The 56846-nt window shown below is 67.1% G+C and carries 49 protein-coding genes and 1 pseudogene (2 of these 50 only partly in view); 27 read left to right on the top strand and 23 right to left on the bottom strand.

From position 1 onward, the window contains the following. Together F2Q65_RS00520 and F2Q65_RS00515 are read left to right on the top strand one after the other, a co-directional pair. Window positions 1–130 carry the 3' portion of a hypothetical protein gene (locus F2Q65_RS00520; RefSeq protein WP_150089328.1) on the top strand. Its footprint begins 65 nt before the window's first position, so only the last 130 of its 195 coding nucleotides appear in the window; its start codon lies off the left edge, out of view; its stop codon occupies window positions 128–130. A gap of 63 nt (window positions 131–193) precedes the next feature. Beyond that, a complete protein-coding gene (locus F2Q65_RS00515) occupies window positions 194–1690 on the top strand; it encodes an ATP-binding response regulator (protein ID WP_150089326.1) in 1497 nt (498 codons plus the stop codon). A gap of 118 nt (window positions 1691–1808) precedes the next feature. On the opposite strand, the gene F2Q65_RS00510 is transcribed toward F2Q65_RS00515, so the two are convergent. Then, a complete protein-coding gene (locus tag F2Q65_RS00510) occupies window positions 1809–6230 on the bottom strand; it encodes a response regulator (RefSeq protein ID WP_150089324.1) in 4422 nt (1473 codons plus the stop codon). Between the two features lie 268 nt (window positions 6231–6498). Between F2Q65_RS00510 and F2Q65_RS00505 the strand changes: the two genes are divergently transcribed. The 9 genes from F2Q65_RS00505 (at window position 6499) to F2Q65_RS00465 (ending at window position 18836) form a co-directional block, all read left to right on the top strand. Next, window positions 6499–7365 carry a phosphate/phosphite/phosphonate ABC transporter substrate-binding protein gene (locus F2Q65_RS00505; RefSeq protein ID WP_150089322.1) on the top strand — a complete coding sequence of 289 codons (867 nt, stop codon included), beginning with the start codon at window positions 6499–6501 and terminating at the stop codon, window positions 7363–7365. A gap of 76 nt (window positions 7366–7441) precedes the next feature. Beyond that, a complete protein-coding gene (locus tag F2Q65_RS00500; RefSeq protein ID WP_170265424.1) occupies window positions 7442–9922 on the top strand; it encodes an EAL domain-containing protein in 2481 nt (826 codons plus the stop codon). Window positions 9923–9944: 22 nt separating this feature from the next. After that, entirely contained in the window at window positions 9945–10766 is an 822-nt protein-coding gene (locus tag F2Q65_RS00495) for an outer membrane protein (protein ID WP_150089318.1), read from the top strand. Between the two features lie 174 nt (window positions 10767–10940). Then, window positions 10941–12869 carry a SpoIIE family protein phosphatase gene (locus F2Q65_RS00490; protein WP_246155802.1) on the top strand — a complete coding sequence of 643 codons (1929 nt, stop codon included), beginning with the start codon at window positions 10941–10943 and terminating at the stop codon, window positions 12867–12869. Next, window positions 12862–13281 carry an ATP-binding protein gene (locus F2Q65_RS00485; RefSeq protein WP_150089313.1) on the top strand — a complete coding sequence of 140 codons (420 nt, stop codon included), beginning with the start codon at window positions 12862–12864 and terminating at the stop codon, window positions 13279–13281. The genes F2Q65_RS00490 and F2Q65_RS00485 overlap by 8 nt, the downstream gene beginning before the upstream one ends. 14 nt (window positions 13282–13295) lie before the next feature. Further along, the gene (locus F2Q65_RS00480) at window positions 13296–13631 is read left to right on the top strand and encodes an STAS domain-containing protein (RefSeq protein WP_150089311.1); all 336 of its coding nucleotides are present in this window, start codon (window positions 13296–13298) and stop codon (window positions 13629–13631) included. An 81-nt stretch (window positions 13632–13712) separates the two neighbouring features. Beyond that, on the top strand, window positions 13713–16109 hold the full coding sequence (locus F2Q65_RS00475) for an ABC transporter substrate-binding protein/permease (protein ID WP_170265423.1): 2397 nt from the start codon (window positions 13713–13715) through the stop codon (window positions 16107–16109). Then, window positions 16106–17266 carry an amino acid ABC transporter ATP-binding protein gene (locus F2Q65_RS20350; protein ID WP_150089307.1) on the top strand — a complete coding sequence of 387 codons (1161 nt, stop codon included), beginning with the start codon at window positions 16106–16108 and terminating at the stop codon, window positions 17264–17266. Before F2Q65_RS00475 ends, F2Q65_RS20350 begins: the two co-directional genes overlap by 4 nt. Window positions 17267–17354: 88 nt before the next feature. Further along, on the top strand, window positions 17355–18836 hold the full coding sequence (locus tag F2Q65_RS00465; protein WP_170265422.1) for a TRIC cation channel family protein: 1482 nt from the start codon (window positions 17355–17357) through the stop codon (window positions 18834–18836). Window positions 18837–18991: 155 nt separating this feature from the next. Here the strand turns inward: F2Q65_RS00465 and metK are convergent, their stop codons facing one another. From metK to F2Q65_RS00440, 5 genes are all read right to left on the bottom strand, one after another. Then, window positions 18992–20158: a methionine adenosyltransferase gene (metK, locus tag F2Q65_RS00460; protein ID WP_150089303.1), complete on the bottom strand. Its 1167-nt coding sequence runs from the start codon at window positions 20156–20158 to the stop codon at window positions 18992–18994. Window positions 20159–20234: 76 nt separating this feature from the next. Beyond that, complete coding sequence (locus F2Q65_RS00455; protein WP_150089301.1) at window positions 20235–21077, bottom strand: SAM-dependent methyltransferase; 843 nt, start codon at window positions 21075–21077, stop codon at window positions 20235–20237. Next, on the bottom strand, window positions 21074–21886 hold the full coding sequence (locus F2Q65_RS00450) for a glycine/sarcosine N-methyltransferase (RefSeq protein ID WP_386114094.1): 813 nt from the start codon (window positions 21884–21886) through the stop codon (window positions 21074–21076). The genes F2Q65_RS00455 and F2Q65_RS00450 overlap by 4 nt, the downstream gene beginning before the upstream one ends. 367 nt (window positions 21887–22253) lie before the next feature. Further along, on the bottom strand, window positions 22254–22832 hold the full coding sequence (locus F2Q65_RS00445; RefSeq protein ID WP_150089298.1) for a DNA-deoxyinosine glycosylase: 579 nt from the start codon (window positions 22830–22832) through the stop codon (window positions 22254–22256). After that, entirely contained in the window at window positions 22829–23500 is a 672-nt protein-coding gene (locus tag F2Q65_RS00440; protein ID WP_150089296.1) for a sulfotransferase family 2 domain-containing protein, read from the bottom strand. The genes F2Q65_RS00445 and F2Q65_RS00440 overlap by 4 nt, the downstream gene beginning before the upstream one ends. 129 nt (window positions 23501–23629) lie before the next feature. Here F2Q65_RS00440 and icd point away from each other — a divergent pair. After that, a pseudogene (gene icd, locus F2Q65_RS00435) lies at window positions 23630–24886 on the top strand (NADP-dependent isocitrate dehydrogenase). A gap of 233 nt (window positions 24887–25119) precedes the next feature. Here the strand turns inward: icd and cspD are convergent. Next, window positions 25120–25326, bottom strand: a complete 207-nt coding sequence (gene cspD / locus F2Q65_RS00430) for a cold shock domain-containing protein CspD (RefSeq protein WP_150089294.1) — start codon at window positions 25324–25326, stop codon at window positions 25120–25122. A gap of 447 nt (window positions 25327–25773) precedes the next feature. Between cspD and clpS the strand changes: the two genes are divergently transcribed. Both clpS and clpA read left to right on the top strand, forming a co-directional pair. Then, window positions 25774–26097, top strand: coding sequence for an ATP-dependent Clp protease adapter ClpS (clpS, locus tag F2Q65_RS00425; protein ID WP_150089292.1), 324 nt, complete (start codon window positions 25774–25776; stop codon window positions 26095–26097). A 76-nt stretch (window positions 26098–26173) separates the two neighbouring features. Then, on the top strand, window positions 26174–28438 hold the full coding sequence (gene clpA, locus F2Q65_RS00420) for an ATP-dependent Clp protease ATP-binding subunit ClpA (RefSeq protein ID WP_150089290.1): 2265 nt from the start codon (window positions 26174–26176) through the stop codon (window positions 28436–28438). A gap of 61 nt (window positions 28439–28499) precedes the next feature. Here the strand turns inward: clpA and infA are convergent, their stop codons facing one another. The 11 genes from infA to F2Q65_RS00365 form a co-directional block, all read right to left on the bottom strand. Then, window positions 28500–28718: a translation initiation factor IF-1 gene (gene infA / locus F2Q65_RS00415; protein WP_150089288.1), complete on the bottom strand. Its 219-nt coding sequence runs from the start codon at window positions 28716–28718 to the stop codon at window positions 28500–28502. Window positions 28719–28827: 109 nt separating this feature from the next. Then, window positions 28828–29577 (bottom strand): arginyltransferase, encoded by a 750-nt coding sequence (locus F2Q65_RS00410; RefSeq protein ID WP_150089286.1) that lies wholly within the window; start codon window positions 29575–29577, stop codon window positions 28828–28830. After that, the gene (gene aat / locus F2Q65_RS00405; protein ID WP_150089284.1) at window positions 29567–30274 is read right to left on the bottom strand and encodes a leucyl/phenylalanyl-tRNA--protein transferase; all 708 of its coding nucleotides are present in this window, start codon (window positions 30272–30274) and stop codon (window positions 29567–29569) included. The genes F2Q65_RS00410 and aat overlap by 11 nt, the downstream gene beginning before the upstream one ends. Window positions 30275–30321: 47 nt before the next feature. Beyond that, window positions 30322–31542, bottom strand: a complete 1221-nt coding sequence (locus tag F2Q65_RS00400; RefSeq protein ID WP_150089282.1) for a GNAT family N-acetyltransferase — start codon at window positions 31540–31542, stop codon at window positions 30322–30324. A gap of 84 nt (window positions 31543–31626) precedes the next feature. Beyond that, the gene (locus tag F2Q65_RS00395) at window positions 31627–31941 is read right to left on the bottom strand and encodes a hypothetical protein (protein ID WP_150089280.1); all 315 of its coding nucleotides are present in this window, start codon (window positions 31939–31941) and stop codon (window positions 31627–31629) included. A 71-nt stretch (window positions 31942–32012) separates the two neighbouring features. Further along, window positions 32013–32978, bottom strand: a complete 966-nt coding sequence (trxB, locus tag F2Q65_RS00390) for a thioredoxin-disulfide reductase (protein ID WP_150089278.1) — start codon at window positions 32976–32978, stop codon at window positions 32013–32015. Window positions 32979–33141: 163 nt separating this feature from the next. After that, the gene (locus tag F2Q65_RS00385; RefSeq protein ID WP_150089276.1) at window positions 33142–34272 is read right to left on the bottom strand and encodes a phosphotransferase enzyme family protein; all 1131 of its coding nucleotides are present in this window, start codon (window positions 34270–34272) and stop codon (window positions 33142–33144) included. Then, complete coding sequence (locus F2Q65_RS00380) at window positions 34269–34811, bottom strand: HD domain-containing protein (protein ID WP_150089274.1); 543 nt, start codon at window positions 34809–34811, stop codon at window positions 34269–34271. Before F2Q65_RS00380 ends, F2Q65_RS00385 begins: the two co-directional genes overlap by 4 nt. Window positions 34812–34897: 86 nt before the next feature. Beyond that, on the bottom strand, window positions 34898–36226 hold the full coding sequence (argA, locus tag F2Q65_RS00375; RefSeq protein ID WP_150089272.1) for an amino-acid N-acetyltransferase: 1329 nt from the start codon (window positions 36224–36226) through the stop codon (window positions 34898–34900). Window positions 36227–36307: 81 nt separating this feature from the next. Beyond that, window positions 36308–37729 carry a sigma-54-dependent transcriptional regulator gene (locus F2Q65_RS00370; RefSeq protein WP_150089270.1) on the bottom strand — a complete coding sequence of 474 codons (1422 nt, stop codon included), beginning with the start codon at window positions 37727–37729 and terminating at the stop codon, window positions 36308–36310. Then, the gene (locus tag F2Q65_RS00365) at window positions 37726–39438 is read right to left on the bottom strand and encodes a sensor histidine kinase (RefSeq protein WP_150089268.1); all 1713 of its coding nucleotides are present in this window, start codon (window positions 39436–39438) and stop codon (window positions 37726–37728) included. The genes F2Q65_RS00370 and F2Q65_RS00365 overlap by 4 nt, the downstream gene beginning before the upstream one ends. A 128-nt stretch (window positions 39439–39566) precedes the next feature. Here F2Q65_RS00365 and sucC point away from each other — a divergent pair, with 128 nt between their 5' ends. The 3 genes from sucC to F2Q65_RS00350 all read left to right on the top strand — a co-directional run bounded on the left by sucC (window position 39567) and on the right by F2Q65_RS00350 (window position 42135). Continuing rightward, on the top strand, window positions 39567–40754 hold the full coding sequence (gene sucC / locus F2Q65_RS00360) for an ADP-forming succinate--CoA ligase subunit beta (RefSeq protein ID WP_150089266.1): 1188 nt from the start codon (window positions 39567–39569) through the stop codon (window positions 40752–40754). Between the two features lie 46 nt (window positions 40755–40800). Beyond that, the gene (sucD, locus tag F2Q65_RS00355) at window positions 40801–41673 is read left to right on the top strand and encodes a succinate--CoA ligase subunit alpha (protein ID WP_150089264.1); all 873 of its coding nucleotides are present in this window, start codon (window positions 40801–40803) and stop codon (window positions 41671–41673) included. 123 nt (window positions 41674–41796) lie between these two features. Then, on the top strand, window positions 41797–42135 hold the full coding sequence (locus F2Q65_RS00350) for a P-II family nitrogen regulator (RefSeq protein WP_150089262.1): 339 nt from the start codon (window positions 41797–41799) through the stop codon (window positions 42133–42135). A 155-nt stretch (window positions 42136–42290) separates the two neighbouring features. Here F2Q65_RS00350 and F2Q65_RS00345 read toward each other — a convergent pair whose 3' ends face one another. Next, window positions 42291–43109 carry an outer membrane protein assembly factor BamD gene (locus F2Q65_RS00345; RefSeq protein ID WP_281290968.1) on the bottom strand — a complete coding sequence of 273 codons (819 nt, stop codon included), beginning with the start codon at window positions 43107–43109 and terminating at the stop codon, window positions 42291–42293. A 73-nt stretch (window positions 43110–43182) separates the two neighbouring features. Between F2Q65_RS00345 and rluD the strand changes: the two genes are divergently transcribed. The 4 genes from rluD to gshA all read left to right on the top strand — a co-directional run bounded on the left by rluD (window position 43183) and on the right by gshA (window position 48933). Then, complete coding sequence (gene rluD / locus F2Q65_RS00340) at window positions 43183–44163, top strand: 23S rRNA pseudouridine(1911/1915/1917) synthase RluD (protein ID WP_150089258.1); 981 nt, start codon at window positions 43183–43185, stop codon at window positions 44161–44163. Between the two features lie 55 nt (window positions 44164–44218). Next, window positions 44219–45058, top strand: coding sequence for a peptidoglycan editing factor PgeF (gene pgeF / locus F2Q65_RS00335; protein ID WP_150089693.1), 840 nt, complete (start codon window positions 44219–44221; stop codon window positions 45056–45058). A gap of 74 nt (window positions 45059–45132) precedes the next feature. Continuing rightward, entirely contained in the window at window positions 45133–47253 is a 2121-nt protein-coding gene (locus F2Q65_RS00330) for a carboxy terminal-processing peptidase (protein ID WP_150089256.1), read from the top strand. A gap of 27 nt (window positions 47254–47280) precedes the next feature. Further along, a complete protein-coding gene (gene gshA / locus F2Q65_RS00325) occupies window positions 47281–48933 on the top strand; it encodes a glutamate--cysteine ligase (RefSeq protein ID WP_150089254.1) in 1653 nt (550 codons plus the stop codon). A 6-nt stretch (window positions 48934–48939) separates the two neighbouring features. Here the strand turns inward: gshA and F2Q65_RS00320 are convergent, their stop codons facing one another. Further along, the gene (locus F2Q65_RS00320; protein ID WP_150089252.1) at window positions 48940–49791 is read right to left on the bottom strand and encodes an SDR family oxidoreductase; all 852 of its coding nucleotides are present in this window, start codon (window positions 49789–49791) and stop codon (window positions 48940–48942) included. A 153-nt stretch (window positions 49792–49944) separates the two neighbouring features. On the opposite strand from F2Q65_RS00320, the gene F2Q65_RS00315 reads away from it, so the two are divergent. The 4 genes from F2Q65_RS00315 to F2Q65_RS00300 all read left to right on the top strand — a co-directional run bounded on the left by F2Q65_RS00315 (window position 49945) and on the right by F2Q65_RS00300 (window position 53176). Beyond that, window positions 49945–50313 (top strand): FmdB family zinc ribbon protein, encoded by a 369-nt coding sequence (locus F2Q65_RS00315; RefSeq protein WP_150089250.1) that lies wholly within the window; start codon window positions 49945–49947, stop codon window positions 50311–50313. Window positions 50314–50415: 102 nt separating this feature from the next. After that, window positions 50416–52194: an aspartate--tRNA ligase gene (gene aspS, locus F2Q65_RS00310; RefSeq protein WP_150089248.1), complete on the top strand. Its 1779-nt coding sequence runs from the start codon at window positions 50416–50418 to the stop codon at window positions 52192–52194. A 2-nt stretch (window positions 52195–52196) separates the two neighbouring features. Then, window positions 52197–52673: a dihydroneopterin triphosphate diphosphatase gene (nudB, locus tag F2Q65_RS00305; RefSeq protein WP_150089246.1), complete on the top strand. Its 477-nt coding sequence runs from the start codon at window positions 52197–52199 to the stop codon at window positions 52671–52673. Further along, window positions 52670–53176: an ATP-dependent zinc protease family protein gene (locus tag F2Q65_RS00300; RefSeq protein ID WP_150089244.1), complete on the top strand. Its 507-nt coding sequence runs from the start codon at window positions 52670–52672 to the stop codon at window positions 53174–53176. The genes nudB and F2Q65_RS00300 overlap by 4 nt, the downstream gene beginning before the upstream one ends. A gap of 25 nt (window positions 53177–53201) precedes the next feature. Here the strand turns inward: F2Q65_RS00300 and F2Q65_RS00295 are convergent, their stop codons facing one another. Together F2Q65_RS00295 and yrfG are read right to left on the bottom strand one after the other, a co-directional pair. Beyond that, window positions 53202–53549: a hypothetical protein gene (locus F2Q65_RS00295; protein WP_150089242.1), complete on the bottom strand. Its 348-nt coding sequence runs from the start codon at window positions 53547–53549 to the stop codon at window positions 53202–53204. A gap of 53 nt (window positions 53550–53602) precedes the next feature. Beyond that, complete coding sequence (gene yrfG, locus F2Q65_RS00290) at window positions 53603–54334, bottom strand: GMP/IMP nucleotidase (RefSeq protein WP_150089240.1); 732 nt, start codon at window positions 54332–54334, stop codon at window positions 53603–53605. Between the two features lie 122 nt (window positions 54335–54456). Between yrfG and F2Q65_RS00285 the strand changes: the two genes are divergently transcribed. Further along, window positions 54457–55554: a thioredoxin family protein gene (locus tag F2Q65_RS00285; protein ID WP_150089238.1), complete on the top strand. Its 1098-nt coding sequence runs from the start codon at window positions 54457–54459 to the stop codon at window positions 55552–55554. A gap of 265 nt (window positions 55555–55819) precedes the next feature. On the opposite strand, the gene F2Q65_RS00280 is transcribed toward F2Q65_RS00285, so the two are convergent. After that, on the bottom strand, window positions 55820–56209 hold the full coding sequence (locus F2Q65_RS00280; protein WP_150089236.1) for a DUF3775 domain-containing protein: 390 nt from the start codon (window positions 56207–56209) through the stop codon (window positions 55820–55822). A 266-nt stretch (window positions 56210–56475) separates the two neighbouring features. Between F2Q65_RS00280 and sdhC the strand changes: the two genes are divergently transcribed. Beyond that, a protein-coding gene (sdhC, locus tag F2Q65_RS00275; RefSeq protein WP_150089234.1) for a succinate dehydrogenase, cytochrome b556 subunit crosses the window boundary here: on the top strand, window positions 56476–56846 show its 5' portion. 7 nt of this gene lie beyond the right edge of the window; 371 of the gene's 378 nt are visible here — the first part of the coding sequence; its start codon is at window positions 56476–56478; the stop codon falls past the right edge of the window.

Raw genomic sequence — 56846 nt, 5'->3', positions numbered from 1 at the left:
CGCCGAGATCCTTGCCCAGCTCCAGGGCACGGCGCTGCAGCAAGACTACGCAAAGGTCAGTCGGGCCATTGCCCGTCTGCGTTACGCAGACGCGCGCTGCCGTTTGCAGGACTTTGTGCAACGCCTCTGATCCACTCAGGCATCAACCCGACAGAATCAACCCGACTGATCAACCCAGCGACCGGACGAATCCATGAACACCCAAGCCCGGGACGCACCCGGATCGGCACCTGCATCGGCAGCCTCGCCACAGGCCTCTGCCCAAGCCGCCGTGGACGTTGCACCCGCACGCATTCTCGTCATCGACGATGCGCCGACCAACATCGAGATCCTGCTCGGGATGCTGGAAGGCGACTACGAGATGAGCTTCGCTACCTCCGGTCCCGACGCCCTGGATCTGCTCGGACACATCGCGCCGCCGGACCTGATCCTGCTCGACATCATGATGCCGGAGATGGACGGCTACGCCGTCTGCAAGGCGCTGAAGCAGAACCCGGCAACCCGCGACATCCCGGTCATCTTCGTTACCGCCAAGACCGACGCCGAAAGCGAGATCCGCGCGCTGAACCTCGGCGGCGTCGACTTCATCCACAAGCCGATCAACCGGGGCATGGTGCGAGCGCGGATCGCGCTGCACCTGGAGCTGACCCGGCACCGCCGTCACCTGCAGGAACTGGTGATTGCCCGCACCCGCGAGCTGGCTCTGGCGCGCGACGCGGCAGAGAGCGCCAGCCGCGCCAAGACGGCGCTGCTGGCCAATGTGGGACATGAACTGCGCACGCCGCTGAATCACATCGTCGGCGAGACCTACCTGCTCAGGCGCGACCACGCAGACCCGCGGATAGGACGCTCGGTGGGGGTGATCGAACAATCCTCGCGGCAACTGCTCATGCTCATCGACAATATCCTGGAACTGGCCCGGGTGGAGAGCGGCGCGCTGCAGCTGAAGCCGGAGGCGTTCGATCTTGAAGGCCTGCTGGTACCGCTGGAGACCCGCTTTGCCGCCCTGGCGCAGCAAAAGGGCCTGGGCTTTGCCCGCGAACTCGATCCCCGGCTGCCGCCCCGACTGCGCGGCGACGCCGGCTGCCTGGGTCAGGTGCTGACGCAACTGCTGGAAAATGCTGTCAAGTTCTCGGAGCAGGGCACCATCCGCCTCAGCCTGCGGCGCGAAGCGATGCGCAGCGGCAGCATGATGGTCCGCTTCGCGGTCACGGACCAGGGCATCGGTCTGCTCCCAGAGCAGCAGGCCGCGGCCTTCGAGGATTTCCGTCAGGGCGACACCTCGCTCGCCCGCCAACAAGGCGGCACCGGCCTGGGGCTGGCGCTGTGCCGCCGGCTAACGGCGCTGATGGGCGGCGAGATCGGCGTCGACAGCATTCTGGGACAGGGCAGTTGCTTCTGGTTCTGCGTGCCGCTGGAACTGATCCCGGCCACCACCATGCCGCCATCGCCCGAGCCAGTGGACGCGCAGCGGCTGCAGCAGGTCATGGCGCCACTGGCGGTCCGCCTCGCCGTGGACGACATGGAAGCCCAGCAGCTGTACGCCGACGCCGCCGCCTTGCTTGACCCGGTGCTGGGGACACGGCGGCAGGACTTCGCGGCGTGTCTGGCCGCCTTCGACTTCGAGCGTGCGTTAGCGTTGCTGCGCGAGGCCGCCGCCGCGCACAGCCCGCCGGTACCGCTGGAGTGAATCAGCGTCCGGCCCAGTCGAACTCTTCCACCAGATGATGATGCACCACCGTGCTGGATTTACACCATTTGTCAGCATAGGTTCGGTTGCCGCGGCTTGCCCCGACTCGCCTGTGTCGTCATTGCTTGTCGCCGGATGACTGAGCTGTGCTCGATGCCCCAGGGCTCAGCTTCTGCAGCAGTTTCAACGCCAGGTCGAAGTCGAACTCGGCCACGGCGGCGGTCAGCTCGGCCACCGGGGCGGCCAGGGCGCTGCCCGCCACGGCCCGCGTCAGCGTCTCTGCCACCGCGGTGGCGCCGGGGTCGCTGTCGGTGAGCAGGTCATGCAGTTGGCGCAGCAATGGCGCCGCCTGCGCCGGCTCGGCGGTGGAGGCCTCTGACCCGGCAGCGGCCGCTTTGCTGGTTGCGGCGCCGGCGGCGAAGGGGGCCAGCGCGGCGATCACCGGCTCAAGTGCCGCCCGGGTACGGGCCAGCTGGGCGTCGATCTGGTCGTGGTCGCCTGCGCGGCAGGCCTGCTCCAGCGCCGCCGCGGCCCGTTGCACGCCCCGGGCGCCGATGTTGCCCGCGTTGCCTTTGAGGGTGTGCGCCAGCCGCGTTGCGGCATCGGCATCGGCCGTGCATCGCGCAGCGCCGAAGTCGTCGGCAAACGCCCGCTGTGTCTGGTAAAAACGGGCCAGCAGCCGGGTATACAGCGGCTCGCGTGCCGCCGCCGTGGCCAGCCCGGCGCGCACATCGATCCCCGGCAATGCATGGCCTTGGAAGGCCTGCGTGGCGGCACCGTCTGGGATCAGCCCGGCGGCCGGCTCGCCGGTGTCTGGCGCTGTCGGCGGATGATGGGGCGGATTTGGGGGCGGATTCCGGCGCTTGATCCAGTGGGCCAGGGTGGCATACATCTCGTCGATCTTGAGCGGCTTGGCAATGTGGTCGTTCATGCCGGCCGCCAGCGCCTTCTCCCGGTCGCCGGCCATGGCGTTGGCGGTGATGGCGATCACCGGCAGGGCCTGCCAGGCGGGGTTCCTGCGGATCTCGCGGGTGGCATCGTAGCCGTCCATCACCGGCATCTGGCAGTCCATCAGCACGCCGTCGAAGCCGTCGTCAGCGGCCAGGCGGTCCAGCGCCTCGCGGCCGTTGTTCGCGATCTCCACCTGAATGTCCGCCAGCTGCAGCAGCTCCAGCGCCAATTCCTGGTTCAGCGCGTTGTCCTCCACCAGCAACAGGCGCGCCCCCGCCAGCCGGGCCATGGCCTCGGCATTGTCGTCGGCCTTCTCGTGCGCCCGGGTCTCGATGATGCGGCCCTTGTGCAGCGCCTCGCCGATGGCCTCCAGCAGGGTGGACGGCGTCACCGGCTTGGTCAGCACCGAGCGCAGTTCCACCTCGCGGTTCTCGGCCGCCTCCAGCGCGTCGTCCCGGCCGAAGGCGGTGACCATGATCACCGCCGGGGTGCGGTTGAACTGCCCGTGCTGGATCTCGTGCACCAGTTCGATGCCGTTCATGCCCGGCATGCGCCAGTCGATCAGCGTCAGGTCGTAGGGGGTGCCGGCGCGCTCCGCCGCCTCCAGCCGCTGCAGTGCGCCGGCACCGTCGGCGACGACATCCACCGTCAGGCCGAAGGATTGGCCCAGGGCGGCCAGGATCTCCCGCGACGAGGCGTTGTCATCGGTGATCAGCATGCGCAGGCCCTCGAACTCGTCGGCGCGGAACATGCGCTTGGGCAGGGTCTTGGCCTGACGGCCGAAACGGGCATGGAAATGGAAGGTGGAGCCCTTGGCGGGCTCCGATTCCACCCAGATGCGCCCCTGCATCAGCGTCACCAACCGCTGGGAGATGGCCAGGCCAAGTCCGGTGCCGCCGAAGCGGCGGGTGGTGGAGGTGTCCGCCTGGGAGAATGACTGGAACAGCCTGGCGCATTGTTCCGGCGTCATGCCGATGCCGGTGTCCTGCACCCAGAAGTGAAGTTCCACCCCGTCGGCGTCCTCCGCCACCTGTTCCACGCCGATGACGATCTCGCCGCTGTCGGTGAACTTGACGGCATTGTTGCCCAGGTTGATCAGTACCTGGCCCAGCCGCAGCGGGTCGCCCACCAGCGCCGTGGGTAGGTCCGGCGCGGCGTCGAACAGCAGTTCCAGGCCCTTTTCCTCGGTCTTCATCACCACCAGGTTGGCGACGTTTTCCATCACGTCCTCGAGGCGGAAGTCGATCTGCTCCATGGTCAGCTTGCCGGCCTCGATCTTGGAGAAGTCGAGGATGTCGTTGATGATGCCGAGCAGGTTCTCGGCGGCGCGGGCGACCTTTTCGATGTAGTTGCGCTGCTTGTGGTCCAGGTCGGTGCGCAGGGCGAGCTGGGTCATGCCGATGATGGCGTTCATCGGCGTGCGGATCTCGTGGGACATGTTGGCCAGGAAGTCGCTCTTGGCCCGGGTGGCCTCTTCCGCCAGCTCGCGGGCCTTCTGCGTGGCAAGCTCCGCCTCCTTGCGCTCGGTGATGTCGGTGGAGATGCCGCAGACGCCCAGGATGCGACCGTCGTCGGCGATTAGCGGGAACTTGTTCGACAGGAACACCCGCTCGCCCTGGGTCACGGTGGGCACCAGTTCCTCGATCTCGATCATCTTGCCGCCGGCCACCACCGAACGGTCGTTCTTCTGCAGCAGCTCGGCGGTCTCCCTGGGAAAGGCGTCGAAGTCCGAATGGCCGATCACCGTGCCGCGGGTGACGCCGGTGACCTCTTCCCAGCGGCGGTTGACGATCTTGTAGTTGCCTTGCGTGTCCTTGAAGTAGATGGCGGCCGCGCTGTTGTCGATGATGCCCTCGATCAGGATCTTGCCCTCGCGCAGGGCCTGTTCCGCGCGCTTGAGTTCGGTGATGTCGTGGGCCACGCCCTCGATGCGCAGGGGCTCACCGTCGGGCGCAGTGACCACATGCTGGCTGACCAGCAGGCAGCGCTGTTCGCCGTCCGGACGGGTGAAGGCCAGGGCCAGCTGCTCCGCCCCCGCGCTGCCCTGCAGCAGGGCGGCGGCATGGGCGCGCACCCGCGCGCTGTCCTCCGCGTCCCAGTCGATCTGCCGCGTCCAGTCCTGCCCCAGCATGGTTTCCTTGGGCACGCCGAAGATGGCCTCGAAGCCCTGGCTGACATAGGTGACGGTGCCGTCCAGGGCCTGGCTGAAGACGACGAACTCGTCGCCGATCTCGTCCACCAGCCGCTGGAACTGCTCCTGGCTCTTGCGGATGGTCTCCAGCAGCTCCTGGGTGTGCAGGTTGCGCAGCAGCACCTGCAGGCGCGGGGCCACCACCGCCGGCAGTTCGCGGATCAGTTCCTGCCGGGGCTCGTCGAAGGGCATGAAGCTGGCCAGCTCGACGACGAAACCCTGCGCCTGGTCCTTGCCCGCCAGGCGAATGGGAATGGCCGTGACCTGGCGCGGCGGGGCGTCGCCGAGACCGGAGGCGATGTGCGGATAGTCCGGCGGGATGTCGTTCAGCACCAGCGGGCGCCCTTCTCGCAGGGCGGTAGCCACCAGATCTTGCACCGGCGCGCCTGGCCCGGCGGCATCGCGGCAGCCGTCGAAGGCGTAGCCCGCCAGGCAGCGATAGCCCGCGTCCGCCTCCGCCGCTTCGTCCGCCCCCTGGCGGCCGGCAAAGAAACCGCCCATGCCCGCCCCCAGCAGCGGCACCAGCCGGGACAGCAGGCGCTGGCCGAAGGCCTGGGTGGTCTCCGCACCCTGCAGCACGTCCGCAATCTCCGCCAGGCTCTGCCGGATCCAGCGCTGGTGCTCGATCTCTCGGTTTGCCTGGCGGTAGGCATCCAGGGTGCGCGCCAGCTCGCCGATTTCGCTGGACTCGTCCAGGTAGTCGAAGCGCTGGCTGCTGTCACCGCCCAGGGTCGTCTTGGCCTGCACCGTGAGCCGTGCCAGGGGCTGCACCAGGCGTCGGCGGAAGAACAGGATCAGCACCGCCAGCACCACCGCCAGATTCAGCAGCTCACTTGCGTGGCTGAAATGCAGCAGCACCGCGGCGCGTTGGCTAAGGTCTTGCTCCAGAGCCTGGGTGCGCAGGTCCACCAGGGCACGCATCTCGTCGATGGGATCCATGATGCTGGCCTTGGCCAGGCGGTACTCCAGACCATGCACAAAGCCGATGGCGCGCTGCAGGTCGCCCTCGGCGGCGGCCGCGAAGGCCTTGTTCTCCAGGCTCACCAGATTGTCGGAATTGCGCTTGGCCCGTTCGATCAGAGCCATCTCCCCCGGCGTGGCACCCAGTTTGCGCAGATCCTCGGTGACGCGGTCGCGTGACCGGGTGACCTCAAGCTCATTGAAGAAGGCCTTCCGGTAGCGTTCTTCGCCGGTAGCGGCATAGGCGCGCACCGCATTGGTCAGGATATCGCTGCCCCGGGCCAGCCGGTCCGCGGCCTGGATGATGGCCGTGCGGTTCTGCATCGCCTGCTTGCGCGCCTCAACCGCTTGGCCGAACAGAAACGAGGCGGCGATGTTGGTCACCGAGAACAGGATCACCAGTCCGGAGACCAGCACGTTGACGGTTTGGATGCGCATGCGCTGAGAGATCTGCGATTCAGAAGCCGGGGTAGGGAACGAAAAACAGTCTGCCGCTGCTGATTCAATGTAGCACGGCGGCCTGTCAGGGTGCTGTAGAATGCGACCCAGGCACTCACCAGCCACGGCCTGTCCGCCTTTACCATTGCGGGTTTGGGGCGTCTTTGTCCGGATTCCCCTCACTCAGCCGTTCTGCATGTGCAGCAGCGCGATCATGGAGGTCGTCATGTCCGGATTCCGCGTTCTTTCGTCTTATGCTCGTCTGCCAATGACCAGACAGGTGTCGACTCTGGTGCTGACCCTGGCGCTGGGTTGTTCGCTGACCCTGGCCCTGGTCGGTGTGGCTGCTGCTGAGGAGCCGCCTGCTGACGAGACCTACAGCTTTGGCATCGTGCCGCAGCAGTCGGCGAGCAAGCTGGCCCGTGACTGGGCGCCGCTGCTGACCCATCTGCAGCAGGCACTGGGGGTGGAACTGCGTTTCCGCACGGCGCCGGACATCCCGGAGTTCGAGCGACGCCTTGCCGCCGGCGAATACGATTTCGCCTACATGAATCCGTACCATTACACAGTCTTCAGTCGCGCGCCGGGTTATCGCGCCTTTGCCCGTGTCGCCGACACGCGCATCAGGGGCATCCTGGTGGTGCGCGCAGACAGCGCCATCGAGTCCCTGCACGATCTGGACGGCGCCAGCATCGCCTTTCCGGCGCCGGCGGCCTTCGCCGCCAGCGTGCTGATGCGCAGCGACCTGAAAGCGCAGGGGATCGGCTTCACGCCGAAGTATGTCTCCTCCCACGATTCGGTCTACCGCGCCGTTGCCAAGGGGTTGTATCCGGCCGGTGGCGGGGTGGTACGCACGCTGCAGGCGGTGGAGCCGGACATTCGCGAGCAATTGCGCATTCTCTGGACTACCGAGGGCTACACGCCCCATGCCTTCGCGGCGCATCCGCGGGTGCCGGAGGACCGGGTGGCGGCGCTGACCGCGGCGATGGTGGCCTTGGCGCAGAGCGAGACCGGCCGTGAGCGGCTCGCGCCGCTGCGCGTTGAGGGCTTCGAGCCCGCCGCCGATGCTGACTGGGATGATGTGCGTGCGTTGCGGATCGATCTGCTCGAGGATCTGCTCCCGCCCGCGCAATGAGCTATCGTCTCAAGAACTACAACCCGCGGGCGCTGGCGTTACTGCCGCAGCAGGCGCCGGGCATCGAGACACGGCGATGATTGAAAAGCTGACATTGGCGGACCTGTGCGCCACCCGTCCCCCGGTGTGCTGTCCGCCGGAACAGCTGTTGTCGGCGGCCCTGTCGGTCATGGCCGATGCACGGGTCAGTTCGATCGTGGTGGTGCAGGACGAGCGCCCGGTGGGCATCTTCACCGAACGTGATGCCCTGGCGCTGATCGTGCGCGATCGCTATGTGCCGGACACGCCACTGCGCGACCTGATGTCGCCGGATCCGCTCACGGCCACTGCGGAAACCAGTTTCGTCGACGGCTATGCCCGCATGGCGGGGCGCGGCTTCCGCCACCTGGTGGTGGTGGACGCCGACGGCCGTCTGCAGGGGCTGGTGTCGGAGACGGATTTCGCCCGGGCCCTGGGGGCCGAGGAATTGCTGACGCCCCGGCGCGTGGCGGACCTGATGACCCGCAACCCGGTCTCGCTGCCGCCCACCGCCACCGTGGCCGAGGCCATGGCGTGCATGGCAGAGGGGCACTTCAGTTCTGTGATCATCGTCGAAGACGCGCGCCCGGTGGGCATCCTCAGCGAGCGCGATGCCATCCGCCTGGTTGGCAATGCCCGGGATCTGCGGCAAGTGGCGGTGGCGACGGAGATGTCCTGTCCGGTGCACAGCATCGCCCCGGACGCGCCCGCCTACGACGCCGGACCGCGCATGCTTGAGCTCAACGTCCGGCACCTGGCCGTGGTGGCGGACGACGGACGGCTGGTCGGTATCCTGGGTCGGCACGAACTGCTCAAGGATGTGCAGGACGTGCACGTACGCCTGCTGCAACGGGTGGTGGAGCAACAGGGAAATGCGCTGCAGCAGCAACGTCTCGCCGGCATCGTGTTCGAAAACACCAGCGAAGGCATCATGGTCACCGATGCCGACAACCGCATCCTGACGGTGAATGCGGCCTTCACCACCATCACGGGCTACCAAGCCAACGAGGTCATCGGCCAGAATCCGCGCCTGCTGGCCTCCGGGCGCCAGGATGCCGGCTTCTACCACGCCCTGTGGGACCGACTGCAGCGCACCGACAACTGGAGCGGCGAGGTCTGGAACCGGCGCAAGGACGGGGCTGTGTATCCGCAGTGGCTGAACATCAACCTGGTGCGCGACTCCGCCAACCGGGTCGTGCAGCATGTGGCCATCTTCAACGACCGCAGCGCGGCCAGGCGCTCCAGCGAGGAGATCGCCTACCTGCGCTCCCACGATCCCCTGACCGGGCTGCTTAATCTGACACGGCTGCGCGAGCGCCTGGCGGAGGCCCTGGAGCAAGCCTCGGTGGAACAGCGGCGCCTGGCCATCCTGGTGGTGAATCTGGACCCTTTCCGCGACTTGGTGGCCAGCCATGGCCCGCTGGCGGCGGACGAGGCGCTGAAGGTCATCGCCACGCGCCTGGCCGGTCTCGCCGGCCCCGCGGACATCCTGGCGCGCATGACCGGCGACGGTTTCGTCATCGCGCGGCCGCTGGAGACCAAACGGGATCCGGCGGTACAGGCGGTGCAGGGGGCTCAGGGGCTGCAGGAACTGGTCAGCCAGCCGCTGGAAATCCCTGAACTCGACGGCCTGAGCCTCAGCGCCAGTCTCGGCATCGCGCTCTATCCCGAGGACGGCGCCACCGTCAACACCCTGCTGCGCAATGCGGAATCGGCGCTGAAGCAGGCCAAGCAGGCCGGCAGCAGTGTCATCGGCAGCTATCGCCCGGAACTGACTCAGGCCGCGCGCCGCCGGGTGCAACTGGAGACCGAACTGCGTCGCGCCCTGGCGGGCGGTGACCTGCGCCTGCTGTATCAGCCCATCGTCGCCGCCGACAGCGGCGCCCTGGTGGCAGCCGAGGCTCTGATCCGCTGGCAGCACCCGGTGGACGGCATGGTGTCGCCACGGGACTTCATCGAGGCCGTGGAGCGCAGTGATCTGGTGCACAGCGTCGGCCGCTGGGTGATCGAGCGCGCCGCCGAGCAGGCGCTGCGCTGGCAGCGCGTCGCACCGGTGCGTGTCAGCGTCAACGTGGCCGCGCAGCAAATCATCGCCGGCACCCTGGTGCGGGACCTCACCGAGGTGCTGCAGCGCACCGGCCTGGATCCGGCGCTGCTGGGCATCGAGGTACTGGAGCGCACGATGCTGCACGACCCGGCGCAGGCCCTGGCCGAACTGGAAAAGGTGCGGGCGCTGGGCGTCTACATCGCCCTGGACGACTTCGGCAGCGGCTATTCCAGCCTCAACCACCTGAAGCACCTGCGCGTGAACGCCCTGAAGATCGACCGCGCCTTCATCCGCTACCTGACCACCGATGCCACCGACGAGGCCATCGTCACCTCCACCATCGGCATGGCCCATCACCTGGGCCTGCAGGTGGTGGCCGAAGGCGTCGAAACCGAAGCCCAGCTAGCCTACCTGACCACCGCCGGCTGCGACCTGGTGCAAGGCTACCTGATCGGCCGCCCCGCCGAAGCCGACGCCCTGAAACTTCGCTAATGACGCCGGAGTCGTTATAGCCATGACGTCAATCTGCAAGCGGTTCTCCGCGACCACCGTCCGAGCCCTGTCGCCGTCGTCCCCGTTGTCCCTGTTGTTCGCGTTATCGGTGTCGCTGGTGGCCCCGGCGGAGGCGGCGGATTGGTATCTGCGCGGTGCCCTGGGCTACGAGCAGTCGCGGGACGCGAATTTCTCTGATCGCGACTGTGCCTCGCAGCAGCCGGCGGCGCTGTTCGGTTGCGTGCGGGGGGATGACGGCCGCCCCATCGGCGCCTATGGTGACTTCGGCGACTATCCGATGGCGGAGCTGGCCGTCGGTCGACGCCTGCTGCCCTGGCTGCGGGCGGATCTGTCGGTGGGCTATCGCTTCGCCAGCGAGTACGCGGGCAATGCCAATTTTCTCTCCGTCGGTACCCATGAACCGGTGTCGGCGGACTTCGAGTCCTGGCTGGGGCTGGCCAATGTGTTCGTCGACCTGGCGGCGCTCAACGGCGCCGATCTGGGGCGGTTCCAGCCCTATGTCGGGATCGGTGCCGGCGTCGCCCACAATCGGCTCGGCGAGATGACCTACCGCTTCCCGGAGAACCCGGGGCGGCACAAGATCAGCGTTACGCCGGATGGCGACCGGACCAACTTCGCCTATCAGGTGACCCTGGGCACGGGCATCGCCCTCAGTGACACCCTGACGCTGGATCTGTCCGGCTACTACGTGGACCTTGGCGAGGTCGGCACGGACTCTGGCATCATGTCCCTGAACACGCTGTCCGCGGGCATTCCCATCGACGAGACCAGCACAAACCTGCGGGCCTTCGGCGTTGCCGTTGGCCTGCGCCGTGCCTTCTGAAGCCGCGCGCAATCGGGCCCATGTCAGAACTCGTCAGGTCTGGCCCGGAAAAGAGGGCTAAACTGTGCGGACGTTTCGCTGCAGACCTGACCGGAAACCATGACGGCTGAGCAGAGCAGGAAAGACCCGGGAACCGGCACGGAGCCACGTCCGCACACACGGCTGCGCAACCGCATGTTGTTGTGGACGGTCGGCATCTCCGGGCTGATCCTGATCGGCCTGCTGCTGTGGAACTACGTGAGCTTTCGCGACCGGCTCACGCAGTCGGCGCAGGACCGGGCCAGCTTTCTGGCCGAAGGCTCGGCGGACAAGATCGACGCCAAGCTGGGGCCCCTGCAGGGTGCGGTCGATACCCTGGCGCTGACGCTGGAGGCCCAGTCGCTGGACCTGCCGCCGGAACGGGTCAGGCTGCTGCAGCGCCGTCTGCTGGAGACCTTTCCGGGCCTTTACGGCACCGCCCTGGGCATGCTGCCGCAATGGCGGCCGCCGGGCTGGGAGACGCCGGGCGCGGAAACCCTGGTGCCGTACAGCTACCGCGAAGGCGACCGCATCCTGTACGCCGATCTGGGCGCTGATGACCGGCGCTATCTGGGGCAGGACTGGATGAACCTGCCGCGGTATCTGGGGCGCGCGGTCTGGACCGAGCCCTACATCGAGAAGACCGGCGTGAAGATGGTCACCTACGCGGTGCCGTTGACCCTGTCGACGCCCGATGGGCCGGTCTTTGTCGGCGTGGTCACCGGCGATGTGGAACTGTCCTGGCTGGACCGGCAGATCGCCGAGCTGCCCCTGGGCGAGCGCGGCTACGGCCTGCTGATGAGCCGCAACGGCACCTACATCACCCACCCGAAGCCGGGCCTGGCCTTCAACGAGTCGGTGTTCAGCATCGCCGAGGCCCGCGGCGACGAGGGCCTGCGCAAGGTCGGCCAGGCCATGACCTCCGGCGAGCCGGGCCGGCTGCCCTGGGTGAGCTGGGCCACCGGCGACAAGAGCTGGCTGTCATGGGATGTACTGGGCACGACCGGCTGGACTGTCGGCACCCTGGTCTCCCAGAGCGCGTTGCATGAGCAGATCCTGCAGCTGACCCGTCTGGAGGCGGTGGTCGGCGGTGCCGGGCTGCTGTTGCTGGTGCTCGCCGTCGGCCTGGTGGCACGCTCCATCACCCGGCCCATCAGCGCCCTGAGCGAAGCGGCGCCGCAGCTCTCCGCGGGCAACCTCGACACGCCGCTGCCCACGCCGCGGGGCAACGACGAGGTGGCGCAGCTTACCCGTACCTTCCGGCGCATGCGCGACGACCTGAAGCGCTACATCGCAGACCTCGAGGAGACCACCGCCGAGCGCGAGCGGGTGAACGGTGAACTGCGTATCGCCCACGACATCCAGATGGACCTGGTGCCGAAGACATTCCCGGCCTTCCCGGATCGCGGCGACATGGATCTCCATGCGATCATGGTGCCCGCACGCGAGGTGGGCGGCGATTTCTACGACTTCATGCTGCTGGATGAACAGCACATGGTGCTGGCCATTGCGGATGTCTCGGGCAAGGGCGTGCCAGCGGCCATGTTCATGGCGGTGACGCGCAGTCTGCTGCGTTCCGAGTTCAAGGTGGACGCGGATCCGGGCCGGGTGCTCGAGCGCGTCAACGAGACGCTGGCAGAGAACAACGACTCCTGCATGTTCGTGACCCTGTTCTGCGCCGTGGTGAACCTGTCCACCGGCGACACCCGCTACGCCAACGCCGGGCACAACCCGCCGATCCTGCTGCGTGCCAATGGCGAGCCGGAGTGGATCAGCCGGCCCTATGGCACCGTGGCCGGGCCCATGCCGGACATGGTCTACGAGACCGGGCATCTGCGGCTGGAAAACGGCGATGCGCTGCTGCTCTACACCGACGGCGTCAACGAGGCCATGGACGGCGACAACCGCGAATACGGCAATGATCGCCTGATCGCGCGCCTGAGAGCCTGCGGGGCGCTGGGCTGCAAGGACTGCCTGCGGACACTGCTGGACGACCTGCGTCGGCACGCGGGCGAGGCGCCGCAGTCCGATGACATCACCCTGATGATGTTCCGGAAGAAAGCCCCGGGGGCACCGCATGACTGAACGCCACAAACTGGTTCTGAAGAATGACCTGTCCGAGCTGCAACGGCTGGCGCAATGGCTGGAGGCCTGCGGCGAGGCGGAGGCGGTCGACCCGAAGACCCTGTTCAATTTCAATCTTGCCCTGGATGAGCTAGTGACCAACGTGGTCAGCTATGCCTATCCGGAGGGCGGGGAGCACGCGTTCAGCGTCGAGTTGTGGCGCGAAGGGGGCCGGCTGATCGCCATGCTGGTGGACGACGGCGTTCCGTTCAATCCGCTGGAAATTGCGGAGCCGGAACTGGATACGACCCTGGACGAGCGCAAGATCGGCGGTCTTGGTGTCCATTTTGTGCGCAAACTGCTGGACGACGTGCGCTACAGCCATGAAGATGGCCGCAATCACGTCCGTCTGATGAAACACCTGTCTGTTTGAGGAAACCTGAAGTCATGAACGTCTCTGAAGAAAAGATCGACAACGCCCTGGTGCTCAAGGTGAGCGGCCGCATCGACAGCAGCACGGCGCCGGACCTGCAGACGCATCTTATGGACTGCATCGGCCGGGCGCCGACCATCCTGATCGACCTGGCGGAGACGGATTACATGTCCAGCGCCGGGCTGCGGGTGATCCTGATGGGGGCCAAGACCTGCAAGAAGGACGCACGGCAATTCGGCCTGTGCTGTCTGCAGGAATCCGTGCATGAGGTGTTCGAGATCAGCGGCTTCCTGTCCATCATTCAGGCCTTTGCCACCCGGGAAGAGGCGCTGCAGGCCCTGGCGGGCTGAGCGCGCTCGGCTGACGGCCCCCTGACGCCACCTGACGCCACCTGACGCTACCTGACCATGTCGGGCACCCATGCCGGGCCCATGCGTTCCGCGCTTGCGCGGCTGCTGTTCGGCGTTGTCTGCATCACCGCGCTGACGGTCGGGTGCGGAGACCGCGCGGCGGCCATGGCGGAAACCGGCGCCGCTGGACAGGCCTCGAGCGGGCCTGCGGAAGCGGGCTGGCGGGACATCCATGACCTGACCGAGGCCCGCTTCGGCATACTCACCGGCACGGTCTGGGACCGCTATGTGCTGGACCGTTTTCCGCAGGCGCAATTGCGGCTGTTCAACCGCCAGGCCGATTTGATCCTGGCGCTGCGGACCAGGAAGGTCGATGCGGTGCTGCTCGACCTGCACACGCTGCAAGTCGCCGCCGCGGCAGACCCGACCCTGGCGATCCTGGACGACGACTTCTACGACACCGATCTGGGCGTCGGCTTTCGCAAGGACGACGATGCGTTGCGCCGGGCGTTCAACGCCTTCCTGGTGGAGATCCGCGCCGATGGCACCTATGACGCCATGCGTCGGCGCTGGCATGGCGGGGCCTCGCCGCCGGTGGCCATGCCGGAGATCCCACTGCCGGAGCGCGGGCAAGCCGATGAGGACGAGGCGCTGCTGGTGGGCATGGCCCCGGTGCTGGGCTTTCCCATGGTCTATGTGGTGGACGGTGGCTACGCCGGTTTCGACATCGAACTGATCCGCCGCTTTGCCGCCCATCAGGGGCGGCCGCTGACCCTGGTGCCGCTGGAGTTCGACGGGCTGATCGCGGCGCTTCAGGCCGGCAAGGTGGACCTGATCATCTCCAACATCTCCATCACCGAGGAGCGTGCGCGGCTGATCGACTTCTCCGAGCCCTACCTGCAGGACCCATCCGGCGCCCTGGTGCGGGTGGAGGATCTGGCCGCGCCCGTGGCCGCCGGCAGCGGCGCTGCCGCATCCGGCCCGACCACTGCGGCGAATGCCGCCGACCTTCCGGGTTCGGCGGGGCCGGGCTGGTCGTCCATGGATGACCTGGCGGACAAGCGCATCGCCGTGCTGATGGGCACCATCTGGGACGACTTCATCGCCCGCACCTATCCTCGCGCGAACATCGTCCGGCTCAAGAGCACCGCTGACATCATCGCCGCGGTGGAGACGGGCAAGGCGGATGCGGCGCTGCTGGTGGACACCACGGCGCGACTGATCCTGAAACAGAACACCAATCTCGCGATCCTGGCGGACGACCTGCTGGACATGCCCCTGGGCATCGGCTTCAGCCGGTCGCGGCCGGACCTGCGCGAGCGCTTCAATCGGTTCCTGGCGGACATCCGCGCCGACGGCAGCTACGACGCCATTGCCGAGCGCTGGCTGCAGAACGATCCGGAGCAGGCCGAGATGCCGCAGATCCCGCGGCCGGCATCCGGCGAGCGCGTGCGGCTCGGCGTGGCGGTGGCGGATCTGCCCTATCTGGCAGTGGTCAATGGCGACTACGCCGGGTTCGACATGGAGATCCTGCGCCGCTTCGCCGCCCGCGAGGGGCTGCAGCTGGACATCACCACCTACGAGTTCGACGCCCTGGTGGCGGCGCTGGCGTCGGGCAAGGCGGACATCATCGCCGACGGCATCGCCATCAGCGAAGAGCGCGCGCGGATGGTCGACTTTTCCGATCCCTACACCGACATGCGCACCGTGGCCCTGGTGCGTGCACGGGACATGGCGGGGCACCAGCCGCCGCCGGCCGTATCCTCGGCCTCCGCCAGCTGGTCGCAACGCCTGTGGGGAAGCATCGAGCGGACCCTGATCACCGAGGGACGCTGGCGGCTGATCCTGGACGGCATCCTGATCACCGTGGTGATCTCGGTGCTGTCGACGCTGTTCGGCACCCTGCTGGGGGCCCTGGTCTGCGCCATGCGCCTATCCGCCAACGCCCTGCTGCAGCGCGTCGCCCGGGTCTACATCGAGCTGGTGCGCGGCATCCCGGTGCTGGTGCTGCTGATGCTGATCTTCTACGTGGCCTTTGCGTCGGTGAACATCGCGCCGCTGATCGTGGCCGTGATCGCCTTCGGGCTGAACTTCGCCGCCTATGTGTCGGAGATGTTCCGTACCGGCATCGAGAGCGTCGGCCGCGGTCAGCGCGAGGCGGGCATCGCGCTCGGCTTCACCCGCGTGCAGACCTTCCTGCACATCGTGCTGCCCCAGGCCACGCGCCAGGTGCTGCCGGTGTATCGCGGCGAATTCATGTCGCTGGTGAAGATGACCGCCATCGTCGGCTACATCGGCATCCAGGATCTGACCCGTGCCGGCGACATCATCCGCAGCCGCACCTTCGAGGCCTTCTTCCCCATGGTGCTGATCGCGGCGATCTATTTCGTTGTCATCTGGCTGCTGGGGCTGGCGCTGGATCATGTCGAGCGACGCACCGATCCCAGGGCGCGGCGGGCCGCGCGGAGCCGGGCATGATCCGGGTGGAGCATCTGAGCAAGCGCTTCGGCGACCTGGAGGTGCTGAAGGACGTCAGCGTCGAGATCCAGGCCGGCGAGGTCATCTCCATCATCGGCCCGTCCGGCACCGGCAAGAGCACCTTCCTGCGCTGCCTGAACCTGCTGGACCAGCCCTCCGGCGGGCACATCGTCGTCGACGGTCAGGACCTGATGGCCCCCGATGCGGATGTGCCGGCCCTGCGCCGGCGCATGGGCATGGTGTTTCAGGCGTTCAACCTGTTTGCCCATCTGACGGCGCTGGAGAATGTCACCATCGGCCCGATGCGGCTGCTGGGCCGCCCCGAGGCGGAGGCCCGGGCCCGCGGGCGGGAATTGCTCGGCATGGTCGGCCTGGCGGACAAGGCGGACGCCTTTCCCGACGAACTCTCCGGTGGTCAGCAGCAGCGGGTGGCCATCGCCCGCTGCCTGTCCATGGACCCGGAGATCATCCTGTTCGACGAGCCCACCTCGGCGCTGGACCCGACCATGGTCAGCGAGGTGCTGGCGGTGATCCGCCGACTGGCGCGGGAAGGCATGACCATGGCCATCGTCACCCATGAGATGGACTTCGCGCGAGACGTCTCCACCCGCGTGCTGTACATGGACCAGGGCGTGATCTACGAGCAGGGTCCGCCGTCGCAGCTGTTCGAGGCCCCGCAACGCGAGCGCACCCGGGACTTCATCCACAAGGTGCGCAGCCTGCGCTGGCACATCGCCGATGACCGCTTCGACCGCTATGCCATGGTGGGGCAGATCGAGCGCTTCTGCGAGAAGCATGTGCTGACGAAGAAGACCGCACGGAATACGGAACTGGTGATCGAGGAATTGCTGGCCCTGGCCCTGGGCCGCGCACAGCAGCCGCCCATCGCGCTGACGCTGGCGTACTCCGAGCGCAACAAGACCCTGGAACTGCGCTACGAGCGCGCCCCAGCTCCGCAGGATCTGTCTGCAGCCCCGCAGGGTCCGTCTGCGGCCCCGCAGGATCCGCTGGCCGCCGGAGAAGACGATGATGGCCTGGGTCGCAAGCTCATCGAACACTATGCGGATGTCATCGACAGCGAGGCCCGGGACGGGATCAGCCGCCTGACCTTGCGGATCCGGCACGCAGCGGAGGAGGGCAATGGCGCCGGGGCGTGACCACCGACCGCCGATCACCCGACCGGCACCCGCACCGCTGCTCCGATCGATTCCGGGGCTGGTCCGAAGGCGGTGCGGGGCGCTGCTGATGACGCTGCTGCTGCTGTTGGGGGCCGCCGTGCCGGCGGTGCTGGCCGAGGACCGCAACCTGCGGGTCGCCTGGTCCGATCAGGTGCCCTATCAGTACCTGGATCAGTCCGACAAGCGGGATGCGCCAACAGGGATCGATCTGGAGGTGATGCGCGAGGCCGCCCGGCGGGCCGGACTGACGATGACCTTTCGCTATCATCCGTTCGGGGAATCACTGGATCTGTTGGCCCGGGGTGACATCGACGCCGTGGTCGGCGCCTATGATTCGGCCGAGCGGCGCGCCTTCACGGAGGTGTCAGTGCCCTACCGGCTGGGGCTGGACCGGATCTTCGCGCCGCCGGACCTGCTGCTTGAACAGACGGGCTCACTGGCGGACGTTGTGGCGCAGTTTCGCCAACAGCGGCTGCGGCTGGCGGTGGTGGCGGATTTCGACTGGGGAGAAGCGGGCAGGGCGGCCATCGACGCACTGCGTGCGGACGGGCTGGTGGTGGACACCGACAGCCTGCCCCAGAGCATCTCCATGGTACTGGGCGGCCGCGCAGATGCGTTCGTCGGTGATCAACTGAGCGGCCTGGCGCTGTTGTCGATCTGGAATGCGCCGCAGATCGCCGCGTTGCCCGTGGTGGTGCAGGAGCGGGGCATCCATATCCTGTTCGCCCGCGACCGGTTGCCGGCCTGGAAGATCCAACGCTTCGACGCCGCGTTGCAGGATATGCTGGATGACGGCACCGTCGACAGGATCCTGCAGCGCTTCACCAACCCCCTGGCGATCGACGCGGTCTTTCATGGCCGGACGGTGGAGCTTTTGTTCATCATCGGCATCATCGCCTTCTCCATCTCCGGCATCGTCATCGCCCGGCAGGGCAACTATTCCATCTTCGGCGCCTTCGTGCTGGCGTCACTGCCGGCGCTGGGTGGCGGCGTGTTGCGGGATGTCCTGCTGCTGCGCAAGCTGTTCTTCTTCGAGTCGCCGGAGATGATCTACACCTGTCTGGTCACCATCCTGATGGGGTATCTGTTCAACCGCTTCCTGCGGGCGGTGCGCGGGCGTGCGCTGTGGTTCTTCGACCTGGTGAACTTCTTCGTCCGCCTGCGCCGACGCATGAACCCGAGGCTGGCGCTGGAGTTCTTCGATGCCATTGGCCTGGCGCTGTTCACCGTGGTGGCCATCTCCATCACAGCGGAGGAGGGCCTGGCGCCGCTGTGGTTCTGGGGCCCGCTAATCGGGGCGCTGACCGCCACCGGCGGCGCCATCATGCGCGACATGATCCGCAGCGAGGCGCACAATCCGATCCTGCATACCAGCTTCTACGGCGAGACCGCATTTCTCTGGGGGATGTTGCTCGCGGTGTTTCTGCAGTTCGCCGGCCCCTATGCCTCAACCGATCAGATCCTGGTGGCGGTGATCGTCTGTGTGCTGGGCATCGTGCTGACCCGGATGAGCTTCGTGCTGTTTCGCATTCCTACGCCAAGATACTAGGGTGGGGCGAATACTTAATGTGGATGGCTTCGGCATAGGTCTCGATGCACACACCCATCGACGGCGCCGACATGCGCCTGGGCGCCTATCTCTGCGAGACCATGTAGCGGGCGCGGCCTGCCCGGGGGGCGGGCAGACCGCGGGGTGAGGCGGGCTCAGAGGCCGGCGTCCTGGCGCAGGGCGTCGGCGCGGTCGGTCCGCTCCCAGGTGAACTCAGGCTCGTCGCGACCGAAATGGCCGTTCGCCGCGGTGGCGCGGTAGATCGGACGCAGCAGATCGAGCATCTGGATGATGCCCTTGGGCCGCAGATCGAAGTGTTCGCGGATCAGTGCCTCGATGCGCGTCTCGTCGATCTTGGCGGTGCCGAAAGTATCGACGTGGATGGACACCGGCTGGGCGATGCCGATGGCGTAGGCCACCTGCACCTCGCAGGTGTCCGCCAGCCCGGCGGCGACCACGTTCTTGGCCACGTAGCGCGCGGCATAGGCGGCGGAGCGGTCGACCTTGCTCGGGTCCTTGCCGGAGAAGGCGCCGCCGCCGTGACGGCCGACGCCGCCGTAGGTGTCGACGATGATCTTGCGCCCCGTCAGGCCGCAGTCGCCCACCGGCCCGCCGATGACGAAACGCCCGGTGGGGTTGATGAAGAAGCGGGCGTCCGGGGCCAGCATCGCCTGTGGGATCACCGGCTTGATGATGGTCTCCATCACCGCCTCCTGCAGGGCCGCGTAGCCGATCTCCTCGGCGTGCTGGGTGGACAGCACCACTGCCTCGATGGCCTTGGGCGCGCCGTCCTCGTAGCGCACCGACACCTGGGACTTCACGTCCGGGCGCAACCAGTCCAGTTCACCGGACTTGCGCACCGTGGCCTGCCGCTTGGTGAGCTGGTGGGCCAGCTGGATCGGCATCGGCATCAGCGCTTCGGTCTCGTTGGTGGCGTAGCCGTACATCAGGCCCTGGTCGCCGGCGCCCTGATCCAGGTCGATGCCACTGCCCTCGTCGACGCCCTGGGCGATGTCCGGCGACTGTTTGTCCAGCGCCAGCAGCACCGCGCAGGCGTTGCCGTCGAAGCCCATCTTGCCGTCGTTGTAGCCGATGTCGCAGATGGTGTCGCGCACGATCTGGGTGTAGTCGACATTGGCGCGGGTGGTGATCTCGCCGGACACCACCGCCAGGCCGGTATTCACCAGCGTCTCGCAGGCGACGCGGGAGTGGGGATCCTGGGTCAGCAGGGCGTCGAGGATGGCGTCGGAGACGTTGTCGGCCACCTTGTCCGGATGGCCTTCGCCGACGGATTCCGACGAGACCAGATAGCTTCTTGCCATGGGGCGATTCTCCTTGTGTTGGGGGTGAAAGCGGAGGGATGAACGGGGTAGATAGGCTCGGCCGGAACGACGCTGCTCAGTCGGCCGGCTTGCGGAAATGCAGGATGCCCCAGCACAGCCAGCCGTTGTTGCCGGCGCTGACCCAGTGCTGCAGGCCGGCTAGCATGCGCTCGATGTAGGTGTCCGAGACCAGCCCCCGAAGCCGCTCGCGGTTCTGCTGCAGCTCGTCGTGAACACGGCTGTAGTGGGTGATGAGCTGGTCGGTGTGCTCGATGAAGTCCAGCTCGCGCAGACCCTGTTTCGCCGCCTGCTGCCGATAGAAGGCCGGCGAGCCGAGGGTGCTGAGGTGGATGCGATCGAGCACCGGTTGCAGCACGTCCGCCGGGCAGTCGTCGGCCTGCATCGGGTCGGTGAAGACCAGCTCACCGCCGGGGCGCAACACCCGGGCGGCCTCGGCGATGACCCGGTCGCGATGACCGCTGTGCAGGATGGCGTCCTGGGACCAGACCAGATCGAAGCTGGCGTCGGCGGCGGGGACCGCCTCGAAGCTGCCTTCGACGACATCGATGCGCTCCGCCAGACCCTGCTCGCGGTTCATCTGCCGGTTGCGCGCGTTTTCCGCCTCGCTGAGGTTCAGCGCGGTGACCTGGCAGCCGAAGCGCCGGGCCAGATGGCGTGCTGCGCCGCCGTAGCCGGCGCCCATGTCCAGCACCCGGCTGTGCGGGCCCAGGCCGTTCGCCAGGGACGCCATGCGCTCGACGGTGCGGCGGCTGGCGTCGCGGATGGCCTCGTCCGGCGTCTGGTAGAGGCCGATGTGGATGTCCTCGCCGCCCCAGACACGGAAATAGAAATTGTCCGCATCTTGGCTGTTGTAATAGGCGCGCGCGGTCTCCACCGCGGGAGAGTAAGCCGTACTCATTCCTCCTCACCTCCGTCGACATAGCGCTTTTCCGCAACGTGGATGAAGAAGTCGGGTTCCTCGTCGCGATAGGTCTGCTGGAAGTCGCCGTAGGTGGTGACGCGCTGGAAGCCAACCTCGCGCAGCAGCCGCTGCACATAGCGCTTGCGCAACGGGAACATGTTCAGGTGGAACACCTGTTCGCCCGGGAACTCGTAGCGGAAGCGGGCCAGGCTGTCGTCGACGTGCTCCGGCGTCGCGCGCACGTTGTCGCCGCAGTAGTAGTAGTCGTGGCTGGGCTCCACCTTGTGATCGAGCAGGGCGTCGTAATTGCGCTGGTCCAGGATGAGGATGCCGTCGTGGCGCAGGGTGGCGTAGAACTCCGCCAGGGCCTTGCGGCGGTCGTTTTCATCGTGCAGATGGGTGAAGGAGTTGCCCAGACAGATCACCGCGTCGTAATAGTCGTGGATGTCGCGGTTGAGCCAGCGCCAGTCGGCCTGGGCGGTGCGCAACAGGTGATCGCGTTTGCGGGCGTTTTCGAACGCCTTGGCCAGCATGTTCGGGCTGCCGTCGGCACTGGTGACATCGAACCCAGCGCGCAGCAGGCGCACCGAATGGAAGCCGGTGCCGGTGGCGACATCCAGCACCTTTTTCGCGCCGTGCTCTTTCAGGGTGCGGATGAAGAAATCCCCTTCCGATTCTGCGCGTCCGTCCCAGTCGATGAGCTGGTCCCAGAGTTCGACGAAGGAGTGGACATACTCCGCTTTGTAGGCGTTGGTGTCGCGGACCGCCAGCGGATCCTGGCCGTAGTCCTGCTCGTTTGTGCTCATTTGCATGTGCTGCCTCCTGAAGTCGCTGGAAGCGCTGCCCGGAACCGGCTGTTCCGTCCGGGCGCGCAAAGACCCCTCGCGGCTCCGCGTCTGGCGGACGTGCCGACGCATGCGCGGCGATGTCCGTGCATCGTTTGTGACGTTCTGGCGACGCCTTGGTTGTCCGTCTCCGTTGGCTGCCTGATGCAGGCCATCCCGGCCGTTAACGGGGCGGGGAGGGCGGACGCGACTGCGCGGAGCGCATCGAGGTGGCGTCAGCGATGACGCCTGATTGACAGTTGATTCAACTGATGGGAAGGCCCGTCGGGCCAGTGATTGAGCGCGAACAGTATAACAAGATCCCGGGGGTCGATGACACCCGGCGGGTTCATTCGGCCCGGCGTGCTCCGCAATCCGGCCCCGGTTGGGGCCGCAGCCAGGGATCCAGCGCGCGCCAGGCGTCCAGCTTGGCAGCGAACGACAGGCCCGCATGGGCCGGGCTGGTGGAGGGCAGGCGCAGACGCTGCACAGCGTCCAGGCGCTCAGCCAGCCCCGGCAGCACGCGGCGGCGAAATTCGCGCTCGGCGGTGGCGCCGTTGAAGGCGATGCAGCCAATCCCGGGGCAGCGCTCGAACAGGGCCGCGAAGTCGTTGACCTGAACACTGTCGGCGCGGATGTCGCTGTCCAGACTGCCCGGGCGCACGCAGCTTGCGATGACATCCCACAGCGCGATGCCGTTGTCCGTCAGCCCACGCGCCCGCCGGGCGTAGTCGGCATCGGCGGGCAGCGCGAGCAGGGCGGTCATGATGGGCCAGAAGGCGTTGCGCGGGTGGCCGTAATACTGTGCCAGACGCAGCGACGCCTCGCCGGGCATGGAACCCAGGATCAGCAGTTGCGGCCGTGGGCCCAGGATGGGTGGAAAGGCCTTGCGGGCACTGGGCTGATGCGGTCGGGTGTCGCCGCTCAACGCGCCGGCTCGGGATCGAAGCTGTAGCCCAGCAGCTCGATGTCGCGGGCAAAGTGGTGGGCCACCAGGTCGTGGGTGGTTTCGTCGTAGTAGGCGCGGTAGTCCCGGGTGCGATCGGTGGCGCGGCGGCGATGGGGCAGGGCGATGCCGGACAGGCCGATGCGCGCGCAGGCGGCGGCGAAGTCCGTTTCCAGCTGCTCGTAGCGGCCGATGAAGTCAACCACGATGTTGCCGTGCAGATCCACCAGGTAGTCGGTCTGCAGTTCGATGGAGGTATCCAGGTGGTACTGGTACGGGCGCTGCGGATCCAGCTTCCAGCGCAGGAAATCGCCGAAGTTGTCGTGACCGCCCAGGTACTGAGGGCGCTCCCGGCGGATGTGGTGAAACGAGCTCACCTGCAGGTCCCAGGGGTTGCGCACGAAGGCAAATTTGAACAGCCCGTCGAAGACCTCCCGCGGCAGCAGTTCCTTGGCCGCCACCACCTTGGCATGGCGCGGCAGCTTGGTGGCCAGCCGATGGCCGCTGAGGTGGCTGAAGCGGCTGCACAGGAACATGGGCCAGTACCAGGGATCACGCCAGCGCAGCGGCGCCAGGGCGGCGCGCACGCTGGTGCCGCCGGTCTTGGCGATGTGCACGAACAGGAAGCGGTAGCGGGGCGACAGCAGCATGGCTGCGATATTGTATACCCATCGCGGCCGGGCGTTCGCGATTTGCCGGGATCAGCCGTCGATCAGGCCCCGCGGAGTGGTACCATGCGGTACTGCCTTTCCATCCCGCGAACTTCGAGGTGAACCGCCATGGGTTTCCAGCATATTCAGATTCCGAGCGACGGCGAGAAGATCAGCGTCAATCCGGATCACAGCCTGAACGTCCCCGACCGGCCGATCGTGCCCTACATCGAGGGGGACGGCATCGGGGTCGACATCACGCCGGTGCTGAAGGACGTGCTGGATGCCGCCGTGCAGAAGGCCTATGGCGGCAAGCGCGGCATCGCCTGGATGGAGATCTATGCCGGCGAGAAGTCCACCCGCGTCTACGGCGGCGACGTCTGGTTGCCGGACGAGACGTTGCAGGCGGTGAAGGACTTCGTGGTCTCCATCAAGGGGCCGCTGACGACGCCGGTGGGCGGCGGCATTCGCTCGCTCAATGTCACGCTGCGCCAGCAGCTCGACCTCTATGTCTGCCTGCGCCCGGTGCGCTATTTCGCCGGGACGCCGAGCCCGCTGCGCGAGCCCGAGCACACCGACATGGTGATCTTCCGGGAGAATTCCGAAGACATCTACGCCGGCATCGAATGGCAGAGCGGCAGCGCGGAGGCGAAGAGGGTCATCGATTTCCTGCAGCAGGAGATGGGCGTGACCAAGATCCGCTTCCCGGAGACCTCCGGCATCGGCGTCAAGCCGGTCTCCAGCGATGGCACCAAGCGCCTGGTGCGCAAGGCCATCCAGTACGCCATCGACAACGATCGCCCGTCCGTGACCCTGGTGCACAAGGGCAACATCATGAAGTTCACCGAGGGGGCCTTCAAGGAGTGGGGCTATGAGCTCGCCCGCGAGGAGTTCGGCGCCGTGGAGATCGGCGGTGGCCCCTGGTGAAGTTTCAAGAACCCGAAGACCGGCACCGAGATCACCGTGAAGGACGTCATTGCCGACGCCTTCCTGCAGCAGATCCTGCTGCGGCCGAAGGAGTACGACGTCATCGCTACGCTCAATCTCAACGGCGATTACATCTCCGACGCCCTGGCGGCCCAGGTGGGCGGCATCGGCATGGCCCCCGGCGCCAACCTGTCGGACACCGTGGCCATGTTCGAGGCCACCCACGGCACCGCGCCCAAGTATGCCGGCAAGGACATGGTGAACCCCAGCTCGCTGTTGCTGTCAGGCGAGATGATGCTGCGCCACATGGGCTGGACCGAGGCCGCCGACCTGATCATCAAGGGCATCGAGGGCGCCATTTCCGCCAAGACGGTCACCTACGACCTGGAGCGCCTGATGGACGGCGCCACCAAGTTGAGCTGTTCGGAATTCGGGCAGGCCGTCATCCAGCGGATGTAGTCGGGCGCACGGGGCTGGCGGTTCGACTGCGCATGTTTCTCCGAGCAGGGCGGCTCTTTGCAGGTATTCGGGTTGCACGACCCGCGGATATCCTGAAGTCGAGAAGACACTGATGCACAAGCACAGGTCTCATCGTCTGAGCCGCAAAGCGCGCAGAGCAGGCTGCGATACCGCCGGTCTGTCTCTGCGTGCTCCGTATCTGCGGTTAATCGAGTCCCGGTCGCCGACCGGGGTCAGAGCGCTCGCTGCACCCGCGCCGCGTGCAGCCCCTTGGGCCCCTGGGTGACCTCGAACGCCACCTTCTGCCCCTCTTTCAGCGTCTTGTAGCCGTCCATCTCGATCGATGAGAAGTGGACGAAGACGTCTTCCTCGCGATCATCGGGCTTGACGAAGCCATATCCCTTGGCGTTGTTGAACCATTTCACGGTACCGGTTGTCATTGCATACTCCTCCTGGACAACGGCATTGGCGCGCCCATGGCCGCCCAGCGGTTGTCGTTCCTCTAGATGGTCGTCTCGTGATTGCCGGCCGGTCTTTGCGACTCTTTTGCCGGTCCTTGGGAAATGCCGAGGGGATGCTGATCGTTGGCCCTGGCTGGAATCAGGGAGGCCAGCGAATCAGCGTCACCTGCGCGCTTGGTGCCGGGGTCCCGCCCCGCAGCCCCAAGTATAGTGTTCGAAGTTTCCTGGTCAATCCGAATCCGAAGGTCGCCGTGGTCTGCCAGGGGCTCGCGCCGGCCGTAGACGAACGCCGACAGGGGCTGTATTTTTGGGCTTGCAACCCCAAACACTTGGCTAGGGGCGAGACGCGATACCGGCGCACAACACCAGCACATGACCCGAGCGCAACCCCAGGCGCCACCGACACAGACCGACGAGCGATTTGCCATGAGTGAGTGGAACCCCAGCGAAGACCAGGATTCCGGCCTGGCCCTGCAGGAATCCAGACCCCAGCTCAAACGCCCGCCCTTGTACAAGGTGCTTCTGGTCAACGACGACTTCACGCCGATGGAGTTCGTCGTGCATGTGCTGGAGGCCTTCTTCCGCATGAGCCGCGAGAAGGCGACCCAGGTCATGCTGCAGGTCCACACCCGCGGGGTTGGGGTCTGTGGTGTCTACACCCGCGACATCGCCGAGACCAAGGTGGCCCAGGTCAACGATTTCAGCCGCGAGAACCACCACCCGTTGCTCTGCACGATGGAGGAGGCATGAGCGCCGGCCAGGCCGTCGCCACGCCCCGTCGCGCCCGAACCGTATTCGAACAACCTCATTGTCCGGGGTCCAGCACATGTTGAGTAAAGAGCTCGAATTCACCCTGAATCAGGCCTTCAAGGAGGCGCGCGACAAACGCCACGAATACATGACGGTCGAGCACTTGCTGCTGTGCCTGATCGACAACCCTGCCGCGGCCAAGGTGCTGCGCGCCTGCGGCGCCGATGCCGACCGGTTGCGCTCGGATGTGGCCGGCTTCATCGAGGAGACCACGCCACTGATTGCCGAGGGGGAGCCGCGCGAGACACAGCCGACGTTGGGTTTCCAGCGGGTGCTGCAGCGGGCGGTGTTCCACGTGCAGTCCGCAGGGCGCAAGGAGGTGACCGGCGCCAATGTGCTGGTGGCGCTGTTCAGCGAGCAGGACAGCCAGGCGGTGTTCCTGCTGAACCAGCAGGACGTGACCCGCCTGGACGTGGTCAACTTCATCTCCCACGGCATCTCCAAGGTGCCCGGCGAGGACCAGGAGGAAGAACTGCAGGGCGAGCCCGAAGAGACCGCCGGCGGTGAGCGGGAGGCTGCCAGCGCGCTGGAGTCATTCTCGACCAACCTCAACGAGATCGCCCGCCAGGGGCGCATCGACCCGCTCATCGGTCGCGCCGCGGAGGTGGAGCGCACGGCGCAGATCCTGTGCCGGCGGCGCAAGAACAACCCCCTGCTGGTGGGAGAGGCCGGCGTCGGCAAGACCGCCATCGCCGAGGGGCTGGCAAAGAAGATCGTCGACGGCGAGGTGCCCGAAGTACTGGCGGACGCCGTGGTCTACGCCCTGGACCTGGGCTCCCTGGTGGCCGGCACCAAGTACCGGGGCGACTTCGAGAAGCGCCTCAAGGCGGTGCTGGCGGAACTCAAGCGCAAGCCCCATGCCATTTTGTTCATCGACGAGATCCACACCATCATTGGTGCCGGGGCCGCTTCCGGCGGTGTCATGGATGCCTCCAACCTGATCAAGCCAGTGCTCGCATCCGGCGACCTGCGCTGCATCGGCTCCACCACCTACCAGGAGTTCCGCGGCATCTTCGAAAAGGACCGTGCCCTGGCCCGGCGCTTCCAGAAGATCGATGTCAACGAGCCCTCGGTGGAGGAGACCATCGAGATCCTGCGGGGGCTGAAGAAACGGTTCGAGGAGCACCACCAGGTCAGCTACACCGTGCCGGCCCTGCGGGCGGCGGCGGAACTGTCGGCCAAGTACATCAACGACCGCCACCTGCCGGACAAGGCCATCGACGTCATCGACGAGGCCGGCGCCAATGTGCAGCTGAAACCGGCCGCCAAGCGCAAGAAGCGCATCGACGTGGGCGACGTGGAGACCATCGTGGCGAAGATGGCACGCATCCCGCCTAAGAAGGTGTCCATGTCGGATACCGAGTCGCTGCGCCACCTGGACCGGGACCTGAAGATGGTGGTGTACGGCCAGGATGCCGCCATCGATGCCCTGACCGCCGCCATCCGCATGAACCGCTCCGGCCTGGGCAACGAGGAAAAGCCCATCGGCTCCTTCCTGTTCACTGGCCCCACCGGCGTCGGCAAGACCGAGGTCACCCGTCAGCTGGCGCGGATCCTGAGCATGGAACTGATCCGCTTCGACATGTCGGAGTACATGGAGCGTCACACCGTGTCGCGGCTCATCGGCGCGCCGCCGGGCTATGTGGGCTTCGACCAGGGCGGGCTGCTGACCGAGCAGATCACCAAGCACCCGCACGCGGTGTTGCTGCTGGACGAGATCGAAAAGGCCCACCCGGATGTGTTCAACCTGCTGCTGCAGGTCATGGACCACGGCACGCTGACGGACAACAACGGGCGCAAGGCCGACTTCCGCAATGTGGTGCTGGTGATGACCACCAATGCCGGCGCGGAGGAGACCAGTCGCCGGTCAATCGGCTTTACCGAGCAGGACCATTCCACCGATGCGCTGGAGGCGCTGAAGCGCTACTTCACGCCCGAGTTCCGCAACCGGCTGGATGCCGTGGTGCAGTTCGGCTCGCTGGCCGAGACCACCATCGCGAGTGTGGTGGACAAGTTCATCTTCGAGCTGGAGCAGCAGCTCGCGGACAAGAAGGTGGCGCTGGTGGTGGAGCCGGATGCCAAGGCCTGGATCGCGGAGAAGGGTTATGACCCGAAGATGGGCGCGCGACCCATGGCCCGTGTGATCCAGAATCACATCAAGAAGCCATTGGCCAACGAGCTGTTGTTTGGCGACCTCGTGGGCGGCGGCAAGGTGACGGTCACGCTCGGCAAGGATGACGAGCTGGCGTTTCGCTTCGACCGGGAAAAGGCGGTGGCCTGATGGGGGGCTGACGTCAGCCCGAATTGACTCTGAAGCCTTGTGCTGAGGCCGCCGGTCGGCCTCAGCGCACCCGGTAGGTGATGCGGCCCTTGGTCAGGTCGTAGGGGGTGAGTTCAACCGTGACCTTGTCACCGGTGAGGATGCGAATGTAGTGCTTGCGCATCTTGCCGGAGATATGGGCGGTGACCACGTGGCCGTTCTCAAGCTCCACGCGGAACATGGTGTTCGGCAGGGTCTCTGTGACCGTGCCCTCCATCTGGATGACGTCTTCTTTTGCCATGGATCGGATTGCCGGGGAAACTGATGAGGGGTTGGATTGAAAACACTGCATTATAGCACAGCAGACGACTGACGCGGGACCAGATCTCCGGCGACCAGCGCTCCGGCGATTAGCGCCCCAGCGGCTGGCCTGGTCCGAAGCGGCGCCAGGCCTGGCCGTCCCAGGCCTCGATGGGTCGGAAGCCTTCCTTGTAGGCCATCTTGCGACTGTCGCTGATCCAGTACCCCAGATAGAGATAGTCCAGCCCCGCCTGCCGGGCGATGCGGATCTGGTTCAGCACCGAGTAGATGCCGAGCCCGCGGTCCTGCAGTGTCGGTTCGAAGAAGGTGTAGACCGCGGACAGTCCATCGTGGAAGACATCCGTCACCGCCACCCCCACCAGCGCATCCTGTTGCCACAGTTCGATGAATCGCGTCTCGCCACCCCAAGGGGCGAGCAGGAAGCGGGTGTAGGTGTCGATGCCAAGATCATCGGCCATGTCGCCGTCGCCATGGCGGGCGCGCATGTAGCGTTCGTACAGCCGGTAGTGCGCCAGCTGGAATTCCGCGGGCCGGCTGACGACCTGAAGCGCCTGCTCGTTGCGCCTGGCATTGCGCCGCTGTGACCGGTTGGGCTGGAACGCGGCGACGGGAAGCCGCACCGGCACGCAGCGCTGGCAACCGCGGCAGGCCGGGCGGTAGAAATGGCGTCCGCTGCGGCGGAAGCCGATCTGCTGCAGCCAGCCGGCCCGGGCACCGTCGATGTGGGCGAGGGGGTCGACGAACAGGGTGCGAGCCTTGCGCTGATCGATGTACGAACAGTCGTGCTCGCCGGTGAGATAGAGTTGCAGGTCCCCCCGCCGGATACGGTCACGCTGCATGGTCGTCCTCCGCATCCCAGGAACCGGTGGTGGTGGGGCGGTCGCACAGCAGGTGCAGTCGCTCCATGAACTGCTCACGCGGTAGCTGCCGCGCCCCCATGCGCACGAGGTGGCCGCTCAGCACCTGGCAGTCGATCAGTTCGAAACCCCGCTCCGCCAGTTGTCGGCACAGATGCACCAGGGCCACCTTGGAGGCATTGTCCACCCGACTGAACATCGACTCGCCGAAGAAGACGCCACCCATGGCCACACCGTAGAGACCGCCCACCAGGTCACCCTGCTGCCAGACCTCCACCGAATGGGCGATGCCGTGCACATGCAACGCGCGGTAGGCGGCAATCATCTCCGGCATCAGCCAGGTGCCGCCGCCGGCGTCGCGGGGCTGGGCGCAGGCGTTGATGACGGCGGGAAAATCCCGGTCCATGGTCAGGTGAAAGGGCTGCTTGCGCAGCACCTTGCGCAGACTGCGCGAGATACGGACCTCCGCCGGAATGAGCACCGTGCGCGGATCCGGCGACCACCACAGAATGGGGTCGCCGGGCCCGTACCAGGGGAAGATGCCCTGACGATACGCCGCCCGCAGGCGGTCGACGCCGAGGTCGCCGCCGATGGCCAGCAAACCGTCGGGCTCGCGCATCGCCTCGCTGACGTCCGGGAAGGTCCCGCTGGGATCGTTCGGCGCCAGCAGATAGGGCATGGTCCTGTTACGGCGGATCACGACGGGTCGGCCAGTTGGGTTCGGGTTCAGTTCGGGTTCGAGTTCACGAGCGGTTGTGGCGCATGCACCGGCGCCGGGTTGCGCGTCGGGGGCCGGGCCCCGTCGTCATGCACCTGGCGATAGGGGCTGCGTAGATGCAGCTCGGCGATGTGCTCTTCCATGGCTTCGGTCTCATGTTCGAGGAACTTGCCCACCGGTGTGCGCAGGTCGGCATCGGCGATCCAGTGGGTCGACCAGGTGGGCGTGGGCAGGAAGCCGCGCGCGATCTTGTGCTCGCCCTGGGCGCCGGGCTCGAACCGCTGAAGTCCCTGCTCGATGCATGCCTCCAGGCCCTGGTAGTAGCAGGCCTCGAAGTGCAGGCTGTGAAAGTCCCGCCAGCATCCCCAGTGGCGCCCGTACAGGCTCCGGCTTCCCATCAGGCAGAAGGCGGCAGCGACGATGCGCCCGCGGTGCTCCGCCAGTACCAGCAACAGCTGCTTGCCCATGGTGGTGGCGAGTTCCTGGAAGAAGCCCAGGCTCAGGGTGGGAATGCCACCGCGCTTGTCGAAGGTGGCCTCGTAGAGTTGATGAAACACCGCCCATTCCGCCTCGGTGACCCGGTCGCCGCGGATACGGCGCAGATGCACACCGGCCTCCGCCACGCGGCGGCGCTCGCGCTTGATCTTCTTGCGCTTGTCGGCGGAAAAGGCCGCCAGCAGGTCATCGAAATCGGCATAGCCCTGGTTGTGCCAGTGGAACTGGCAGCCCAGCCGGGGCATGAATCCCGCCTGCTGCATCCAGGCCGTTTCGTCTTCGTCGGTGAACAGCCAGTGCAGACCGGAGACCTGCAGTTGCTCCGCCAGCTGGACGGAACCCCGGATGAGCGCCTCGGCGAATTCCTGGCGCCGGGTGGCGTCGGCGGTCAGGATGCGCCGCCCGGTGGCCGGCGTGTAGGGCGAGGCGATGACCAGCTTCGGATAGTAGCGGCGGCCGGCGCGGTGCCAGGCATCCGCCCAGGCCCAGTCGAAGACGAATTCGCCGTAGGAATTGAACTTCAGATAGCAGGGCGCAGCAGCCAGCAGGCGATCCTGCTCGTCGCGCAGGGCCAGGTGGCGGGGGATCCAGCCGAAACGTTCGCCGACGCAGTCGTGCCGCTCCAATGCGGCAAGGAACTCGTGGCGCATGAACGGCAGGTCGTCACCGACCAGTGCATTCCAGTCGGCTACCGCGATCTGGTCTATTGCGGAGTGGGTGGTGAGTCGAAACATCGGGCCCTCGGGATTCGCCATGGCGTCAGCCGCAAAGGATGGGGGCGCCGACGCAGTGGCGGAAGGGCTCGCCCCGTCCGGCGATCAGAGCGGCCAGAAGCGCATGAGCTGCACGCCGAAGGCGACGGCGCAGACCAGGTTGGCGGCGCCGGCCTTGATGAGCCGGGCACCGCGCTCGCCACCGAGGAGGCGACGAGCACCGACCCACAGGGCAGCCAGGTTGAGCAGCAGGCCGAACTCCGCGATGGCCAGCAGTGTCAGCAAGGGCAGCAGGGTGCCGCCCGTGCCGTCACCGGACAGGTCAGCGGGCGAATCTGCAGATTGCCCGCCGAAGATCAGCGCGGCCAGCAGCGGCAGCGACAACCCGACGGCAATGAGCGGGAAGTTGTTGCGATTCATCACCGTCACCTGCGCTGCAGAACGACCGCTCGTACGGCCGCTCCGGGCCAGCCTTCAGCCCGGGCATCCGGTCATGCGCCGCTCAGCGCCAGGGCATCCAGGTACTTTTCCGCATCCAGCGCGGCCATGCAGCCGGTGCCGGCGGAGGTGATGGCCTGGCGGTAGACGTGGTCCATGACGTCGCCGGCGGCGAACACGCCCGGCACCGAGGTCGCCGTGGCATTGCCGTCGGTACCGCTGTGGACCTTGATGTAACCGCCGGCCATGTCCAGCTGACCGTCGAAGATCTGCGTGTTTGGCTTGTGGCCGATGGCGATGAAGACGCCCTGCAGGTCGATCTCCTCGGTGCTGCCGTCCTGCACGTGACGGATGCGCATGCCGGTGACCCCGCTGGCGTCGCCCAGCACCTCGTCCAGTACATGGTTCCAGGCCAGGCGGACATTGCCGTGTTCGGCCTTCTCGAACAGTTGCTGCTGCAGGATCTTCTCGGCGCGCAGGGCATCGCGGCGATGCACCAGGACGACCTCGGAGGCGATGTTGGACAGGTAGAGCGCCTCCTCGACGGCGGTGTTGCCGCCGCCGATGACCGCCACCTTCTGGTTGCGGTAGAAGAAGCCGTCGCAGGTGGCGCAGGCGGAGACCCCGCGACCCTTGAACTGCTGCTCCGATTCCAGGCCCAGGTACTGGGCGCTGGCGCCGGTGGCGATGATCAGCGCGTCGCAGGTGTAGACGGCGCTGTCGCCGGTCAGGGTGAAGGGCCGGGCGCCGAGGTCGACGGTGTGGATGTGGTCGAACAGCATCTCGGTCTCGAAGCGCTCCGCATGACGGCGCATGCGCTCCATCAGGTCTGGCCCGAGCACGCCGTCCGGATCTCCGGGCCAGTTGTCCACGTCGGTGGTGGTCATGAGCTGTCCGCCCTGCTCGAGGCCGGTGACCAGCACGGGCTTCAGGTTGGCCCGCGCCGCGTAGACCGCGGCGGCATAGCCCGCGGGCCCGGAACCAAGGATCAGCAGCCGGCAGTGTTTGGTGTCAGTCATGTTCCGCTCCAGTTGGTTTGACGACGCCGCAGGATGCCCCTGTCCGCGGGCCGATGGCGGGCGGCGGGGCGTGCGGGCGTGGAAGTCGATGGCCGAAATGGTACGTTGCGCAGGCCCATGGGTAAAGCAGGCCGCACGGCGAGCCGCTGTCGCCGGTTACCGCTCAGATGCCGACCGTCGTCGGCGCGAACGCGCGTTGCACGATGTCCCGAAGGGCCGGCGCCTTGCGTTCGATGTCCGCCACCAGCGCGAACTGGCGCTCCGCCCTGACCCGGTTCTCGCCGGCCGCGCTGACCTTGAAATACCGGTCGCCCTGCAGGTGGTCGGTGAGGAAGCGGATGCACAGTTCGAACGGGATCAGTTGCACCGCCGCCGGCAGCAGCGCCTGCTCCTCGGCGCTGAGCAGGCCCGGGGTCTCCGCGGCGTAGGCGTTGAGGATCGCCTCGCACAGCGCCAGGTCGAAGCTGGCCGACGCTTGCTCGCCGGCCTGTTCTCCGGCCCGGTTGCAGCAGGAGCGCAGACAATCGCCAAGGTCGTGGTGGAGCAGACCGGGCTGGACGGTATCGAGGTCGATCAGGCACAGCACGCGGTCGGTATCCGGTGCGAACAGCAGGTTGTCGAGCTTGGGGTCGCCATGGACGATGCGTTCCTGCGTGATGCCGGCTGCCAGCGCCTGCTCCAGCACCCCGGCCAACGGGCGGCGGGCATCGATGAACTGCAGCAGCGGGGCGATGGTGGCGTCCGACGGAGCGTCCACTGGGCCATTGGACGCAGCGGCACCCGCCAGCAACGCATCCAGCCGCGCCAGGTAGCTGGTGGTGCAGTGGAACGCCGGCAGGGCCAAGGCGAAGCTTGCGGGATCCAGCGGCGCCAGCAGGCGATGAAAGCGTCCCAGGGCGCGGCCGATCGCTGCCGCCTGGCGAGGCGTCTCCAGCGCCCGTAGCACCCGGCTTGGCCGGATGAACTCCAGCAGGCGCCAGAGGTGGCCGTGGTCGTCGCGGAGCCAGTCCTCGCCCGCCGGGGTCCGGATCAGGGCGGGCACCCGCACCCCGCATTCCGGGTGGGCCCGTGCCCGGGCCTGCAGGCGCACCAGATTGGCCATCACGGCCTCCGGCGCTGGAAAGACGCGGGGATTGAGGCATTGCAGCACGAAGCTGTCCTGGCCCTGGTCGACCCGGTAGGTCCGGTTGATGAGTCCGGCGCCCAGGGGGGCGATGGCAAGGTCGTCGGTGGCGCCGAGAAAGCGGCGGGCGATGGCCCGTGCGGTGAGGGCCGGAGTCGATCCGACCTTCACTCCAGCTCCCCCTGGCGGGAGAGCAGGTGATCGAACAAGGCCTCAAGGCGCGGATGGGTGCCGCGGACGCCGTCCACCACGCGGGCGGCCCAGTGAAAGTAGGCCTGCTTGCGTTCCAGCGACCAGTCGTGGGGGGGCGAGTCCAGCAGGTCGCGCAGGTTGCAGATCTTGTCGGCCAGTTTCACCAGCTTGGCCTCGGGTGACAGCTTGGGTGCGTGTTCGATCTGGCGTTGTTTGCGCACCTGTTTGTGCAACGCCTTGTCGTCGGTGACCTCGAGCACGACGGCGGTGACCGAGGCACCGAAGATAGCGGTCAGCTCCGCTGCGGTGGTTTCGGTGTCTTCGATGGTGTCGTGCAGCACGGCTGCGCAGACCACGGTGGCATCATGAATGCCGCCCTGGTTCACCAGCAGATCGGCGACGGCGATGGGGTGGTTGATGTAGGGCGATGCCTCGGCGTCCTTGCGCCGCTGGGCGCGGTGCTTGTCGGCGGCGAAGGCGACGGCGGCGAGAACGGGGCCTAAGGGTAGGGGTTCCATCGATGGGTATCCTTCATCGGGACTCGGCAGGTCTTTGGTGGTGTGAGCTGGCGCATATGTCGGGCCTCGGTTTGGCGCTGCTCGGATCAGCCCTGGCCAAGGGGCTTGATGTAGACCTGGGAATTGCGCTTGAGATTGTACAGTCGCTGTTTGCCGAGGGGCAGGTCGTTCAGGCCCGCGGGTTTGAAGCCCCGCTCGCGGAACCAGTGGGCGGTCTGGGTGGTGAGCACGAAGATGCGCTGCAGGCCCCGTTCGCGGGCCAGGGACTCCATGCGCGCCAGCAGCCGGTCGCCGCGGCCGTGTTGCCGGTAGTCCGGATGCACGGCCAGGCAGGCCAGTTCGGCCATGCGCTCGTCCGGGAAGCAGAACAGTGCCGCGCAGGAGATGATGGTGCCGTCGCGTTCGGTGACCTGGAACCGGTCGATGGTGGTCTCCAGGTGCTCCCGGGGCCGGGGCACCAGGGCACCGCATTGTTCCAGCGGGCGGAGCAGTTCGTGGATACCCGGGATGTCGTCGATGCGGGCCGGTCGCAGTTCCTCGAAGGGGCGGTCGGAGATCAGGGTGCCGGCGCCGTCGCGGGTGAACAGTTCCCGCAGCAGGGCGCCGTCATCCCGCCGGCCGATCAGGTGCACGCGGCGGATGCCGCCGCGACAGGCGTCGGCGCCGGCACGCAGGGCCTGGGCGAGGTCTTCTCCGGGCCGGGGTTCGCCGTCGAGCAGGGCGTCGACGTCGCCGGCGAGGAGGTTGGACAGCAGCTGGCCATCGCGATCGGTGACGCCGGCGGCCTCTGTCAGGTAGATCAGCTTGTCGGCGCCGAGCGCGATGGCTGCGGCGCGCGCGATGTCGGCGGCGCTGAGGTTGAACACCTCGCCGGTGGGGGAGTAGCCGATGGGCGGCATCAGGGCCACGGCGCCGTTGTCGAGGCGCTGGCGCAGGGACTGGCGATCGATGCGGCGCACGGTGCCGGTGTGCTGGTAGTCGATGCCGTCGAGGACGCCGAGGGGCCGGGCGGTAACGAAGTTGCCCGAGGCCACGGGGATGCGCACCCCCGCCATCGGCGAGTTGGCCAGGCCCATGGACAGCAGCGCCTCGATCTCGACACGGGCACTGCCGGCGGCGTCTTTCACGCATTCCAGTGCCGCATCGTCGGTGACGCGGATGCCGTTGACGTAGCGCATCTCGGCGCCGCGGGCGGCGAGCCGTTGCTCGATCTGCGGCCGCGCGCCGTGCACCAGCACCAGCCGGATGCCCAGGCCGTGCAGCAGGGCGATGTCGTGGATCAGCGTGGGCAGGCTGTTGTCGGCCAGGGCCTCGCCGCCGAAGGCGATGACGAAGGTGCGCCCACGGTGGGCGTGGATATAGGGCGTGCACTGGCGAAACCAGTCGACGAAGGCGTCGGAAGTCGGCGTGGGCATCGGCGTCGGGACTCCGCGGGACAGGATGACGGGATTCAGGCGAGTTTCAATGGGGTTGGTGTCGGCGGCCCGCGTAGGGGGTCATGGCTCGGGGCGGTCCAGACCCAGTTTGCTCAGGCGATAGCGCAGCGAGCGCACCGTCATGCCCAGTCGCTTCGCCGCCGCCGTGCGATTCCAGCGGGTGGCGTCCAGGGCCCTGAGGATGGCCTGTTTCTCGATCTCCCCCAGGGCGTCTTCCAGCGGCTGTTCGGCCAGGGCCCTGAGCGCCGGATCCGGCGGGGTTGCCGCTGGCGCCGCCGCATCCGGGGTCGTCGAATCAGGCGTGATCGCCTCCGCGGCGGCGGTCGTGTCTGCGGCAGGCGCCGCCGGCAGGCCCAGGTCATCGGGCTGCAGCACCGGTCTGTCGCACAGGGCCGTGGCGCGCTCCAGGATGTTTTCCAACTCGCGGACGTTGCCCGGGAACGGGTAGCCCTGCAGGGCGGCGAGGGCCTCCGGCGACAATGTCCGGGGTGCCGGGCCGGCGCCGCTGTCGGCACTGATGCGCCCGAGCACATGCCGCGCCAGGATGGGGATGTCTTCCGGCCGTTCGCGCAGTGGCGGCAGGTCGAGCTGGATCACGTTGATCCGGTAGTACAGGTCCTCGCGGAAGGTGCCCCGCTCCACCTCGGCCTTCAGGTCGCAATGGCTGGCGCTGATGATGCGCGCGTCCGCCGGCACCTCGCGCTCCGAGCCGATGGGCCGCACGTGCTTCTGCTGCACCGCGCGCAGCAGTTTCACCTGCATCAGCAGGGGCAGGTCGGCGATCTCGTCCAGGAACAGGGTGCCGCCGTGGGCGGCCTGGAACAGGCCCGGCTTGTCCGACACGGCGCCGGTGAAGCTGCCCTTGCGATGGCCGAAAAGCTCGCTTTCCACCAGGTCCGCCGGGATGGCGCCGCAGTTGATGGCGACGAAGGGGCGCCCGGCGCGGGGGCCCTGGTCGTGGATCTGGCGCGCGGCCAGTTCCTTGCCGGTGCCGCTCTCGCCGTTGATGAATACCGGCGCCTGGCTGCGTGCAAGCCGGCTGATCAGGCGTCGGATCTCCTGCATCTGCGCGGAACATCCCAGCAGGCCGCTGTCATCGTCGGGTTCGCCGACCACCCGCAGCCGCAGGGCCGAGGCGATCAGATCCCGCAGCACCTGCAGGTCAAGCGGCTTGGACAGGAAGTCGAAGGCGCCGGCCTTCATGGCGGCGACGGCGGTGTCCATGCTGCCGTAGGCGGTGAGCATGGCCACCGGCGTGGCGGGGTAGCGCTCGGTGATCAGGCGCACCAGATCGGTGCCGTCGCCGTCCGGCAGCCGCATGTCGGTCAGACACAGGGCGAAGGGCTGCTGTTCGAGCAGCCGCGCCGCAGTGGCCAGATCGCCGGCGCTGCGGACCTTCACGTCCATACGGGCGCAGGTGATGCCGACGAGCTCGCGGATATCCGCCTCGTCGTCGACGATCAGCACCGTTGCCTGACTCATGCGGTTGTCTCGCCCCCCATGACTGTGGATTGCGGCCCGAAGGTCAGGCGAAAACAGCCGCCGGGGCCGGCCTGCTCAGTATACTCCAGCTGCAGCCCGTTGGACTCCGCCAGCTCGCGCGCGGTGTAGAGCCCGAGGCCGGTGCCGCTGCCGGAGGTGGTGAAGAACGGCTCGAAGAGATGCTCCAGGTGCGCCTGCGCAATGCCCGGTCCGCTGTCCGTCACCGACAGCACCACCCGGTCGCTGCGCGGGTCACGCGCCACATGCAGCACCACCCGCGGCAACTGGCCATCGCGGGCGCCGTGTTTGAAGGCGTTGTCGCACAGATTGCGCAGGATCTGGCTCAGGTGGTGGGGATCGGCCCGGACGCGGTGGGGGCCGCCGTCGATCTCCACCCGCAGCCGCTCGCCCGCGGCCTGGTTGGTCTCGCTGTATTCGTCCCTCAGCTCGGCAAGCCAGGGCTCGAGGTCCAGCGTCTGCATGTCGGGTTCGCGGCGTCGGGACAGTTGCAGCACGCTGGAGACGATGTCGTCGATGCGCCGGGTGTTGCGCTGCAGGATGTCCAGCAGATGCCGGTCCTCATCGTTGAGCGTGGCGGCCTCGCCGAGCAGCTGGCCGGCATGGGCGACCGACGACAGCGGGTTGCGGATGTTGTGGGCGATGCTGGCGGTCAGGTGGCCCAGGGCGGCCAGTTTCATGTCCCGCGCCTGCCGCAGCAGCTCGCGGTTGTCTCGCAGGGTGATCAGTGCGCCGTCGCGCCGCCGCTCGCTGATCAGGTGCAGGGTAGGGCGGATGACGGCATCGCCCACGGTGACCACCGGCTCTTTTGCCGTCGGCTCTGGCGGGATTGGCACCTGTTGTTCCGACGCTTGCCGGTCTGATGCCTGCCGGTTCGGCGCTTGCTGGATCGGCGTTTGCTGGTGCAATGCCTCCGGGCAGGCGCTGGCTTCGGCGAGTGCGCGCTCGAACCAGTCCTGCAGCGCCGGCACCAGTTCGAACAGGGCATCGCCGGCGCGGGCGTGGGGCACCTGCAGCAACTCGCGCGCGGCGCTGTTGGCGAGCCGCCGCCGGCGTTCGCCGTCGATCACCAGCACACCGACGGACATTCGCTGGATGATGTACTCGTTGAGCTTGGACAGGTCCGCCAGATCCACCTTGCGCCGCGCGGCCAGGCGCTCGCTCTCGCGCAGCCGCTTGGTGAGCACATGGGCGAGCAGGGCGACGGCGAAATAAGTCAGCCCCAGCAGCCCCGCCTGGGTGTAGCCGCCGATGTCCGCCGCGCCGGTGCGGTGGGCATAGATCTGCTGCGCCATGATGCCCAGGGTGGCCAGGGACGCGAACAGCAACGACAGCCGGCCTTCCATCAGGATGGCCCCGGCCACCACGGCAATGGCCGGCAGCACACCGAGACCGCTGCTGACGCCCCCGCTGAGGTGCATCAGCACCGTGTAGACCAGGATGTCCAGAAAGACCGCGATCTGCACCTGCTGCTGGCGGCCGGGCCAGTCCAGCAGGATCGCCAGACCGCCGAGCAGGATCAGGCCGCCCTGGATGCCCAGCGTGATGCGCACCGCCAGCGGTTGTGCGCCGCCGGAGAACCAGGGAGCAGTCACCTGAAGCGACACCATCAGCACCAGCAGCGCCAGCAGGATCAGTCGGTACAGGAACAGCCAGGTCAGGGCCGGCCTGCCGGAAAAATGGTCCTGCACGCTGTGCCCCCGATGATCGGATCGGCGATCGGATCGGTCTGTTTTTGCTGTCGCTGTCACGGGATCTTGCTACCCTTACTGCACGAGCAGACAGAATAGACGCAAGTCAGCAGGGTGGACCAGCAGCGATGAATCTGCACGAATTTCAGGCCAAGGAACTGTTTCGGGCACATGCCGTCGGGGTGCCCGACGGTGTGGTCGCCCGCAGCCCCGGGCAGGCCCTCGCGGCCACCCGGCAACTGGGTGGCGAACGCTGGGTGGTGAAGGCGCAGGTGCACGCGGGCGGCCGTGGCAAGGCGGGGGGCGTGGTGGCGTGCGATGATCCGGCGCAGGTCCGGGCAGAGGCCGCCAGGCTGCTGGGCAGTCGCCTGCAGACGGCGCAGACCGGCGCCGACGGCCTGCCGGTGGATGCGGTGCTGGTGGAGGCGCCCACCGCCATCGCTCGCGAACTCTACCTCGGCCTGCTGGTGGACCGCGCCGCAGAGCGGATCGCCATCATGGCATCGACCTCCGGCGGCATGGACATCGAGGCCGTTGCTGCCCGCGACCCATCCGCGCTGGTGCTGGTGCACGTCGACCCGGTGGTGGGCCTGATGCCCTGGCAGGGGCGGCGCATCGGCTTCGCCCTGGGGCTGGACAAGCCCCAGCGCGCGGCGCTGCAGCAGATGCTGCAGGGCCTGTACCGGCTGTTCGTCGACAGCGACGCCAGCCTGGTGGAGATCAATCCGCTGGTGGTCACCGCCGAAGGTGGCCTGCTGGCACTGGACGCCAAGGTCAATCTGGACGCCAATGCGCTGTACCGGCAGCCGGCGCTGGAGGCCCTGCGCGACAGCGGCCAGGAGGATCCCCGTGAACTGGCGGCCGCGGCGCATCAGTTGAACTACATCAGCCTGGACGGCAACATCGGCTGCATGGTCAACGGCGCCGGCCTGGCCATGGCCACCATGGACCTGGTGAAACTGCACGGCGGGGCGCCGGCCAACTTTCTCGATGTCGGCGGCGGCACCACCGCCGAGCGGGTGGCCGAGGCGTTCAAGCTGGTCCTATCCGACCCCAAGGTGTGCGCCGTGCTGGTCAACATCTTCGGCGGCATCGTGCGCTGCGACCTGATTGCCGAGGGCATCATCCGGGCGGTGCGCGACGTGCGCATCGACGTGCCGCTGGTGGTCCGGTTGCAGGGCACCAAAGCCGCCGAAGGGCGCGCGCTGCTCGCCGACAGCGGGCTCGAACTGCAGACCGCCGGCAGCCTGAGCGAGGCGGCGGACAAGGTGGTTGCCGCTGCGGCCGGTGCCGGTGCCAGCACCGGTTCCGCCTGACGGCGTACCCGGGCCATCGACTGAGCACATCAGACAGGAGTGCGCCATGGGCGTCTTGGTCGACAATGACACGCGGGTGATCTGCCAGGGCTTTACCGGCCGGCAGGGCACCTTTCACAGCGAGCAGGCAATAGCCTACGGCACGCGCATGGTCGGCGGCGTGACGCCTGGCAAGGGCGGGCAGTCGCATCTGGGCTTGCCGGTGTTCGACACCGTGCATGACGCGGTGCACGAGGCGGGCGCCAATGCCAGCATGATCTATGTGCCGGCGGCCTTCGCCGCGGACGCCATCCTGGAGGCCGCGGACGCCGGCATCGAGGTGATCGTCTGCATCACCGAAGGCATCCCGGTGCTCGACATGCTGCGGGTCAAGGCCGCCCTGGCTGGTCGCGACACCGTGCTGATCGGCCCGAACTGCCCCGGCATCATCACCCCCGGCGCCTGCAAGATCGGCATCATGCCCGGCGCCATCCACCAACCGGGTCGGGTGGGGATCGTCTCGCGCTCCGGCACCCTGACCTACGAGGCCGTGTTCCAGACCAGCGTCGATGGCCTGGGCCAGAGTACCTGCATCGGCATCGGCGGCGATCCCATCCAGGGTCTGGACTTCGTCGACTGTCTGCGGCTGTTCGAGGCGGACCCCCGCACCGAGGCGATCCTGATGGTTGGGGAGATCGGCGGCAGCGCCGAGGAGGCCGCCGCGGCCTATATCCGCGACCACGGGACCAAGCCCGTGGTGGCCTATATCGCCGGCGTGACGGCCCCGCCGGGCAAGCGCATGGGGCATGCGGGCGCCATCGTCACCGGCGGCGCGGGCACTGCCGAGGGCAAGTATCAGGCGCTTGAGTCGGCGGGGGTTGCCACCGTGCGCTCGCCGGCGGAGATGGGCGCCCGCGTGGCCGCACTGCTCGGAGTTTGAGCACACCCGCCTGAACAGATCCGTCGTCTTGCTTGGCTTCGCCGGTTGGGTGTCGTCGAAATGCGTATATACTGACGCCTGCGGCCATTGGCGCAGTGGCAAACAGAGTTTCCGGAGAGCAACATGAAAAAGGTCGAAGCCATCATCAAACCCTTCAAGCTGGATGACGTGCGCGAGGCGCTGTCACAAGCCGGCATCACCGGCATGACCGCCATCGAGGTGAAGGGATTCGGACGCCAGAAGGGCCACACCGAGCTCTACCGCGGAGCGGAGTACGTGGTGGACTTCCTGCCCAAGGTGAAGATCGAGCTGGTGATCGCGGATGATCAGCTGGACGCCTGCATCGAGGCGGTGACCAAGTCCGCCCGCACCGGCAAGATCGGCGATGGCAAGATCTTCGTCAGCACCATCGACCGGGTGATCCGCATCCGCACCGGCGAGGAGGACGAGGCTGCCGTCTGACTCGGCGCCCCGGGCGAACACCGGGGCGGGCAACCGAGTCGCCTTCGTTGCCCCCCTGTCCGAGCAAGGTGCTGCATGTCCCGGCCCGGATGGCGCCCCGGATGTTGGCCCGGACGGCGGCCCTGGGCCGAAAGCTGGTTGTCGATGGCGAGACGTCAGTTCTCGTCCAGCGACAGATAATCCCAGATCTTGCGCCCGAGGCTGATCTCGTCCGGCGCCGGCTCGTCGTCGATGAAGCGGCCGGCCTGACGGTTGAGGTCGAGTACGCGGCGGGCGTCGGCCGCCAGGCGCTCCTCGCCCAGGGCGTCGTAGGCCTGGATCAGGATCTCCAGCGCATCCTCCACCGCAGAGGTGCGCTGGAACCGCTCGATGACGTACTGGGCGCGGTTGGCGGCGGCCACGTAGGCACCGCGCTTCATGTAGTAGCGGGCCACATGGACCTCGTTCTTGGCGAGGTTGCTGCGCAGATAGAGCATGCGCTGGCGCGCGTCGGCGGCGTACTTGCTGTCCGGGAAGCGCCGCACCAGTTCGTTGAAGTCCTGAAAGGCATCCAGCGCCGATCCCGGGTCGCGCTGCGATGCATCGGTCGGGATGAAACGATCGATGAAGCCGACGCTGCGGTTGTAGTTGACGATGCCCTTCATGTAGTAGGCATAATCGACGAACGGATTCTGCGGATATAGCTTGATGAAGCGATCGGCGGCGGCAATCGCCTGTTCGGGCTCATCCGACTTGTAGTAGGCGTAGGCGATGTCGAGCTGTCCCTGCATGGCGTAGCGGCCAAACGGGTAGCGGGTCTCGAGCTTGCGGTACAGCTCGATGGCGCGCTTGTAGTTGGCGCTGTCCATCTCCCGGGCGGCCTTGTTGTAGATCTCGCTCGCAGACCATCCCTCGGTCTCGTCGAACTCCTTGCCGAGGATGCCGCAGCCACTCAGGGCGATGGCCATGATCAGAACGGGTACCAGAAAAGATATGACTGCACGAAACACGGATACGCCCGCTTGCCCGGAAACCTGTCCGGCAGTATAGCGGAACTCGCGCTACGACATGGCCACCCTTTTCGACGACGACGGCATCGACACCGATGTATGCCGGGACCTCACCCTGGACAGCGCGGACGCGGGTCGGCGTCTGGACCAGGCGTTGTCGGCACGGCTGCCGGAGTTCTCTCGCGCCCGGATCCAGGGCTGGATCGAGGACGGCGCCGCCACGCTGGACGGCCAGCGGGTGCGTCCGCGCCAGCGGGTGCACGGGGGCGAACAGGTGCGCATCCGTGCCCACATCGAGGCAACGGCCCGGTGCCTGCCGGAACCGGTGCCACTGTCCGTGGTGTTCGAGGACGCCCATCTGCTGGTGATCGACAAGCCCGCCGGGCTGGTGGTGCATCCGGCGGCCGGAAACTGGCAGGGCACCCTGCAGAACGGGCTGCTGTACCGCGATCCATCGCTGGCGCGGCTGCCCCGCTGCGGCATCGTGCATCGGCTGGACAAGGACACCAGCGGACTGCTGGTGGTGGCGAAGACCCTGCGTGCGCACAAGTCCCTGACCGAACAGCTGCAGGCGCGCACCGTCAAACGCGAATATCGCGCGTTGGTGGTGGGTGAGCTGGTGAGCGGCGGTCGCGTGGAGGCCCCCATCGGACGCCACCCGACACGCCGCACCAGCATGGCGGTGGTCGCCGACGGGCGCCCGGCGGTGACCGAGTACCAGGTCCTGCAGCGCTACCCCGGCCACACCCTGCTGGCGGTCCGACTGCAAACCGGCCGCACCCATCAGATCCGCGTGCACATGGCGCACCTGCGCCACCCCCTCGTCGGCGACCCGCTGTATGGCGGCCGCTTCAGGCCCCCGCGCGGCGCCTCTGCCGCAATGACCGTGGCCCTGCGGGACTTTCCGCGTCAGGCGCTGCATGCCATCCGCCTCGGCCTGCAGCATCCGGAAGATGGACGGCCCATGAGCTGGGAATGCCCGCTGGCCGAGGATTTCGCGCGGCTGCTGCAACAATTGGAGTCCGATGGTGTCACATGACCCGTGGACCGACGCCGACGCCTGTACCGATCCGGGGACCCAGCCGGGGTCTAACATGCGGGCGGATCAGCAAGCGACACTGGTTCGCAGTCTGATCCGGCCGGACTGGCCGGCGCCGCCACAGGTGCGGGCATTCACCACCACGCGCCATGGCGGTGTCAGCCATGGTGCCCATGCCGGCCTGAACCTGGCCGACCATGTGAACGATGATCCGGCCTGCGTGGCCGTCAACCGGCAACGTCTGCGCCGCGCCCTGGCGTTGCCGGCCGAGCCTGTCTGGCTGACCCAGGTGCATGGCTGTGACGTGCATTGCCCGGACGAGAACGGCAACGGAACCGACAGCCTAGCGGACATCGGCGACGATGCGGCACCGTTCGCCTCCGCCGGCCCCCGCGCCGATGCCGTCGTCAGCCGTCGTCCGCACCTGGTGTGTGCCGTGCTGACCGCCGACTGCCTGCCGCTGCTGTTGTGTGACCAGGCCGGCACACGGGTTGGAGCGGTACATGCGGGCTGGCGCGGGCTGCTTGCCGGCGTGATCGAGGCCGCGGTGCAGCGGATGCTGGCCATCGGCGACCCGCGCCCGACTCAACTCCTGGCCTGGCTCGGACCGGCCATCGGACCCTCAGCCTTCGAGGTCGGTGCGGAGGTCCGGGAACAATTTTGTGACGCCGCGGACGCGGCGAGCCGGGCGTTCAGGCCGACCGGGCAGGGACGTTACCTGGCGGATCTTTACACCCTTGCGCGCCAGCGTCTGACATCGATGGGTGTGCAGCGGGTCAGCGGCGGCCGGTATTGCACCCTGAGCGACCCGGCGCGGTTCTACTCATACCGGCGCGACGGATCCACCGGACGCATGGCGTCGCTGATCTGGCTCGATCCGGGCCGTTCGCGTTGAACTTGCGGCCGGACAGCATTATTGTCGCCTATTCGGGCCGATGTCCGCCGTGAACCAGCAGCTGTAGGTAAGTTATGATCAAACGCATCATCCAGATGTCCATCGGCGTGATCTCCATCGGCGCGCTTGTGGCGGCCCTGGGCGTCGCCCCCGCCAGCGCCGAATTGCGCACGGTCGGACTGTCGGATCTCTTCCCCAACGATCGCCAGGCCAAGACCACCCTGGTGATCAACAAGGTCCTGGAGCGATTCCACTACCGTCCGTTCCGGCTCGACGACGCCTTCGCCGAAGAGACCATCATGAATTACTTCGAGGACCTGGACGCCAATCGGTCGTTCTTCCTCGAACGCGACATCACCCGCTTCACCCGCGGCGCCAGCCGCCTGGACGACGACCTCGCCAAGGGCCGGCTGGATACCGCCTTCGATATCTTTCGCGTCTATCGCGTGCACGTGGACAACCGCATCGAGCATGCCCTGGAACTGCTGGAGGGCGATTTCGATTTCAGCGTGCCGGAGACCTACCAGTTCGACCGGGCGGACGCCCCCTGGCCGAGGACCGACAGCGAGCTCGACGAGATCTGGCGCAAGCGGGTCAAGTACGACTATCTGGTACTGAAGCTCGCCGACAAGCGCGACGCGGACATCCGCGAGCAGCTGCGCAAGCGCTACGAGGGCATCGCCCGGCGTGTGCACCAGCTGACCGCGGACGATGTCTACCAGACCTTCGTCAACGCCTACACCCGCACGCTGGAGCCCCATACCAGCTATATGTCGCCGAGCACCTCGGAGAATTTCGACATCAGCATGCGGCTGAAACTGGAGGGCATCGGCGCGGTGCTGAGCGGAGATACCGAGTACACCGTGATTCAGCGCACCATCCCCGGCGGACCCGCGCGCCAGTCCGGTCAGGTCCACGCCGGCGACAAGATCATCGGGGTGGCTCAGGGCCTCGACGGCCCGATGGAAGACGTGGTCGGCTGGCGCCTGCAGGACGTGGTGGACAAGATCCGCGGTCCCAAGGGGTCGGTGGTGCGGCTGCTGGTGCTACCCAAGTCCGAAGGCTCCGCCGGCCGTACGCGGGTGGTGAAGCTGGTGCGCAACGAGATCCAGCTGGAGGACCAGGCCGCCAGCGCCGAGGTCATCGACGTGCCGGTGGGCACCACCGTCGCGCGCATCGGTGTCATTGAGCTGCCCGCCTTCTACCGCGACTTCCGCGCCGAGTCAGAGGGCAACCGCAACTTCACCAGCACCACCCGGGATGTGCGCAAGCTGATCGCGGACCTGAAGCGCCAGGGCATCGACGGTCTGGTGATCGATCTGCGGGGCAACGGCGGCGGCTCCCTGACAGAGGCCACGTCCCTGACCGGCCTGTTCATCGACGAGGGCCCCGTGGTTCAGGTGAAGGACGCCCTGGGCAAAGTGGAGGTCGAACTCGATCCGGCCCCGGGCCTGGTCTACAGCGGCCCGCTGGCAGTGCTGGTGGATCGCAACAGTGCCTCGGCGTCGGAGATCTTCGCCGGCGCCATCCAGGACTACGGTCGCGGCGTCATCATCGGCGAACCCACTTTCGGCAAGGGCACGGTGCAGACACTGGTGGACCTTGACCGCTACGTACCGGGCGACAGCAGCGACCTGGGCCGCCTGCGCCTGACCATGGCGGAGTTCTACCGCGTCAGCGGCGGCAGCACCCAGCTCAAGGGCGTGGAGCCGGACATCTACTTCGACTTCGGCCTCGACGCCGGCGACCACGGCGAGCGCTCGCTGGAGAACGCACTGCCCTGGAACAAGATCCGGCCGGCGCGCTATGCCCGCTACCAGGGCGCGGATGTCGACTGGTTGCGGCGGCGCTCGGCGGAGCGTACCGCCGCCGACGACGGGTTCCGTATGCTCAGCGCCCGTGGACGGCTGCTCAGCGAGATCAGCAACGAGCAGCAGGTCTCGCTGCGCGAGGCGGATCGTCGGGCGGAATCCGAGCGCCGCGACGGTATCCTGAAGGACGAGCGCGACAAGTTCCTGCGCACCCGCGGTGTGGAGCCGGTGGACGAGGACGCCGAGGACGTGGACGAGGACGCACTGGAGGCACAACAAAAGATCATCGACCGCATTCAGGCGGAAGAGGCGGCCCGCATCCTGGCGGATGTGATCATCGAGCAGGGCGCGGCCCAGCGCCCGCGCGCCGCCATGCGCAACTGATGCCTGACGACGGATCGACGTTCGACCATGTCTGTTTCTGATCACGCCGGCAGTGTGCCGCGGCGGCGTTTGCAGGCCGTGAGCCACCCCGAGTTGCGTGCGTTGCTGACGCGCAACCTCATCGGGCTGGAAAAGGAGGCCCTGCGCATCAACGCCGACGGCACCGTGGCGCTGACGCCGCATCCGATGGCGTTGGGCTCCGCCCTGGCACATCCGCACATCACCACGGACTTCTCCGAGGCCCTGCTCGAGCTGGTGACGCCGGCCCTGTCCTCGCCGGCACATGTGCTGGCATTCCTGCACGACCTGCACCTGTTCGTCTATCGCCATCTCGGTGATGAGCGGCTGTGGGCTGCGAGCATGCCCTGTGCCTTGGGCGATGCGCCTGGAGACGCGCTGGACGACGACGCCCGCATCCCGCTGGCCCGTTACGGTGACTCCAACGCCGCGCAGATGAAGACCGTCTATCGCCGCGGCCTCAGCAACCGCTACGGGCGCACCATGCAGATCATCGCTGGCGTGCATTTCAACTTCTCCGTCGCCGAAGACTTCTGGCCCCTGTATCAGCAGACCGAGGGCAACGCCAGCGACGCCATGGCGTTCCGCTCCGAGGCTTACATGGGCATGGTGCGCAACCTGCAGCGCCTCGGCTGGCTGGTGCCTTACCTGTTCGGTGCCTCGCCGGCGGTGTGCCGCTGCTTCGTGCAGGGGACCGAGAACGATCTGCAGGTCTTCGATGACAGCACGCTGTACTACCCGTACGCCACCTCGTTGCGCATGGGCGACATCGGCTATCAGAATCGCCAGGAGGAGGGCACCGGCATGAAGGCGTGCTACGACAGCCTCGATGCCTATGTGCGCAGCCTGACCTGGGCCATCGAGACGCCCTGCCCGCGCTACGAGGGCATCGGCATCAAGCGTGACGGGCGCTGGCAGCAACTCAACGACCACGTGCTGCAGATCGAGAACGAGTACTACAGCACCGTGCGGCCGAAACAGCTCACCGACTGGATGGAGCGTCCGACCCTGGCCCTGCGGCGGCGGGGTGTGCGCTACGTGGAACTGCGCTCGGTGGATGTGAATCCGTTCGAGCCACTGGGCATCGACGAGCCGCAGATGCGCTTCCTCAGCGTGTTCATGCTGCACGCCCTGCTGCTGGACAGCCCGCGCATCGATGCCCGCGAGCGCCGCCTGATCGACGCCAACCACCTGCTGGCCGCGCATCGCGGCCGGGAACCCGGACTGCGGCTCGGCCGCCCCGAGGGCGAGATCGCCCTGGATGCCTGGGCGCTGGAGACCCTGGACGCCATGCAGGCGGTGGCGGAGCTGCTGGACGGCGGCGCCGACGGCCCCCACGGCGCCAGCCTGCGCGCCCAGCGCCACAAGATCCTGGAGCCGGACGCGACACCCTCCGCCCGCATGCTGGCGGAGATGCGTGCTTCAGGCGAGGGCTTTGCGCAATTCACCCGCCGCCTGACCGAGGGCCATCGCGAGCATTTTCGCGCCACCCCGCTGGACCCCGAACACGAGGCCTGGCTGCGCGGGCTCGCGGCGGCCTCGTTCGACCGCCAACGCACCATCGAGGCGGCGGACGACATGGACTTCGACACCTTCATGGAGACCTACTTCGCCCAAAGCGAGGCGCACCCGCTGGAGCTGGCGTCGCCGTTCCCGCTTTGAGTCGCCTTATCCGGCCCCGCCTCGCGAGATCCGTCGCATCATCCGGTCCAGCGCCCGGGTAGACAGCAGCCGGCGCGTAATGCCCAGCAGATAGGTCGGAAAGGTCACGTAATAACGCGGCCTGGGTCGCGGACTCTCCAGGGCATGCACCAGTTTGCGCAGCACCGCCTCCGGCGGCAACGTGAAGGGCTGGGCAGGACCCTCACGGGTCAGGCGCTGTTCCGTCCGCCGGTAGGTCTCCCGGAACACGCTGACGTCGCGGTTGATGTTGCGCCGATAGGCGGCATAGCCGTTCTCGCGGAAGCGGCTCAGGATGGGGCCGGGCTCGATCAGCGCCACATGGATTCCGCTGCCCGCCAGTTCCAGACGCAGGGTGTCGGTGAGGCCCTCCAGGGCGAACTTGCTTGCCACATAGGCACCGCGCAGGGGCAGGGCGACCAGACCCAGCACTGAGCTGTTCTGCACGATGCGGCCATGGCCCTGGGCGCGCATCAACGGGATCACCCGCCGGGTCAGGTCATGCCAGCCGAACAGGTTGGTCTCGAACTGGGCCCGCAGCACCTCCCGCGTCAGGTCCTCCACCGCACCGGGCTGGCCGTAGGCGCCATTGTTGAACAGGGCATCCAGCCGTCCGCCGGTCAGCGCCAGGGTCTGCGCAAGCCCGTCGGCGATGCTGTCGGGGTCGTCCAGGTCCAGGCGCACGGCGGTCAGTCCGGCATCGCGCAGGCGCGCCACGTCCTCCGCTCGCCGCGCCGACGCGATCACCTGCCAGCCCCGGGCCCGCAGGCCCCGGGCACAGGCAAGGCCGATGCCGCTGGAACAGCCGGTGATGAGGATGCTGCGAACGGTGTCAGGCATGGGCGCGTCGTCGGGAAGATCTGTAAACAACGATTAAAGTATACCCGCTGAACTCGGACTCGCGGAATTCGCGTCGGACCACTTGAATCCGGGCGGTTCAACCCTACAATCCGCGGGTTGCTTCTATGGATGATGACGCGAGGAAACCTCCCGATGCCGATCTACGCCTATCGTTGTGAAGAGTGCGGCCACGAGCTGGATGCGCTGCAGAAGATCAGCGATCCGCCCCTGACCGAATGTCCCGCCTGCGGGGCCGAGGCCCTGAAGAAACAGCTGACCGCCGCGGCCTTCCGGCTGAAGGGCGGCGGCTGGTACGAGACCGACTTCAAGAAGGACGGCAAGAAGAACCTGCATGATGCCGGCGACAAGGCCCCATCCGGCGATGCCGCCGGCAAGGCGGACAAGCCGGCAGACAAGGCCGCTGCCGAGCCGGCCGCCAAATCAGCCACCAAACCCGCCAAGGACACCGGTACAGCGGCCGGCAAGGGCGCCGCTTCAGGCTCCCCGAAGGCCGCCGCCTAGCGCCATCGCTTGCGCAAGGCCGCGACCGGCGGTATGGTGCGGGGTTTTTTCGGGCGCCGCTCACGGCGCCCGGACGGCTCCACTCTTACGGGATCGAACGGCATGCGCAGTCACTATTGCGGCGAGCTCGACAGCAGTCTCATCGACCAGGAGGTCCGGCTTTGCGGCTGGGTCCACCGCCGGCGCGACCACGGCGGCGTCATCTTCGTGGATCTGCGCGACCGCGGTGGGCTGGTACAGGTGGTCTTCGATCCGGACGACGCCGCCATGTTCGCCAGCGCAGAACAGGTCCGCAACGAGTTCGTGCTGGCGGTGCAGGGACGCGTCCGTCGGCGCCCGGAGGGCACCGAGAATCCGAGCATGGCCACCGGTGAGGTGGAGGTGCTGGCCACCCGGCTGACGGTGCTGAACAGCGCCGATACGCCGCCGTTCCAGCTCGACGACTACCATGCGGACGTCTCGGAGGAGATCCGTCTGCGCTACCGCTATGTGGATCTGCGCCGTCCGGAGATGCAGGAGCGCCTGCGCACCCGCAGCCGCATCACCCAGTCACTGCGCAACTTCCTCGACGAACACGGCTTTCTCGACATCGAGACGCCGATCCTGACCAAGTCCACCCCGGAAGGGGCGCGGGACTACCTGGTGCCGAGCCGCGTGCACCCGGGCGAATTCTACGCGTTGCCGCAGTCTCCCCAGCTGTTCAAGCAGCTGCTGATGATGTCCGGCATGGACCGGTACTACCAGGTGGCGCGCTGTTTCCGCGACGAGGACCTGCGCGCCGACCGTCAGCCGGAATTCACTCAGCTGGACATCGAGACCTCGTTCCTGGACGAGGACGCCCTGACCGGCATGATGGAGGAGATGATCCGCCGCCTGTTCAAGCAGGTGCTGGACGTCGACCTGCCACAGCCGTTCCCGCGCATGAGCTATGCCGAGGCCATGCGCCGTTTCGGCTCCGACCGGCCGGACCTGCGCGTACCGCTGGAACTGGTGGACGTGGCAGACCTGATGGGCGAGGTGGAGTTCAAGGTCTTCGCCGGCCCGGCGCAGGATCCGGCGGGGCGCGTGGTGGCGCTGCGCCTGCCGGGGGGCGGCGAGCTGACCCGCAAGGAGATCGACGAATATACCCAGTTCGTCGGCATCTACGGCGCCAAGGGCCTGGCCTACATCAAGGTCAATGCCTGGTCGGAGAAGGGGCGCGAAGGTCTGCAGTCGCCCATTCTGAAGTTCCTGCCTGATTCTGCCGTGGACGGCATCATGCAGCGCACCGGCGCCGAGGACGGCGACCTGATCTTCTTCGGCGCCGACACCGCCACGGTGGTCAACGAATCCATCGGCGCGCTGCGGGTGCGGCTGGGTCGCGACCGTGGGCTGATGCAGGAGGGCTGGCAGCCGCTCTGGGTGGTGGACTTCCCGATGTTCGAGCGTGATTCCCACACCGGTCGCTGGGTGGCGCTTCATCACCCGTTCACCGCCCCGAAGGAAGACCAGCTCGCGCAGTTGGAAGCGGACCCGGGCCGGGTGGAATCCCGCGCCTACGACCTGGTGCTCAATGGCACCGAGGTGGGCGGCGGCTCCATCCGTATCCACCGCGAGGATGTGCAGCGGCGCATCTTCCGGCTGCTGCAGATCACCGACGAGCAGGCCAACGACCGCTTCGGCTTCCTGCTCGATGCCCTCAAGTACGGCTGTCCGCCCCACGGCGGCATCGCCTTCGGTCTGGATCGGCTGGTGATGCTGATGACCGGCAGCGGCTCCATTCGTGATGTCATGGCCTTCCCGAAGACCCAGACCGCCAGCTGCCTGCTCACCGACGCGCCATCCGCCGTCGACGAGATCCAGCTGAAGGAACTGGCCCTGCGCATCCGGCTGCGGGCTTAGCCTTGCAAGGCAAACGTCCGATCTCGGTGCTGGTGGTGGTCTTCACCACCGCCGGGGAGTATCTGCTGATGCGCCGCGTGCGCCCGGCGGATTTCTGGCAGTCGGTCACCGGCAGCCTGCACGGCGGCGAGACGCCGCGCAGCGCCGCCCTGCGGGAACTGCGCGAGGAGACCGGCCTGCTCGGGGCGGCCAGCCTGATCGACCTGCACCAGTCACGCCTGTTCCCCATCGTCCAGGCCTGGCGGCACCGCTACGCCCAGGGTGTCTGCTTCAATCGCGAGCACTGGTTCGCATTGCCGTTGCCCCACCGGCGCATCATCCGGCTCAACGCCGCGGAGCACGGCCAGTACGTCTGGCTGACGCTGGACAAGGCGCTGCAGCTTGCGGGTTCCTGGACCAACCGCGAGGCCATGCGCCTGATCGCGGCCATGGGGCAGTCGTTGCCGCCGGCCGCCGGGCCAGCACCTGCCGCCGGATGACCACCATCGTCGCTCCGCCGCCACATGCATCCGGGGCGCTGGTCCTCGGCTGGCGCGAATGGGTGGCCCTGCCGCAGCTGGGCCTTCCCGCGATCAAGGCCAAGGTGGATACCGGCGCCCGCACGTCGGCGCTACATGCCTTCCAGGTGGAGACCGAGACGCTCGACGGCACCGAAATGGTGTGCTTCTCGGTCCACCCGCTGCAGGGGCGTACCGACCTGGTGGTGCGCTGTCGGGCACCGCTGCTGGAATGGCGTACCGTCAGCGATTCCGGTGGTCATCGGGAGTTGCGTTGCGTCATCGCCAGCACCCTGCACATCGCCGGCCAGGTGTGGCCCATCGAACTGACCCTGACCGATCGCGATTCCATGCGTTTTCGCATGCTGCTCGGACGCACCGCGCTGACGGGACGGGCCCTGGTGGATCCCCGGTCGTCCTACCTGGCCGCGGGGCGGCCGGCGCATCCCGCCGACGCCTACCGCGCGCCAGACCACGCCGGCTGACAGCGCGCCGGCCAATGTCTTTCTTTCAGGGCATGTTGCTTGTGGTGCCGGGCACATAGATGTAGGCCTTGGGCACATCGGCACCGACGACCTTGATGGCGCTGCTCTCGAAGAAGCTGCCAAGGCTTACCCGGCGGCCCGCGGGGAACTCGCCGATGGTAAAGCCCGTTCCGGTCACCCGATAGCTGCCGCTGCCCGGCGGCATCTCGAAGAAGACCCGGCAGGGATTGGACCGGCAGCTGCCGGTATCGCCCGGCGCCAGGGTGATCTCGCCCCAGTCGCTGACAAAGCGTCCGTTCGTCTCGCAGCCTACCAGCAACAGCAGGGCGAGCATCGGGACAAGGACCAGGGCAGGGCGGTGGTCTGTGCGCATGGATGTCTGCTCCTCAATGGTTCTGTCGCCACCGATTCGGATTGTCTGTCAGGTCAGCCACCGGTTTTGCCATGGTGCTTGCCCTTGGCGAGCTCGACACGCAGTTGCGGCAGCAGTTCGCTGAAGCGTGCGATCGCCGGGAATTCATCAATGGCCTGGGCCTGGCGGCGGGAATCCGGGGCCGTGATGGCAAGCAACCAGCGAAAACCATAGTTCCGCGCCGTGCGCAGCACCGCCAGATTGTCGTCGACGAACAGCGTGCGTGCCGGGTCGAACGGCTCGGCCCCCTGGACCCGCTCCCAGAACCCCGGCGCCTCCTTGGGCAGGGCCAGATCGTGGGCGCAGACGATGTGCTCCAGGTGTCCCTGCAGCCGGGTGCGCTCCAGCTTCAGCGCAATGGACTTCTGGTGCGCATTGGTGACCAGGACGCGGCGCTTGCCGTACCGCTGCAGGGCGTCGAGAAAGTCCAGCACGAATGGGTGCACGGCGATCAGATGGTCCACCTCGGACTTCAGGGTGGCGATGTCCAGGCCGAGTTCCCGGCTCCAGTGGTCCACGCAGTACCAGTCCAGCGTGCCCTGGATGCGACGGTAGCGGGGCAGGATGTCCTCCTTGGCCCGGGTGATGCTCAGGCCAAGCTTCTCGGCATAGCGCCGAGGTACATGCTCGAGCCAGAAATGGTTGTCGAAATAGAGATCCAGCAGTGTGCCGTCCATGTCCAGAAAGACAGTGTCGATGGCGTCCCAGTCGAAGCGCGGCGTGCCGTCGGAGGTGGCGTTGTTCATGGCGAGTATCCGGTGCGTTCGGGTGGTCGGTGGGTTGAGGCTCGGGAATTCCATCGCCCAACGGGTATACTTCGGCGGCCGGCAGACGTTGGCAGACATCGGCAGACACTGGAGGACGAGCCATGCATCATGACCCATCGCGGCGGCCAGCGCCCACCGCCACGCGCGCACTGAATCTGCTGGGCGCGGCCGCGATCATTGTGAGTCTGACGCTGGCGGCAACTCCGGCAGCAACGCTTGCCGACGCACCGGCAGCCGTCGGTGGTGCGCTGGATGCACAGGCCCTGTACGGCTTCGACGATTTCCCGCGGGAGACGGTGCTGGAATACCCGTCGTGGTTCAAGACGCCCTTCCTGGACTTGCCCGCGGACCAGGCGGAGGCCGTGGCGAACGGCCGCAATCTGGTGGTCTACTTCGGTCAGAAGCGATGCGCGTACTGCCATCAGCTCATGGATGTCAATTTCGGCCTGCCGGACATTGTCGCCTATACGCGCAAGCACTTCGACATCGTGCCCATGGATGTCTGGGGGGTCGGCGAGGTCACCGACCTGCAGGGGCAGGTGCTCACCGAACGCCAGTTCGCGCTGCGCGAGAAGACCAATTTCACGCCGTCGCTGCTGTTCTACGACGCACAGGGCAACGAGGTGCTGCGCCTGCGCGGCTATTATCCGCCCTACCAATTCCGCGCTGCGCTGGAGTACGTGGCCGACGCGCATTACCGCAACGAGAGTTTTCCCGACTACCTGGCCCGCGGCGACAACCGCATGGTGTTCGAGCCCGGCGACCTCAACGAGGCAGACTTCTTTGTGCCGCCCCCGTACGACCTCAACCGCACCCTGATGCCCAGCGAGCGACCGCTGGCGGTCTTCTTCGAACAAGGCGACTGCCACGCCTGTGATGTGCTGCACGGCCAGGCCCTGCGCGAGCCCACCATCCTGCGCCAGTTTGCCCAGATCGACAGCGTGCAGCTCGACATGTGGGCAGACACCCCGGTGATCACCCCGTCCGGCGAACGGACCACCGCCCACGACTGGGCGCGGGAGCTGGGCTTGTTCTATGCGCCCTCGGTGCTGTTCTTCGACGAACAGGGCAGGGAACTGCTGCGCGTGGACTCCGTGGTGGGTTTCTACCGGTTGCGCAGCGTGCTCAACTACATCGCCACCAAGGCCTATCTGGATCAGCCGGATTATCAGCGCTGGCGCCTGTCCCAGGCCTTCTGACCTGCCCGATCCGACACATCGGTTCGGGTTCGAGCATGGTGTGCTACGAGACCGTTGCCACTGACCGATGGGGCGGGTCCGTCTAGGGAGCGCGAGGCTCAGGCCTGGTCTTCGGGGAATGTTGATCTATTCTGCATTTCCCGCGCGGGGCAGGAGGCCCCGCCATTTTCAGCGGCGCACGCGGCTGAAAATGCAGCGATGCGGAAACCGCGTTTTCCAAGCGCGTGCTGATTGTTGGCCTGGAGGCCAATAAATCGGCGCCTCCTTAGTCCTCGCAGGACAGACCGTGGGCGATCAGCCCCTCCTCGAAGTGATCCGAGATCATCGGATGCGCCAGTACATATTCCGCGGCGCGGATACTGAAGTCGCCAAGGGCGTCATCCACTGCCTGCTCCCACTCGTCGATGGCATAATCGCCGCGGCCCAGCCACATCAGCGCCACCAGTTCGGCCCGCTGACGTTCGGACATGTCCTCGACGATGCCGCGGAACTCCGCCAGGGTATAGTCGTCCATGTGGTCGGCGAGCACTTGCAGCGCCCAGTCCTCCGTGGGGCTGTTCGGAATCTCCGGAATCACCACCTCTTCCTTGGCCTGGAACTCACGGGCCAGCGCAATCAGATTGCACAGGGTCTCCAGCCGAATATGCAGTCGCATTCTGGTCTCCTCGGGGCCACATTCATCACGGCCCAACTATCAGACCCGAGTGTATACCCAGGGCTGGTCTCCGGAGGCTGACCAGGAACAAGTCCGGCGCAATCGTTGCTGGGGCAGGGTTTGTAGTATTCGCTAGCGGGATGCTGACTATTGGCCGCTCGGGCTTGCCAGCAACACGATGGCCCGTATACTCTGCTGCACTGCACAAATTGGCCTCGGATCCGGCCCAACAAACTAACATCAGGACTCGAAACCAGAGGAGTACGATGACAACCAACCGCCCTGTCTTCCTGGAACCCTGGCGCATCAGGCTGCCCGTTCCAGGTGTCGTTTCGATCCTGCACCGCGTCAGCGGCGTGCTGATGGTGCTGGCCATACCGGTGCTGGCTGCGTTGTTCGCGACGGCCCTGTCCGGTCCCGCGGGCTTCGCCAGCGTGGCCGGCCTGGTCTCACAGCCACTGGTCAGGCTCCTGCTGCTGCTGATGGCCTGGGCCCTGCTGCACCATCTGTTTGCCGGGGTTCGCTACCTGCTCATCGACCTGGGCTGGGGCGTGGATCGCCCCGCCGCTCGCCGCAGCGCCTGGACGGCCCTGTTCGCCGCCTTGGCGGTCACTCTCTTCATCGGTGGGGGAATGCT

The sequence above is a fragment of the Thiohalocapsa marina genome, from assembly GCF_008632335.1.
GTDB lineage: Bacteria > Pseudomonadota > Gammaproteobacteria > Chromatiales > Chromatiaceae > Thiohalocapsa > Thiohalocapsa marina.
This window is presented reverse-complemented; position numbering and strand designations above follow the sequence as displayed.

Excerpts from the sequence above, each read along its gene's own strand:
- F2Q65_RS00515 (WP_150089326.1), top strand. The coding sequence starts at position 194 with ATGAACACCCAAGCCCGGGACGCACCCGGATCGGCACCTGCATCGGCA.
- F2Q65_RS00510 (WP_150089324.1), bottom strand. The coding sequence starts at position 6,230 with ATGCGCATCCAAACCGTCAACGTGCTGGTCTCCGGACTGGTGATCCTG.
- F2Q65_RS00505 (WP_150089322.1), top strand. The coding sequence starts at position 6,499 with ATGACCAGACAGGTGTCGACTCTGGTGCTGACCCTGGCGCTGGGTTGT.
- F2Q65_RS00500 (WP_170265424.1), top strand. The coding sequence starts at position 7,442 with ATGATTGAAAAGCTGACATTGGCGGACCTGTGCGCCACCCGTCCCCCG.
- F2Q65_RS00495 (WP_150089318.1), top strand. The coding sequence starts at position 9,945 with ATGACGTCAATCTGCAAGCGGTTCTCCGCGACCACCGTCCGAGCCCTG.
- F2Q65_RS00490 (WP_246155802.1), top strand. The coding sequence starts at position 10,941 with ATGTTGTTGTGGACGGTCGGCATCTCCGGGCTGATCCTGATCGGCCTG.
- F2Q65_RS00485 (WP_150089313.1), top strand. The coding sequence starts at position 12,862 with ATGACTGAACGCCACAAACTGGTTCTGAAGAATGACCTGTCCGAGCTG.
- F2Q65_RS00480 (WP_150089311.1), top strand. The coding sequence starts at position 13,296 with ATGAACGTCTCTGAAGAAAAGATCGACAACGCCCTGGTGCTCAAGGTG.
- F2Q65_RS00475 (WP_170265423.1), top strand. The coding sequence starts at position 13,713 with ATGCGTTCCGCGCTTGCGCGGCTGCTGTTCGGCGTTGTCTGCATCACC.
- F2Q65_RS20350 (WP_150089307.1), top strand. The coding sequence starts at position 16,106 with ATGATCCGGGTGGAGCATCTGAGCAAGCGCTTCGGCGACCTGGAGGTG.
- F2Q65_RS00465 (WP_170265422.1), top strand. The coding sequence starts at position 17,355 with ATGACGCTGCTGCTGCTGTTGGGGGCCGCCGTGCCGGCGGTGCTGGCC.
- metK (WP_150089303.1), bottom strand. The coding sequence starts at position 20,158 with ATGGCAAGAAGCTATCTGGTCTCGTCGGAATCCGTCGGCGAAGGCCAT.
- F2Q65_RS00455 (WP_150089301.1), bottom strand. The coding sequence starts at position 21,077 with ATGAGTACGGCTTACTCTCCCGCGGTGGAGACCGCGCGCGCCTATTAC.
- F2Q65_RS00450 (WP_386114094.1), bottom strand. The coding sequence starts at position 21,886 with ATGAGCACAAACGAGCAGGACTACGGCCAGGATCCGCTGGCGGTCCGC.
- F2Q65_RS00440 (WP_150089296.1), bottom strand. The coding sequence starts at position 23,500 with ATGCTGCTGTCGCCCCGCTACCGCTTCCTGTTCGTGCACATCGCCAAG.
- cspD (WP_150089294.1), bottom strand. The coding sequence starts at position 25,326 with ATGACAACCGGTACCGTGAAATGGTTCAACAACGCCAAGGGATATGGC.
- clpS (WP_150089292.1), top strand. The coding sequence starts at position 25,774 with ATGAGTGAGTGGAACCCCAGCGAAGACCAGGATTCCGGCCTGGCCCTG.
- clpA (WP_150089290.1), top strand. The coding sequence starts at position 26,174 with ATGTTGAGTAAAGAGCTCGAATTCACCCTGAATCAGGCCTTCAAGGAG.
- infA (WP_150089288.1), bottom strand. The coding sequence starts at position 28,718 with ATGGCAAAAGAAGACGTCATCCAGATGGAGGGCACGGTCACAGAGACC.
- F2Q65_RS00410 (WP_150089286.1), bottom strand. The coding sequence starts at position 29,577 with ATGCAGCGTGACCGTATCCGGCGGGGGGACCTGCAACTCTATCTCACC.
- aat (WP_150089284.1), bottom strand. The coding sequence starts at position 30,274 with ATGCCCTATCTGCTGGCGCCGAACGATCCCAGCGGGACCTTCCCGGAC.
- F2Q65_RS00400 (WP_150089282.1), bottom strand. The coding sequence starts at position 31,542 with ATGTTTCGACTCACCACCCACTCCGCAATAGACCAGATCGCGGTAGCC.
- F2Q65_RS00395 (WP_150089280.1), bottom strand. The coding sequence starts at position 31,941 with ATGAATCGCAACAACTTCCCGCTCATTGCCGTCGGGTTGTCGCTGCCG.
- trxB (WP_150089278.1), bottom strand. The coding sequence starts at position 32,978 with ATGACTGACACCAAACACTGCCGGCTGCTGATCCTTGGTTCCGGGCCC.
- F2Q65_RS00380 (WP_150089274.1), bottom strand. The coding sequence starts at position 34,811 with ATGGAACCCCTACCCTTAGGCCCCGTTCTCGCCGCCGTCGCCTTCGCC.
- argA (WP_150089272.1), bottom strand. The coding sequence starts at position 36,226 with ATGCCCACGCCGACTTCCGACGCCTTCGTCGACTGGTTTCGCCAGTGC.
- F2Q65_RS00370 (WP_150089270.1), bottom strand. The coding sequence starts at position 37,729 with ATGAGTCAGGCAACGGTGCTGATCGTCGACGACGAGGCGGATATCCGC.
- sucC (WP_150089266.1), top strand. The coding sequence starts at position 39,567 with ATGAATCTGCACGAATTTCAGGCCAAGGAACTGTTTCGGGCACATGCC.
- sucD (WP_150089264.1), top strand. The coding sequence starts at position 40,801 with ATGGGCGTCTTGGTCGACAATGACACGCGGGTGATCTGCCAGGGCTTT.
- F2Q65_RS00350 (WP_150089262.1), top strand. The coding sequence starts at position 41,797 with ATGAAAAAGGTCGAAGCCATCATCAAACCCTTCAAGCTGGATGACGTG.
- rluD (WP_150089258.1), top strand. The coding sequence starts at position 43,183 with ATGGCCACCCTTTTCGACGACGACGGCATCGACACCGATGTATGCCGG.
- pgeF (WP_150089693.1), top strand. The coding sequence starts at position 44,219 with ATGCGGGCGGATCAGCAAGCGACACTGGTTCGCAGTCTGATCCGGCCG.
- F2Q65_RS00330 (WP_150089256.1), top strand. The coding sequence starts at position 45,133 with ATGATCAAACGCATCATCCAGATGTCCATCGGCGTGATCTCCATCGGC.
- gshA (WP_150089254.1), top strand. The coding sequence starts at position 47,281 with ATGTCTGTTTCTGATCACGCCGGCAGTGTGCCGCGGCGGCGTTTGCAG.
- F2Q65_RS00320 (WP_150089252.1), bottom strand. The coding sequence starts at position 49,791 with ATGCCTGACACCGTTCGCAGCATCCTCATCACCGGCTGTTCCAGCGGC.
- F2Q65_RS00315 (WP_150089250.1), top strand. The coding sequence starts at position 49,945 with ATGCCGATCTACGCCTATCGTTGTGAAGAGTGCGGCCACGAGCTGGAT.
- aspS (WP_150089248.1), top strand. The coding sequence starts at position 50,416 with ATGCGCAGTCACTATTGCGGCGAGCTCGACAGCAGTCTCATCGACCAG.
- F2Q65_RS00300 (WP_150089244.1), top strand. The coding sequence starts at position 52,670 with ATGACCACCATCGTCGCTCCGCCGCCACATGCATCCGGGGCGCTGGTC.
- F2Q65_RS00295 (WP_150089242.1), bottom strand. The coding sequence starts at position 53,549 with ATGCGCACAGACCACCGCCCTGCCCTGGTCCTTGTCCCGATGCTCGCC.
- yrfG (WP_150089240.1), bottom strand. The coding sequence starts at position 54,334 with ATGAACAACGCCACCTCCGACGGCACGCCGCGCTTCGACTGGGACGCC.
- F2Q65_RS00285 (WP_150089238.1), top strand. The coding sequence starts at position 54,457 with ATGCATCATGACCCATCGCGGCGGCCAGCGCCCACCGCCACGCGCGCA.
- F2Q65_RS00280 (WP_150089236.1), bottom strand. The coding sequence starts at position 56,209 with ATGCGACTGCATATTCGGCTGGAGACCCTGTGCAATCTGATTGCGCTG.